General features: G+C 55.0%; 47 protein-coding genes (2 of these 47 cut by a window edge). 26 read left to right on the forward strand and 21 right to left on the reverse strand.

Going from position 1 to position 57,671, the window contains the following annotated elements; all coding sequences use genetic code 11:
* Both malP and malQ read left to right on the forward strand, forming a co-directional pair.
* On the forward strand, positions 1-2,334 hold the 3' portion of the coding sequence (malP, locus tag EDF78_RS10995) for a maltodextrin phosphorylase (protein ID WP_133823103.1). 81 nt of this gene lie to the left of the window's left edge; the window shows 2,334 of its 2,415 coding nt (coding positions 82-2,415); its start codon lies beyond the left edge, outside the window; it ends in the stop codon at positions 2,332-2,334.
* An 8-nt stretch (positions 2,335-2,342) separates the two neighbouring features.
* On the forward strand, positions 2,343-4,418 hold the full coding sequence (malQ, locus tag EDF78_RS11000) for a 4-alpha-glucanotransferase (protein WP_133823104.1): 2,076 nt from the start codon (positions 2,343-2,345) through the stop codon (positions 4,416-4,418).
* Positions 4,419-4,462: 44 nt separating this feature from the next.
* On the opposite strand, the gene EDF78_RS11005 is transcribed toward malQ, so the two are convergent.
* The 3 genes from EDF78_RS11005 to gntX form a co-directional block, all read right to left on the reverse strand.
* Positions 4,463-5,881 carry a DUF1996 domain-containing protein gene (locus tag EDF78_RS11005; RefSeq protein WP_133823105.1) on the reverse strand — a complete coding sequence of 473 codons (1,419 nt, stop codon included), beginning with the start codon at positions 5,879-5,881 and terminating at the stop codon, positions 4,463-4,465.
* 272 nt (positions 5,882-6,153) lie between these two features.
* A complete protein-coding gene (gene nfuA, locus EDF78_RS11010) occupies positions 6,154-6,729 on the reverse strand; it encodes a Fe-S biogenesis protein NfuA (RefSeq protein ID WP_013573573.1) in 576 nt (191 codons plus the stop codon).
* A 97-nt stretch (positions 6,730-6,826) separates the two neighbouring features.
* Positions 6,827-7,516, reverse strand: coding sequence for a DNA utilization protein GntX (gntX, locus tag EDF78_RS11015; RefSeq protein WP_095923839.1), 690 nt, complete (start codon positions 7,514-7,516; stop codon positions 6,827-6,829).
* A 46-nt stretch (positions 7,517-7,562) separates the two neighbouring features.
* On the opposite strand from gntX, the gene bioH reads away from it, so the two are divergent.
* The 12 genes from bioH (at position 7,563) to EDF78_RS11075 (ending at position 17,013) form a co-directional block, all read left to right on the forward strand.
* Complete coding sequence (gene bioH, locus EDF78_RS11020; protein WP_119825331.1) at positions 7,563-8,333, forward strand: pimeloyl-ACP methyl ester esterase BioH; 771 nt, start codon at positions 7,563-7,565, stop codon at positions 8,331-8,333.
* 232 nt (positions 8,334-8,565) lie between these two features.
* Positions 8,566-8,835 (forward strand): YdgH/BhsA/McbA-like domain containing protein, encoded by a 270-nt coding sequence (locus EDF78_RS11025; RefSeq protein WP_119825329.1) that lies wholly within the window; start codon positions 8,566-8,568, stop codon positions 8,833-8,835.
* 309 nt (positions 8,836-9,144) lie between these two features.
* Positions 9,145-10,806 (forward strand): malonate decarboxylase subunit alpha, encoded by a 1,662-nt coding sequence (gene mdcA, locus EDF78_RS11030; RefSeq protein WP_095923836.1) that lies wholly within the window; start codon positions 9,145-9,147, stop codon positions 10,804-10,806.
* 5 nt (positions 10,807-10,811) lie between these two features.
* The gene (locus tag EDF78_RS11035) at positions 10,812-11,669 is read left to right on the forward strand and encodes a triphosphoribosyl-dephospho-CoA synthase (protein ID WP_133823106.1); all 858 of its coding nucleotides are present in this window, start codon (positions 10,812-10,814) and stop codon (positions 11,667-11,669) included.
* Between the two features lie 40 nt (positions 11,670-11,709).
* Positions 11,710-12,012, forward strand: coding sequence for a malonate decarboxylase subunit delta (locus EDF78_RS11040; RefSeq protein ID WP_095923834.1), 303 nt, complete (start codon positions 11,710-11,712; stop codon positions 12,010-12,012).
* The gene (locus EDF78_RS11045; protein WP_095923833.1) at positions 12,002-12,853 is read left to right on the forward strand and encodes a biotin-independent malonate decarboxylase subunit beta; all 852 of its coding nucleotides are present in this window, start codon (positions 12,002-12,004) and stop codon (positions 12,851-12,853) included. Before EDF78_RS11040 ends, EDF78_RS11045 begins: the two co-directional genes overlap by 11 nt.
* Positions 12,850-13,665 carry a biotin-independent malonate decarboxylase subunit gamma gene (gene mdcE / locus EDF78_RS11050; protein ID WP_095923832.1) on the forward strand — a complete coding sequence of 272 codons (816 nt, stop codon included), beginning with the start codon at positions 12,850-12,852 and terminating at the stop codon, positions 13,663-13,665. The genes EDF78_RS11045 and mdcE overlap by 4 nt, the downstream gene beginning before the upstream one ends.
* 189 nt (positions 13,666-13,854) lie before the next feature.
* Positions 13,855-14,817: an AEC family transporter gene (locus EDF78_RS11055; RefSeq protein WP_095923831.1), complete on the forward strand. Its 963-nt coding sequence runs from the start codon at positions 13,855-13,857 to the stop codon at positions 14,815-14,817.
* Positions 14,818-14,833: 16 nt separating this feature from the next.
* Positions 14,834-15,460: a malonate decarboxylase holo-ACP synthase gene (locus EDF78_RS11060; protein WP_095923830.1), complete on the forward strand. Its 627-nt coding sequence runs from the start codon at positions 14,834-14,836 to the stop codon at positions 15,458-15,460.
* A gap of 27 nt (positions 15,461-15,487) precedes the next feature.
* Positions 15,488-16,423, forward strand: a complete 936-nt coding sequence (gene mdcH, locus EDF78_RS11065) for a malonate decarboxylase subunit epsilon (protein WP_133823107.1) — start codon at positions 15,488-15,490, stop codon at positions 16,421-16,423.
* A 100-nt stretch (positions 16,424-16,523) separates the two neighbouring features.
* Positions 16,524-16,763, forward strand: coding sequence for a DUF4160 domain-containing protein (locus tag EDF78_RS11070; RefSeq protein WP_095923828.1), 240 nt, complete (start codon positions 16,524-16,526; stop codon positions 16,761-16,763).
* The gene (locus EDF78_RS11075) at positions 16,747-17,013 is read left to right on the forward strand and encodes a DUF2442 domain-containing protein (protein ID WP_095923827.1); all 267 of its coding nucleotides are present in this window, start codon (positions 16,747-16,749) and stop codon (positions 17,011-17,013) included. The genes EDF78_RS11070 and EDF78_RS11075 overlap by 17 nt, the downstream gene beginning before the upstream one ends.
* Here EDF78_RS11075 and EDF78_RS11080 read toward each other — a convergent pair.
* The 6 genes from EDF78_RS11080 to greB all read right to left on the reverse strand — a co-directional run bounded on the left by EDF78_RS11080 (position 16,993) and on the right by greB (position 24,193).
* On the reverse strand, positions 16,993-17,913 hold the full coding sequence (locus EDF78_RS11080; protein WP_095923826.1) for a LysR family transcriptional regulator: 921 nt from the start codon (positions 17,911-17,913) through the stop codon (positions 16,993-16,995). The genes EDF78_RS11075 and EDF78_RS11080 overlap by 21 nt on opposite strands.
* Before the next feature lie 69 nt (positions 17,914-17,982).
* The gene (locus EDF78_RS11085; RefSeq protein WP_095923825.1) at positions 17,983-18,222 is read right to left on the reverse strand and encodes a FeoC-like transcriptional regulator; all 240 of its coding nucleotides are present in this window, start codon (positions 18,220-18,222) and stop codon (positions 17,983-17,985) included.
* A gap of 8 nt (positions 18,223-18,230) precedes the next feature.
* On the reverse strand, positions 18,231-20,549 hold the full coding sequence (feoB, locus tag EDF78_RS11090) for a Fe(2+) transporter permease subunit FeoB (RefSeq protein WP_133823108.1): 2,319 nt from the start codon (positions 20,547-20,549) through the stop codon (positions 18,231-18,233).
* An 87-nt stretch (positions 20,550-20,636) separates the two neighbouring features.
* On the reverse strand, positions 20,637-20,861 hold the full coding sequence (gene feoA, locus EDF78_RS11095; RefSeq protein WP_014333518.1) for a ferrous iron transporter A: 225 nt from the start codon (positions 20,859-20,861) through the stop codon (positions 20,637-20,639).
* A 414-nt stretch (positions 20,862-21,275) separates the two neighbouring features.
* Positions 21,276-23,606: a Tex family protein gene (locus EDF78_RS11100; RefSeq protein ID WP_133823109.1), complete on the reverse strand. Its 2,331-nt coding sequence runs from the start codon at positions 23,604-23,606 to the stop codon at positions 21,276-21,278.
* A gap of 113 nt (positions 23,607-23,719) precedes the next feature.
* Positions 23,720-24,193, reverse strand: coding sequence for a transcription elongation factor GreB (greB, locus tag EDF78_RS11105; RefSeq protein WP_095923822.1), 474 nt, complete (start codon positions 24,191-24,193; stop codon positions 23,720-23,722).
* 231 nt (positions 24,194-24,424) lie between these two features.
* Here greB and EDF78_RS11110 point away from each other — a divergent pair, with 231 nt between their 5' ends.
* Positions 24,425-30,433 carry an MG2 domain-containing protein gene (locus tag EDF78_RS11110; RefSeq protein ID WP_133823110.1) on the forward strand — a complete coding sequence of 2,003 codons (6,009 nt, stop codon included), beginning with the start codon at positions 24,425-24,427 and terminating at the stop codon, positions 30,431-30,433.
* Between the two features lie 58 nt (positions 30,434-30,491).
* Positions 30,492-32,861: a penicillin-binding protein 1C gene (gene pbpC / locus EDF78_RS11115; protein ID WP_133823111.1), complete on the forward strand. Its 2,370-nt coding sequence runs from the start codon at positions 30,492-30,494 to the stop codon at positions 32,859-32,861.
* Between the two features lie 14 nt (positions 32,862-32,875).
* Here pbpC and EDF78_RS11120 read toward each other — a convergent pair whose 3' ends face one another.
* The 4 genes from EDF78_RS11120 to EDF78_RS11135 form a co-directional block, all read right to left on the reverse strand.
* A complete protein-coding gene (locus EDF78_RS11120; protein WP_095923819.1) occupies positions 32,876-33,991 on the reverse strand; it encodes a fimbrial protein in 1,116 nt (371 codons plus the stop codon).
* Between the two features lie 9 nt (positions 33,992-34,000).
* Complete coding sequence (locus EDF78_RS11125; RefSeq protein ID WP_243839445.1) at positions 34,001-36,475, reverse strand: fimbria/pilus outer membrane usher protein; 2,475 nt, start codon at positions 36,473-36,475, stop codon at positions 34,001-34,003.
* Between the two features lie 141 nt (positions 36,476-36,616).
* Positions 36,617-37,312 carry a molecular chaperone gene (locus tag EDF78_RS11130; protein WP_133823147.1) on the reverse strand — a complete coding sequence of 232 codons (696 nt, stop codon included), beginning with the start codon at positions 37,310-37,312 and terminating at the stop codon, positions 36,617-36,619.
* A gap of 98 nt (positions 37,313-37,410) precedes the next feature.
* Entirely contained in the window at positions 37,411-37,959 is a 549-nt protein-coding gene (locus EDF78_RS11135; RefSeq protein WP_133823112.1) for a fimbrial protein, read from the reverse strand.
* A 600-nt stretch (positions 37,960-38,559) separates the two neighbouring features.
* Between EDF78_RS11135 and ompR the strand changes: the two genes are divergently transcribed.
* Positions 38,560-39,279: a two-component system response regulator OmpR gene (gene ompR / locus EDF78_RS11140; RefSeq protein WP_009635740.1), complete on the forward strand. Its 720-nt coding sequence runs from the start codon at positions 38,560-38,562 to the stop codon at positions 39,277-39,279.
* Entirely contained in the window at positions 39,276-40,637 is a 1,362-nt protein-coding gene (envZ, locus tag EDF78_RS11145) for a two-component system sensor histidine kinase EnvZ (RefSeq protein WP_095923815.1), read from the forward strand. The genes ompR and envZ overlap by 4 nt, the downstream gene beginning before the upstream one ends.
* A gap of 338 nt (positions 40,638-40,975) precedes the next feature.
* On the opposite strand, the gene EDF78_RS11150 is transcribed toward envZ, so the two are convergent.
* The 7 genes from EDF78_RS11150 to EDF78_RS11180 all read right to left on the reverse strand — a co-directional run bounded on the left by EDF78_RS11150 (position 40,976) and on the right by EDF78_RS11180 (position 47,910).
* Positions 40,976-41,455, reverse strand: coding sequence for a type II toxin-antitoxin system VapC family toxin (locus tag EDF78_RS11150; protein WP_133823113.1), 480 nt, complete (start codon positions 41,453-41,455; stop codon positions 40,976-40,978).
* Positions 41,452-41,664 carry a plasmid stabilization protein gene (locus EDF78_RS11155; protein WP_133823114.1) on the reverse strand — a complete coding sequence of 71 codons (213 nt, stop codon included), beginning with the start codon at positions 41,662-41,664 and terminating at the stop codon, positions 41,452-41,454. Before EDF78_RS11155 ends, EDF78_RS11150 begins: the two co-directional genes overlap by 4 nt.
* A gap of 103 nt (positions 41,665-41,767) precedes the next feature.
* Positions 41,768-43,390 carry a phosphoenolpyruvate carboxykinase (ATP) gene (gene pckA / locus EDF78_RS11160; protein ID WP_133823115.1) on the reverse strand — a complete coding sequence of 541 codons (1,623 nt, stop codon included), beginning with the start codon at positions 43,388-43,390 and terminating at the stop codon, positions 41,768-41,770.
* A 227-nt stretch (positions 43,391-43,617) separates the two neighbouring features.
* Complete coding sequence (gene hslO, locus EDF78_RS11165) at positions 43,618-44,502, reverse strand: Hsp33 family molecular chaperone HslO (RefSeq protein WP_133823116.1); 885 nt, start codon at positions 44,500-44,502, stop codon at positions 43,618-43,620.
* A gap of 22 nt (positions 44,503-44,524) precedes the next feature.
* A complete protein-coding gene (hslR, locus tag EDF78_RS11170) occupies positions 44,525-44,929 on the reverse strand; it encodes a ribosome-associated heat shock protein Hsp15 (protein WP_095923810.1) in 405 nt (134 codons plus the stop codon).
* Positions 44,930-44,953: 24 nt separating this feature from the next.
* On the reverse strand, positions 44,954-45,643 hold the full coding sequence (gene yrfG / locus EDF78_RS11175; protein WP_095923809.1) for a GMP/IMP nucleotidase: 690 nt from the start codon (positions 45,641-45,643) through the stop codon (positions 44,954-44,956).
* 119 nt (positions 45,644-45,762) lie between these two features.
* Positions 45,763-47,910 (reverse strand): intracellular growth attenuator family protein, encoded by a 2,148-nt coding sequence (locus EDF78_RS11180; protein WP_207391094.1) that lies wholly within the window; start codon positions 47,908-47,910, stop codon positions 45,763-45,765.
* Between the two features lie 442 nt (positions 47,911-48,352).
* Between EDF78_RS11180 and nudE the strand changes: the two genes are divergently transcribed.
* Positions 48,353-48,910: an ADP compounds hydrolase NudE gene (gene nudE / locus EDF78_RS11185; protein WP_119825301.1), complete on the forward strand. Its 558-nt coding sequence runs from the start codon at positions 48,353-48,355 to the stop codon at positions 48,908-48,910.
* A 74-nt stretch (positions 48,911-48,984) separates the two neighbouring features.
* Here nudE and mrcA read toward each other — a convergent pair whose 3' ends face one another.
* Complete coding sequence (gene mrcA / locus EDF78_RS11190; RefSeq protein ID WP_095923807.1) at positions 48,985-51,540, reverse strand: peptidoglycan glycosyltransferase/peptidoglycan DD-transpeptidase MrcA; 2,556 nt, start codon at positions 51,538-51,540, stop codon at positions 48,985-48,987.
* 121 nt (positions 51,541-51,661) lie between these two features.
* On the opposite strand from mrcA, the gene pilM reads away from it, so the two are divergent.
* The 7 genes from pilM to EDF78_RS11225 all read left to right on the forward strand — a co-directional run.
* Positions 51,662-52,501, forward strand: coding sequence for a pilus assembly protein PilM (gene pilM / locus EDF78_RS11195; protein ID WP_095923806.1), 840 nt, complete (start codon positions 51,662-51,664; stop codon positions 52,499-52,501).
* Positions 52,501-53,064, forward strand: a complete 564-nt coding sequence (locus EDF78_RS11200; RefSeq protein WP_133823117.1) for a PilN domain-containing protein — start codon at positions 52,501-52,503, stop codon at positions 53,062-53,064. The genes pilM and EDF78_RS11200 overlap by 1 nt, the downstream gene beginning before the upstream one ends.
* Entirely contained in the window at positions 53,061-53,918 is an 858-nt protein-coding gene (locus EDF78_RS11205; protein WP_133823118.1) for a DNA utilization family protein, read from the forward strand. The genes EDF78_RS11200 and EDF78_RS11205 overlap by 4 nt, the downstream gene beginning before the upstream one ends.
* Before the next feature lie 5 nt (positions 53,919-53,923).
* The gene (gene hofQ, locus EDF78_RS11210; RefSeq protein ID WP_133823148.1) at positions 53,924-55,186 is read left to right on the forward strand and encodes a DNA uptake porin HofQ; all 1,263 of its coding nucleotides are present in this window, start codon (positions 53,924-53,926) and stop codon (positions 55,184-55,186) included.
* A 348-nt stretch (positions 55,187-55,534) separates the two neighbouring features.
* Positions 55,535-56,056, forward strand: a complete 522-nt coding sequence (gene aroK, locus EDF78_RS11215) for a shikimate kinase AroK (RefSeq protein WP_014333540.1) — start codon at positions 55,535-55,537, stop codon at positions 56,054-56,056.
* A gap of 57 nt (positions 56,057-56,113) precedes the next feature.
* Positions 56,114-57,196: a 3-dehydroquinate synthase gene (gene aroB / locus EDF78_RS11220; protein WP_119825293.1), complete on the forward strand. Its 1,083-nt coding sequence runs from the start codon at positions 56,114-56,116 to the stop codon at positions 57,194-57,196.
* Positions 57,197-57,322: 126 nt separating this feature from the next.
* Positions 57,323-57,671 carry the 5' end (the start) of an SPOR domain-containing protein gene (locus EDF78_RS11225; RefSeq protein ID WP_095923802.1) on the forward strand. 692 nt of this gene lie beyond the right edge of the window, so the window shows 349 of its 1,041 coding nt (coding positions 1-349); the start codon lies at positions 57,323-57,325; the stop codon falls past the right edge of the window.

Below are 57,671 nucleotides of genomic sequence, written 5' to 3' on the forward strand. Positions count from 1 at the left end.
TCAGATATGACTCAACATCAGTGGTGGCACGCAGTCAGCGCCGCGGTCGCTGAGCAGCTTCCTCCGCAAAGCGACGCGGTCAGCAGCAAAAGCAAAAAAATCACCCGCCACGTTAACTATATCTCGATGGAATTTCTGGTCGGACGCCTCACCGGCAACAACCTGATTAATCTCGGCTGGTACGAAAAAATTGCCAGCGCGCTGGAGCGGTTTGATATCAACCTGACGGACCTGCTGGAAGAAGAAATCGATCCCGCGCTGGGCAATGGCGGACTGGGGCGGCTGGCGGCCTGTTATCTCGATGCGATGGCCTCGGTCGGGCAGCCCGGCATCGGTTACGGCCTGAATTATCAGTACGGTTTATTCCGTCAGCGTTTTGTCGATGGCAAACAGAAAGAGTCGCCGGACGACTGGCACCGCAGCGACTATCCGTGGTTTCGCCATAACAGTTCGCTGGCGGTCAGTGTCGGGATCGGCGGCAAAATCGTGAAGAATGAACAGGGTGTGTCGCGCTGGGAACCGGAATTTACCCTGCGCGGCGAAGCCTGGGATCTGCCGGTGATGGGCTATCGCAACGGCATCACGCAGCCGCTGCGTTTATGGGAAGCCACCCATCCGCATCCGTTTGATCTGGAAAAGTTTAATGATGGCGAGTTTCTGAAAGCCGAACAACAGGGCGTCGAGGCCGCCAAACTCACCAAAGTGTTGTACCCGAATGACAACCATCAGGCCGGTAAACGCCTGCGGCTGATGCAGCAGTATTTCCAGTGCGCCTGTTCGGTGGCCGATATCCTGCGGCGACACCACTTCCATGGCCGCAAAATCAGTGAGCTGCCGGATTATGAAGTCATCCAGCTCAACGATACGCACCCGACCATCGCCATTCCTGAAATGTTGCGTGTGCTGATCGACGAGCATCAGCTGAGCTGGAATGACGCCTGGCACATCACCAGCCGCACCTTTGCCTACACCAACCACACCTTAATGCCGGAAGCGCTTGAAACCTGGGACGAGCGTCTGGTACGCAGTCTGTTGCCGCGCCATTTCCAGATAATCAAACAGATCAACGCCGATTTTAAGAAGTTGGTCAGTAAGGAATGGCCGGGTGACGAGGCGGTCTGGGCGAAGCTTGCGGTGCATCACGACAAACAGGTGCGTATGGCGAACCTCTGCGTGGTGGCCGGATTTGCGGTCAACGGCGTGGCGGCGCTGCATTCGGATCTGGTGGTGAAAGATTTGTTCCCGGAATATCACCAGCTCTGGCCGCAGAAATTCCACAACGTGACCAACGGCATCACGCCGCGCCGCTGGCTGAAACAGTGTAATCCGGCGCTTTCCGCGCTGATTGATGAGCGGCTGAAAACCGACAACTGGGTGAATAATCTGGATTTGCTGAAAGGTCTGGAAGACGGCGTTAAAGACAAAAAATTCTGCAAGCAGTACCGCAAAATCAAACACGATAACAAAGTCCGGCTGGCGGAATACGTCTGGCAGCGCATGGGGATCCGCCTCAATCCCGACGCGATTTTTGACGTGCAGATCAAACGCCTGCACGAGTACAAACGTCAGCATCTCAATCTGCTGCACATTCTTTCCCTGTACCGTCAGATCCGCGATAACCCGAAACTCGACATCGTGCCGCGTGTTTTCCTGTTCGGTGCCAAAGCCGCGCCCGGCTATTACCTCGCTAAAAACATTATCTATGCGATCAATCAGGTGGCGGAGAAGATCAATAACGATCCGATCGTCGCGGATCGTATCAAAGTGGTGTTCATTCCCGATTATTGCGTCTCGGTGGCTGAACTGATGATCCCGGCGGCGGACGTCTCTGAGCAGATTTCGACGGCCGGGAAAGAAGCTTCCGGTACCGGCAACATGAAACTGGCGCTGAACGGCGCCCTGACCGTCGGCACGCTCGACGGCGCAAATGTCGAAATTGCCGAACAGGTCGGCGAGGACAACATCTTTATCTTCGGTCTGACCGTCGATGAAGTGAAAGCGCAACTGAAAAAAGGCTACAAGCCGAAAGCGCTGGTGAAAAAGGACAAACATCTCAAAGCCATTCTCGACGAACTGGCCAGCGGCTTTTATGCCGGAGGTGACAAAAAAGCCTTCGATCTGATGCTCAGCAGCCTGCTCGACGGCGGCGACCCGTATCTGGTGCTGGCGGATTTCGCCGCCTATTGCGAGGCGCAAAAACAGGTCGACACGCTCTATCGTAATGCTGACGAATGGACGCGCCGCACGCTGCTCAACACCGCCCGCGTCGGTATGTTCAGCGCCGACCGTTCCATCCGCGATTATCAGCAGCGTATCTGGCAGGTCAAACGATAGGAGCCGACATGGAGGACAAGCAACTCGTTGAGGCCGCCCGCCGGGCGGGCATTGTAGACAGTTTTATTAATATGACGGACGAGGTGGAAACGGTCTCCGATGACACGCGTATTGCCTTGCTGGCGGCGATGGGGCGTGGTGTGGCTGACGTGCCGGAGATCACGCCCGTGCCGCCGGTGAAAGTCTTTATCACCGGCAAAAAAATACGGCTGACGCCGGAAGGCAGCGGCGCATTTCAATGGCAACTGACGCAGGAAAATGGCCGTCAGACGCACGGTGACCTTCCGGCGGGTCAGGCGCTGAACCTTGGTGCGACGCTGCCTGCCGGTTATCACCAGCTGACATTGTCGCAAAACGGCAAGACCTGGCCTTGCCGGATCATTGTCGCGCCACCGCGCTGTTTTGAGCCTGACGCCTTACGCGAAGGTAAAAAGCTGTGGGGCGCGACCCTCCAGCTTTATACGCTGCGATCGGAGAATAACTGGGGCGTCGGGGATTTTGGCGACCTGAAAAAAATGCTTGAGGAAGTGGGAAAGCGCGGCGGGGCGTTCGTCGGGCTGAATCCGATCCATGCGCTGTATCCGGCGAATCCGCAAAGTGCCAGCCCGTACAGTCCGTCGTCCCGCCGCTGGCTGAACCTGACCTACATCGATGTGAACGCCGTGGAGGAATTCGCCGCCAGTCGCGAGGCACAAAACTGGTGGCATTCCAGAGAGACGCGTGACGCGTTATTGCAGGCACGCAGTACGGAGTTTGTGGATTATCCGCAGGTCATGGCGCTGAAATCCGCCGCGCTGAAACTGGCCTGGCCGCTGTTTTGTGAACTGCCGCAAGACAGCCTGCGTAAGCAGGATTTCCGCCGGTTCGTGGAACTCGGCGGCGACAGTTTGCGGCAACAGGCGCTGTTTGACGCGCTGCATACGCATCTGCGCGATCTGGATTTAGGCCAGTGGGGCTGGCCGGTGTGGCCGGAAGCCTATCGCGATGCCAGCAGCGCAGACGTGCGGAAATTCAGCGAACGTTATGCCAGCGACATTGAATTTTATCAGTGGCAGCAATGGCTGGCGCATAGCCAGTTTTCCGCGTGTTATCAGCGCAGCAGGGAGCTAAAAATGCCGATCGGCCTGTACCGGGATCTGGCGGTGGGTGTCGCTCAGGGCGGTGCGGAAACCTGGTCGGATCCGGCGCTGTATTGCCTGAATGCCGCCGTCGGCGCGCCCCCGGATATTCTCGGGCCGCAGGGGCAAAACTGGGGGCTTCCGCCCATCGATCCCAATGAAATGAAAGCCCGTGCCTATCAGCCATTTATTGATTTATTGCGTGCCAATATGGCGGATTGCGGCGCACTGCGCATCGATCATGTTATGGGATTGCTGCGGCTGTGGTGGATTCCGGCGGATCAGGAGGCGGGCAATGGCGCGTATGTCCGTTATCCGCTGGACGATTTACTCGGCGTGCTGGCGCTGGAAAGCCAGCGGCATCAGTGCATGGTGATTGGGGAAGATCTCGGTACGGTGCCGAAAGAGATTGTCGCCAGCCTGCGTGACAGCGGCGTGTATTCCTACAAAGTGCTGTATTTCGAGCGGGATAAACACTTCACCTACCGGCCACCGGAAAAATATGTCGCGCAGGCGATGGCGACGGTCACCACCCATGATTTGCCCACGCTGCGCGGATACTGGGAAGGCGGCGATTTAACGCTCGGTGCGTCGCTGGGGGTTTATCCGGACGAACAGGTGCTGGAGGCGTTACGTCGGGAGCGGGAATGCAGTAAGCAGGGGCTGCTGAATGCGCTGCATCAGACAGGCTGTGTGCCGAAAACGACCCGTAAAACGGCGGCGAATATGCCGATGACACCGGTGCTGAATCGCGGGTTGCAGCGTTATCTGGCGGGAAGTGCCAGCGCATTGCTTGGCCTGCAACCGGAAGACTGGCTGGACATGGATTTACCGGTTAATGTGCCGGGCACGAATACTGAATACCCTAACTGGCGGCGCAAACTGACGCGAACGCTGGAGGAAATGTTTGGCGATGAGCATATTGATGCGCTGCTGGCCGATTTGAGCAAACGGCGAAAGGGGTAATCCAGGAGGCAGAAAAGGGCCTGAGTTTCCTCAGGCCGCTGTGATTAATTCTCTGTTGCCGCCTTGTAGCCTTTCACGATCAGCAACGGTGGATGGTTGGTTTCGGTGGAATCGAAGGTGTACGTCCCGCCGTTCTGATCACCGCCGAGGTAGAAAGCGACTTCTGTTTTGCCTTCTGCCAGCGCCTGTCGGACCGCCGTATCCACAGTAATATCGCGATACTGATGATTATTGTTCATCGAGACTGATCCTGCGGACTGGTAATCCGTTGCCGGATGGTTATCCCAGTTCACTGTTTTTCCATCCCAGTCTGTTGAGGTGTTGTAGGCATATAATCTACCGGTGGCAGTTGAAGCAGCATTGCCACCAAACACCCGCAGACGGTAGACGAATAATCCCTCCTCAGAGGCCGGGATGGCTTCCGGCAGTGCAGGAATTTTAAACTTAAACAGGATCAGGCTTTCCGGATTGCTGGCATGGCCGCCGTTTTTCCAGTTGTCGCTGGCGGTCAGCACCGTGCTGGTGCCGTAATTGGTGCTGCTGTTGGTACTGCTGACGACCGTGTCTTCCAGCGCGGGCTCGTAGCTGTAAGGGATGGTGTTACTGCAATCGAATGCCAGATTCATGCACAAGTCGGTCATGTATTTCGCAGACTGTACCGGCCAGCCATTCACGAAATCCGCATGGGCTGTATAAATGCTGCCCCACTTCTCGATGCGTTGATCTCCGACCATTTCAGGGTCCAGCGAAAGCTGAATTTTGCTGGTATCCAGTGAGGTGATCTGCGGCAACACATAGGCAATGTTCATGTTGACCTTCGGAATTTTCACCGGGAAATTCGCCGGGCAGACATTGTTCGAATCATAGGTTGCATTCGCCTGTCCTTTTACCGGTGCCAGATGAACCCCGTCCCAGCAGTTAGGGAAGTTAATGCCGATGTTGAACTGCACGGCATCCCCGCCTGAGCGTAAGCCACAGACCTGATCGGCGGTGTTGGTGTAGCCGTTGCCATTGGCACACAAGAAGCTTACGTGCGGATTGGGGCCGGTGCCCACGTGATCCCCGGCCAGCAACTGTAACCCCTTTGGGAAAGGCGTCAGCGGATACTTTTCTACCGAGTTGGCCTGATAGTAGGTTTTCTGATACGACGGCTTCACCACTTCGCCTGTAGGCAGTTTCATGGTCGGTGCCCAATAGGCGGTGGAGTCCGCCTTATTGTCACAGGTGGTTTCCGGTTTTGCCTGCAACGTATCGTAGGTGGAATACGCATCCGTGCTGGTGTTACCGAAGAAGTCGTGGAGCATCGCATGATTGGGCATACCAAACATCAGAATGGCATCGTCGCCCAGCGTGTGACTGTAGGAACAGGAGACGTTCGACTGGCCGGACGCCGCATGAGACGCCAGCGGTGTCAGGGCGAACAGACCTGCGAGAGGCACTAAAACGCGTAAGATTTTTTTCATAACGGACTCCGGACAGACAGTGATTTCCTTAGAAATGACATCCGGGGAAGTGTGTGTTCCGTGCCTGACGCCTGCGGCAAAAAGCAGGTCTGAGACGTGTTGTATTACACGATTCCTTTTCCCCTGCCTCTGTTTTATGCGCAATCCGCAGGCGCTGACAGCGGGTCTGGTTGTGCCATCACGGGCACATCCGGAAGGGGGGGGAACAGGCAATAAAAAGGGCTCAGCAGTGCTGAACCCTTGATGATGGAGACTGAAATGTACTCAGGCGATCAGTAGAACGAGTGCTCGCCGCGCTGGTGTTCGGTCAGGTCGCGCACGCCTTTCAGCTCAGGGAAGTTTTGCAGCAGTTCTTTCTCGATGCCGTCTTTCAGGGTGACATCAATCATGGAACAGCCGTTGCAACCGCCGCCGAATTGCAGGATAGCAATGCCGTCGTCGGTGATTTCCATCAGGGAAACACGGCCGCCGTGGCTGGCTAACTGCGGGTTAATCTGCGACTGCAACTGATATTCAACACGTTCCATCAGCGGCGCATCGTCAGAGACTTTACGCATTTTGGCGTTCGGTGCCTTCAGCGTCAGCTGGGAACCCAGCTGATCGGTGACGAAGTCGATCACCGCGTCCTGCAGATAAGGCGCGCTTAATTCATCAATAAAAGCAGACAGTTTCTCGAACTTCAGTTCGGTATCCGTCGCTTCTACGGCGTCAGGTGGGCAATAGGAGACACCGCATTCTGCGGTTGGCGTACCGGGATTGATCACGAATACGCGGATTTGGGTGCCTTCTTCCTGGCTTGCCAGCAATTTGGCAAAGTGCTCTTGGGCAGCATCGGTAATAAGGATCATAACATTCGCTCAATAGTTGACTACTCTAGTTGGTTATAATACGCCCTTTGTTTTTACCCGTCACCCTCAGTGTTGCGCTGGTGTTAGCAGCACGTGCCTATGTCTGCAACGTCCGGCAAATACAGGCGATTTGCAGCGAAGCAACGCCCTGATTACGCAGAATTTTACCGATTTCCCGCACCGTGCTGCCGGTGGTGACCACATCATCGAGCAACATCACGTGTTTACCGCGCAGGCGGGTATGGCAGGTAAACGCCTTGCGCAGATTCCACTTCCGCTCCCGTTCGGTCAGGCTTTGCTGTGATGTCGTTTGCCGGTCACGGCTTAACGCACCGGGGAGATAATCACAATGCAGCCAGCGCGCCAGCGGTCGGGCGAGCAATTCACTCTGATTAAAACCCCGCCAGGCATAACGTTGCCGGTGCAGCGGCACGCTGAGGATGACATCGGGGCGGCGCAGGGTATTGCCCCGGTAGCGTTCCAGCCAGCGCAGCAGGAGCAGACGGGCGAGCGCGGTGTCCGGTTCCGGAAACCGGGACGATTTAAGGCGTAGCACCAGCCCGCTGACCGGCGGCTCATAGGGTGTGGCGAAAACCATGGCATCCCACGGCGGCGGTTTTTGCAGGCAGCGCCCGCAGTCGTGATGACCGCCGGAAGAGGGCAGTCCGCAGCGCGGGCAGCACGGCGGCGCGACAGGCAGATGTGACAGGCACACACTGCAAATGCCCTGAACCGCAAGATGCAGCGGACACTGGCATAGCCAACAGCGGCTGGCAATTGTTAGCATAGTGGCGGATTCCTTTTGCCATTCAGACAGACACGGACAATACGCTATGAAAACGCTTTACCGGGAGACAATCGGCGAAGGAGATCGCCATCTTGTGCTGCTTCACGGATGGGGGCTGAATGCCGAAGTGTGGCGTTACACCGCAGAGCGACTTGCGCCGCAATTTTGTCTGCATCTGGTGGATTTACCGGGCTATGGTCGCAGTGAAGATTTCCCGGCCATGAGCCTGACGGAAATGGCCGACATTGTGCTGGAGGCGATGCCGGAAAAGGCGTCATGGATGGGCTGGTCGCTGGGCGGGCTGGTCGCCAGTCAGGTGGCGCTGAGCGCACCGGAGCGCGTCGAAAAGCTGATCACCGTGGCGTCCTCGCCCTGCTTTGGCGCGCAGGAAAACTGGCCGGGGATCCGCCCCGACGTCTTGCAGGGATTCCAGCATCAGCTGAGTGAAGATTTTCAGCGCACCGTCGAGCGTTTTCTGGCCCTGCAAACGCTCGGCAGCAACAGCGCACGTCAGGATGCGCGCCTGCTGAAATCCATTGTACTCGGACAGCCGATGCCTTGCGTGGATGTGCTGAACGGCGGGCTGGAGATTTTACGCCAGGTCGATTTACGCCAGGCCATGACGACGCTGACGCTGCCGCTATTGCGCATTTACGGCGCGCTGGACGGACTGGTGCCGCGCAAAATAGTGCCGCTGCTGGATGCCTTACTGCCGCATTCCCGTTCTGAAATCATTGATAAAGCGGCACATGCGCCGTTTATCTCCCATCCCGAAAAGTTTTGTGAGCTTGTCGAGCGGTTCCTGGTTTCAGACTGAAAATCAATGTAAATATTTTTTTCGATTTTCTGGCTAATTTCCAAGGGTGACTAATACTTAAGCCGATGATGACGGGGTGAAAGGCACGCGTAAGTTGTTACGCCTGCCTGTTTGCGTCTCTGGGGAGTTTACTGGTGTTTAACCATGAAGGTCATGCCAGCGCAGATGCACCGATTGTTCATATCTTGACTGCTTTCTTTGAGAATTATTCATCCAATTTAGAGGTATTGTCATGAAATCAAACAAAATTATTATTGCTGCCGTGCTGGCAGGATTGTTCTCAGTTAACGCAATGGCCGCTGAAATGATCTCGAAACAAGAAGCCAAAGATAAGGGTTACACCAGCCTGGGTCTGGTTTCTACTATTAACGAATACACCGCGCCGATGGACGCGAAAGAAGAGTTGTCCAAGCTGGCGGATGAAAAAGGCGGCAAATACTATGTCGTTATCGCCGCGCAGGAGAAGAAGAAAATCAGTGCGTCGGCTGAAGTCTTCAAATAATCGTTCTTCTGACGGTCTGAACCCGGGGATGCCTTTGTGCATCCCTTTTTTATTTCCCGCTTTTTGTGCACTTCCTCTCTTTCTTTGTTCTGTATCAACTTGTTTTTAATGAATTAGCCCGAATCGTTACTCTCAGAGTAACGAACTGTCAGAGCACTTAATTGATGGAAAATTCCACGCTGCCTACACTTAGCAGGCTATCAAAACAGGTCAAATGTGATGCAACCGCCACTTGACTGAACTTCCCAACGCCTCTTTGTTTCATCACGCCGGGAAAGATTCAGCAAGCTCAACCCAGGGAGGTTTGGCATGCCGCAACATCCGCAGACCACGAAAGTGTGGGACACCCGCCGCAATGAAAAACAACGGCGTATCGACAGTGTCCGTTCCGTGGCCGAGGGTAAAGTCTTACCCACAGATAAAATTATTCCTGTCCTCGAAACGCTGATTGCCTCCGGCGACCGCGTGGTGATGGAAGGTAACAACCAAAAACAAGCTGACTTCCTTTCCCGCTCACTGGCGAAAGTGAACCCTGAAAAGCTGCATGATTTGCATATGATCATGCCGAGCGTCAGCCGCGCCGAACATCTGGATCTCTTCGAACGCGGTATCGCCCGCAAGCTGGACTTCGCCTTCTCCGGCCCGCAAAGCCTGCGTATCGCGCAGCTGCTGGAAGACGGTCAGATGGAAATCGGCGCGATCCACACCTATATCGAATTGTATTCCCGCCTTTATGTCGATCTGGTGCCGAACATTGCCCTGATTGCCGGTTTCAAAGCCGACCGCAAAGGTAACCTGTACACCGGCGCAAGTACCGAAGACACCCCGGCGCTGGTCGAAGCCGCAGCCTTTAAAAACGGCATCGTGATTGCGCAGGTTAACGAACTGGTTGACGAAGAAACCGACCTGCCGCGCGTGGATATTCCCGGCGACTGGATCGATTTCGTGGTGGTGGCCGACAAACCGTTCTTTATCGAACCGTTGTTCACCCGTGATCCGCGTCTGATTAAACCGGTTCACGTGCTGATGGCGATGATGGCGATCAAAGGCATCTACGCCAAACACAACGTGCAGTCGCTGAACCACGGCATCGGCTTTAACACCGCCGCCATCGAACTGCTGCTGCCCACTTACGGCGAACAGCTCGGGCTGCGCGGCAAAATCTGTAAACACTGGACACTGAACCCGCATCCGACGCTGATCCCGGCGATTGAAAGCGGCTGGGTGGAAACCGTGCACTGCTTCGGTGGCGAACTGGGGATGGAAGAATATATCCGCGCCCGTCCCGATGTGTTCTTCACCGGTTCCGACGGCTCCATGCGCTCCAACCGTGCGTTCTGCCAGCTGGCAGGCCAGTACGCGGTGGACATGTTCATCGGTTCGACCTTGCAGGTCGACGGACTGGCGAACTCCTCAACCGTGACCCGTGGCCGTCTGGCCGGTTTCGGTGGCGCACCGAACATGGGGCATGACCCGCACGGTCGCCGTCACTCCACGCCCGCCTGGCTCGACATGATCGAAGAGCCGGACCCGATGGCGCGCGGTAAAAAGCTGGTCGTCCAGATGGTGGAAACCTTCCAGGCCGGTGGCAAACCGACCTTCGTTGAGAAACTCGAAGCCGTCGATGTGGGTAAAGAATCCGGTATGCCTCTGGCACCGGTGATGATTTACGGCGACGACGTGACTCACGTGCTGACCGAAGAAGGCATCGCCTATCTGCACCGCGCCCGTTCTCTCGAAGAACGTCGTGCGATGGTGGCGGCCGTGGCCGGTATCACTGACATCGGTCTGGGCGTTGACGCCAAACGCGTCGCCGACCTGCGCCGTCAGGAACTGGTGGTCTTCCCGGAAGACATGGGCATCCGCCGCACCGACGCCACCCGTTCATTACTGGCGGCAGGCAGCGTGAGCGAGCTGGTTGACTGGTCCGGCGGTTTGTATAACCCGCCCGCCAAATTCCGTAGCTGGTGATCACCATGCCGCAGACTTTAACGATTGGCGCTGTACTCACAGCGGAAGAACTGGCCGAAAGGCTGGCAGAAACGGCGACGCAGGCGCTGATCGACGAAGCGCGGCTTAGCCCGAAACCGGGGCTGGTAGACAGCCGGAGTGCCGGAGCCCATCAGGATTTAAGTTTGGATCTGATGGTGCGTTCGGCGCGCAGCCTGACCTCCACCTTCTATTTGCTGGCCTTACACAGCTGGCAGCGCCCGGCGGATATCGCCCTGCGTCAGGAAGTGGGGCGTTTAGGCCGCGTGGGAGAAGCGCAGATGATGGCGGAAACCGGCGGAGTGAATACTCACCGGGGCGCTATCTGGGCGATGGGGTTGCTGGTCAGCGCCGTCGCCATGCAGCCGGAAAAATTACTGCCGCTGCATATTGCGCAGCGCGCCGCGAAAATTGCGGCGTTGCCCGACGCTTTCAGCCCGAAAAAATTCAGTAAAGGTTCGCACGCCGTGCAGCGTTATCAGGTGCCGGGTGCACGCGAAGAGGCACAAAGCGGTTTCCCGCACATTATCGGTGGTGCGCTGCCACAGCTTCATCACAGCCGGGCACGGGGCGCGAGCGAAAGCGAAGCGCAGGTCGATGCCTTACTGGCGGTGATGTCCACACTGGCCGATACCTGCGTGTTATCGCGCGGCGGGTTGCCGGCGCTGGAGGCCATGCATCAGGGCGCGCAGGCCGTGCTCGAAGCCGGCGGAATGAGAACCATGGCGGGCAAACAGCTTTTACGCCATCTCGAATACCGCATGCTGGCCGATAACGTATCGCCCGGAGGCGCTGCCGATTTACTGGCCGCGACGCTGTTCCTTGACCGCGTCAGCGTGGCCTGAACCGGACACGAATTAACTAACATCAGGACAAAGAGGTGTTATGGAACGTTTTGAATTTTCTTACCCGGCGGCCAAACCGCTGGCAGATCACGCCCAGGCGGGTGTGGTAGGTTCCGGCGATTTAGAAGCGCTGTATGAACCACAAACAACCCGTGCGCTGAACATTACCGTGACCACGTCCGTCGACGGCAGTCACAGCCTGTGGCAGCACTTTTTCGACCGTCTGAACGCGCTGCGCGAATTACCGGCCGGGCGTCTCGACATTAACGATTTTGGCGCCACACCCGGGGTTGCCCGTCTGCGTATCGAACAGGTCTTTGAGGAGGCTGAACATGCCAACTGATACTTCCGTTCAGGATCAGAGCTTTATTGAACTGAATGCCCGCCAGCGCGCCCGCAAATTGCTGGACGCAGGGACTTTCCGCGAACTGCTCGGGCCGTTCGAACGCATCCAGTCACCGTGGCTGGAACCGCAGGGCATCGTGCCGCAGGCCGATGACGGCATGGTGGTGGCGAAAGGCCAGATTAACGGCCAGCCCGCTGTTGTTGTGGCGATCGAAGGCAGCTTCCAGGGCGGCAGCATGGGCGAAGTGTCCGGCGCCAAAATGGCCGCTGCGCTGGAAATGGCCGCAGAAGACAACCGCAACGGTATCCCGACGCAGGCCGTTCTGCTGCTGGAAACCGGTGGCGTGCGTTTGCAGGAAGCCAATCTGGGCCTTGCCGCGATCGCTGACATTCACGCCGCGATTGTGGATTTACGCCGCTATACACCGGTGATCGGCGTGGTTGCCGGTACTGTCGGTTGCTTTGGCGGGATGTCGATCGCCGCCGCACTGTGCAGCTATCTGATTGTCACCCGTGAAGCGCGTCTGGGGCTGAACGGTCCGCAGGTGATCGAACAGGAAGCCGGTATCGATGAATACGATTCCCGCGACCGTCCGTTTATCTGGAGCATGACCGGTGGCGAAGTGCGTTATCACAGCGGTTTTGTCGATGCGCTGGTGAAAGATTCCCTCGCTGAAGTGAAAGACAGCATGCTGGCCTTCATCAAAAAAGGCGTTCCGGCGACCCATCGTTCGGATAACTATGAGTATTACCTGCCAAAACTGACCGGTTTTGACACCGCGCAGCAGGCCAGCCGTGAGGTCACGGAAGCCTTGTTTAACCGGGAGGATCGCGCATGAGCAACGTAAATAACAACGCAGTCAGCCGGGGTGATTACTGGTTCGCTGAACTGACTAAAGACGCCACACCGGTTGCCGGTCTTTGCCCTTCCGTAAAAGCGGCTGACGGCAAAATGAATGACCAGCCTGTGCGTTTCATCGCCGTGGTGCCGGACAAAAATAACCAGTATCCGCGTGCTGCGGGCGGTGAAGTCGGTCTGCTCGAAGGCTGGAATCTGGCGAAAGTCGTCAACGACGTCATTGATGCCGACGCTGATGCCAGCACCAAACGCGCCATCGTGGCAGTGATTGACGTGCCAAGTCAGGCATACGGTCGTCGCGAAGAAGCATTCGGTATCCATCAGGCGCTGGCCGGTGCCGCAGGCGCTTACGCCAAAGCGCGTCTGGCCGGGCATCCGGTGGTCGGGCTGATTGTCGGCAAAGCGATGTCCGGTGCGTTTCTGGCGCACGGTTATCAGGCCAACAAACTGATCGCCTTCAAAAACAACGGCGTGATGATCCACGCGATGGGGAAAGAATCCGCCGCACGTATCACCTTACGTTCTGTGGACGCGCTGGAAAAACTGGCTGCCACCATTCCGCCGATGGCTTATGACATCGAAAACTACGCCACGCTGGGGCTGCTGTCGCAATTACTCGACATCGCTGACCCGGACAAGGCAACACCCGATGACATCAGCAGCGTAGAAAACGCTGTCTGGCAAAACATCCAGGACGCACGCAAAGAAGGCGTTAGCCTCAGCAACCGTCTGGGTGCGGAAAACCGCGCAAGTTCGCAGCGCGTTCGCCAGCAGATGCGTCAGGAATGGTAATTCGTTAACACTTTCAGTCTCAACCGGTAACGCACCTGCAAACAGCGTGACGCAGCCGCATTGCGGGTTCCCGCCCTGACATACCGTCCGGGCGAGGGCCTGCTGTTGTCTGCAACTGGACTGTCATACTAAAAAAACCATCGCACCGGCGCCGACTGAGCATTCATTTTTTGCCTCAGGAAAAACGCTATGACTTACGTAATATTGCACGCGCTTGCCCCTATTTTCGTCATCATGATCCTCGGTTTTTATGCCGGGAAAGCGAAAATGGTGGATAACCAGAATGTCTCTTTACTGAATATTTTCGTGATGGATTTTGCTTTACCCGCTGCGCTGTTTGCAGCAACCGTACAAACCCCGTGGGCGGGCATTGTGGAACAGTCGCCGCTGATTCTGGTGCTGGTTCTGGCGATGTGGATCACCTACGCGGCGATTTACTTTATTTGCACTAAAGTCTTCAAAAAGTCTCCGCAGGATGCGGCTGTGCTGACGCTGACCGTGGCACTGCCGAACTATGCGGCGCTTGGTTTGCCGATTCTGAGCAGCGTAATGGGCGATGCGCCGTCAACGTCACTGTCCGTCGCGGTGTCTATCGCCTGCGGTTCCGTGCTGATGACGCCGTTCTGCCTGCTGATCCTGGAACGTGAAAAAGCGCGTCTCAGTGGCGAAAATCAGGGGTCTTCTCTGGCACTGCTGCCGGTGCTGATGTGGCGTTCAGTGAAAAAACCGATCGTCTGGGCACCGTTGCTGGGCGTGATCCTGTCAGCGATTGGCATTAAAATGCCGGAAATTTTCCTGGCATCGATCAAGCCGCTGGGTCTGTCAGCGACCGCGTCTGCGCTGTTCCTGACTGGTGTGATCCTGTCAGCCCGTAAACTGAAAATTAACGGTCCGGTGTTGTTGTCTTGTGTGGCGAAAAACCTGATCCAGCCGTTTATCGCCTGGGGTCTGGTGCTGGCCTTTGGCCTGAGTGGTCAGGTGGCGGTGACCGCTATCCTGATGATTGCACTGTCTGCCGGTTTCTTCGGTATCGTGTTCGGTAACCGTTTTGGTGTGCAGTCTCCCGATGCCGAAGCGTCACTGCTGATCAGTTCCGTGTTGTGCATCGTGACCTTGCCGCTGTTTATCTCACTGACCGCTGCATTGCATTGATTTAAAAGGATTGAATATGTGTGACCCGCGTGCCCATGATTTTGTCTGGATCCGTGACCGCTCCGCGCTGCAAAGCGACGATGAATTACCCGCGTGGGTGAACACCGGCTGGCGCAGTTCGCTGCCGCTGGTGGTGCGTCGTGACCAGCGGGCTGACGGCGCAGTTCCGGTGGGCATTCGCGGCATGACCCGCATTCAGCGTGCCGCCGCCTGGGTCAGCCCGGCGGCGGTGGTGCGGGTCGTCACACCGGAATCACTGGTCAGCGACGTGAATGCGCTTTTGCACTCTCCGTTTGTGTCACAGCAACCGGTGCAGGCGCTGATTACGTTATGCAGTCTGCAACTGCCTTTCCCGTGGGGCGTGACGGGCAGTTGCGCCTACGCGCTGGCCAGTGACCTGCCGGTCATGCACGCCGACAGCGATCTCGATTTACTGGTGCGCTGCGACGCACCGGCGGATCCTTCTCAGTTTTCTGATTTTTACGACCAGCTTCAGCGGCTTCCCTGCCGCGCCGACGTTCAGATCACGACGCCGCAGGGGGGATTTGCCCTCAGCGAATGGCTGCGCGGCGGTGACATCATGCTGAAAACGGCGTCCGGCCCGGTGCTGGTGCGTGACCCGTGGCAATCGCCTGCAGGCTGATGCCTGCAAAAAGAAGCAAGGAGCACGATGAAAATCTTATTTACCTTCCCCGGACAAGGGCCGCAGGTGCCGCAGATGCTGCATCGCCTGCCGGATAATCCGCTTACGCATTCCCTCATCGGACAGGCCAGCCTCGCCCTCGGCGAAGACGTTCTGCTGCTCGATACCGCCGATGCCTTACGCTGCACCCGCGCGGTACAACTGTGTTTGCTGATTGCCGGTGTGGTCTGGGCGAAACAATGTCAGGCCGCAGGGATTGAGGCAGATTTTTGCAGCGGGCTGTCCATTGGCGCGTTTCCTGCCGCAGTGATTGCCGGTGCCCTCGACTTTGATGATGCCGTGCGTCTGGTTGCCCTGCGCGGTGAACTGATGCAACAGGCGTATCCGCAGGGCTTTGGCCTGTCGGCGATCACCGGACTGCGTCAGATGCAGGTTGAAGCGCTGGTGGCGCAGGTCAACAGCGCCACGACACCGGTGTATCTGGCGAATATTAACGCCGAAGACCAGCTGGTGATTGCGGGCAGCGACGCCGCGATGGCGCAGGTGATGCAACTTGCGAAAGGGCTGGGGGCGCAGAAAACGCATCAGCTGGCGGTCAGCGTGCCGTCACATTGCGCCCTGCTCGATGAGCCTGCGGCAAAACTGGTGGAGGCGTTTAAACAGATCCCCATTTCCCGTCCGGCCTGCGGCTATCTCAGCGGAACGACGGGGCGAGTTTACTGGCAGCCGGAGAAAATCGCCGACGATCTGGCGATGAACATGGCGCGCACCGTTAACTGGCGGGACGCGATGGTGGCGGCCTACCAGCGCGATGTCCGGCTGGCGATTGAAATGCCCCCTGGCGCGGTGCTGACCGGCCTGACCCGCCGTGCGATGGAGCAGGGCGAAGCGTTGTCTTTATGCCAGTCCGGCATGCAGGTTGCGGCACGTCTCGCAACACGGTTACGGGAAAACAAACGTTGATTAAAGGCATGATAGGTTGGTGATGCTACGGACTAAAAACCTTTCCTGCGTGAAAGGTTTTTTGTTTTTACCGGACCGTTCATACAGGGAAGTCACCGACATGCCAGTGATACTACGTTTTAAAAATTACCGTTTTTTCTTCTATTCCAATGAAGGAAACCCTCTTGAACCGCATCATATTCATGTAAGATCTGGTCAGAAAGAAGCCAAACTGTGGCTTTCGCCTGTCACCCTGTGTCGTCAGACAGGATTTTCTTCCAGAGAGGTCAGGGAAATCATAACGTTAACCAACGTTTATCAGACACTATTTCAAGGAGCATGGAATGAATATTTCGCCTAAGAGTGTTCGTTTTGATGAAAGTACAATGTGGGTGACTCTTGAAGATGGTCAGATCCTGACAGTGGCGTTGGCGCAGTTCCCCGTTCTGTTGAACGCAACACCCGAACAGCGTCAGGATTGCGAAACCAGTGCTTATGGTTTGCATTGGGATGCCCTTGATGAAGATATTTCTATTGAGGGCCTGATGGTGGGAAAGCCGATTGCTAAACCGGCTGTGCTTACCCATCTGTCAGCGCTTTCTGCTCGCTAGCGCATACATCCGGCTTTCAGCGGCGAGGGCGAGCAGGTTCGGATCGTGCTCGCGGCTGTGCGGGAAGACCAGCGAGATGGTCTGGCGCATCTGGTAGGCTTCGGCCAGGGGCAGTAACTTCACCGTATTTTCATACACGCCTTTCATCCTGCCGGGGATCAGCGTGTAACCGACACCCGCCTGTACCAGACTCAGCATTGAGAAAATATCGTTCACCCGCGTCACGATATCCGGCTCGAAACCGGCCACCTGAAAGGCTTCCTGAAAGCCGTGATAGGTGGCGAATCCTTCGGCCAGCGACACGAACTTCTTCTGTTTGAAATCACGTAAATCTGCGGTGCCTTCTGACGCCAGCTCTGCACTGGCCGGTGCGGCAAGAAAAATATCATCCTGAAACAGCGGCAGTTGATCGTAACGCTGGGCATCGACGGTCGAATCGCTGGTCGAAATCAGGATGGCATCCAGCTGACCGTCTTCCAGCTTGTGCAGCAAATCATTATTCGATCCCATCACCAGTTCCAGTTCAAGCTCCGGACGGCGCAGTTTCAGCCCCATGATCAGGCGCGGAATGGTTTCCAGTGTCAGCGAATATAAGGTGCCGACTTTCAGGCGTTTATCACCAAACCCGGCGGCGCGCTGGGTCGCCAGAATGCCGTGTTCCATTTGCTCAATCACCTGCGTGGCATGCTCCAGCAACGCTTCGGCGGCGGGCAACGGCAGCAGGTTACGGCCACGATGGATAAACAGCGGACAACGCAAACCTTCTTCCAGCGAATGCAGGGCGCGATGCACGCTGACGCTGCTCAGACCGAGTTGCTCGGCTGCGCGGGTGATATTTTGCTTTTCCATGTAAGCGAGAAAAATTTCGAGTTTACGGAAGGTAATTTCACTGTCGATCATGCAGGCTCCTGCGGCGCGTAAACGAGGAGTGATGATAGCCGCGACGCGGCTATCATGAAAGGCGTGGGTTCAGTGTTGCGTCAGCTGATAGCTGACCGTGAGGCACTTTTTACCGTCGGCGCAGCTTTTACAACTGCCGCTCAGACAGCTGTCATCGGCGTCGATCACTTCGGCTTTGCGCATGGCGACCAGCCGTTCAAGCATCGCCTGCACCAGCGGTTGTGGCGCGTTAAGCTGCTGGCTGAGCTGGCGGGCATCGGCCCGTCCGGCCAGTGCAAGACTGTCGCGCACCTGAATCAGACTGGTCATCGCATCTCCTAATGGCAGTCGCTGCCGGTGGCGGGTTCACAACAGGCCGCCACATTACGCGGTTGCAGGTGAACACTAACCCGGCTGCGGGCTTTGCGCAGGGCAGTCAGGATGATGGCATTGAAAATCAGCACGCAAAGGATAATGCCCGCGCTGTGAGCCGGATGGCTGCTGAACGTCGCCGCCTGATAGAACAGCGTGGCCAGCGAGTACGCCACATTCAGCCCCCAGAAGATGGAGAATGTCATCCAGCTGCGGCTGGTTTCACGGGCAATCGCCCCCATCACCGAGACGCAAGGCACGTAAAGCAGCACGAAAATCAGGTAGCTGTAAGCAGAAACCGCCGAGCCAAATTTGGTGCTCATCACGCCCATGGAGCTGACGCCCATTTCGCCGTCACCTTTGCTGGCTTCGATCGGGTTCGACAGCACGCTGAGGCTGAAGGTGTCTTTCAGGCCCTGCCAGGTTTCATTTACCGCGCCACCCAGTTCATCGAACAGGTTGAAACTGGCGGCATCGAACGCTTCATTATGGATATGTTCGGCGGTGTACAGGGTGTTCAGCGTACCGACCACCACTTCTTTCGCCATCGCACCGGTCACCAGACCGACGGTCGCCTGCCAGTTGTCAGAATGGACGCCCATCGGCGACAGCACTGGTGTCAGCACTTTACTGACCGACGCCAGCGCCGAGTCATTGATGTTATCCACGGCCTTGCCGCTGAACGAGAAGCTGTTCAGTGCACCGATGAAAATACTGGCGACAACGATCACCTTACCGGCACGCAGCACGAAGCCTTTCAGGCGTTGCCAGGTTTGCAGCAGCAGGCTTTTCAGGTGCGGAACGTGATAAACCGGCAGTTCCATCACAAACGGAGAGGCTTCGCCGCGCATGATGGTGTATTTCAGCAGCAGGCCGGTCAGGATGGCGACCACGATACCCAGCAGATACAGCGAGAACACCACGGACGCGCCTTTCTGCCCGAAGAAGGCTGCAGAGAATACCGCGAAAATCGCCAGCCGTGCGCCGCAGGACATAAACGGCGCCATCATTACGGTGATCAGACGTTCGCGCGGCGCATCCAGCGTACGGGCACCCATAATGGACGGCACGTTACAGCCGAAGCCGACGATCAGCGGCACGAAGGATTTACCCGGCAGACCGAGGGACTGCATCAGGCGGTCCATCACGAACGCGGCGCGCGCCATATAACCGGAGTCTTCAAGGAAGGACAGGAACAGATACATCATGCCGATTTGCGGCACCAGCGGCAGGACGGTGTTGATCCCGCCGCCAATGCCCTGCGCCAGGAAAATGGTCAGCCACTGCGGGAAGTGCAGGGTAAAACCAATCCACTGCATCCCCTGAATGAAAATCGCGGCTGAGCCGATATCGAAAATCGGTTGCAGTGCACCGCCGATATTGATCGCCAGCACGAACATCAGATACATCACCAACAGGAAGATCGGCACGCCGAGGAAACGGTTGAGGATCACGCGGTCCAGCGCCTGCGTTAGCTTGTTGGGCGCGGTGAGGTGCGAGTTACTGACGTCTGCGCAAAGCGCCGCAATGCTCTGATAACGCGCGTCGGCAATCAGCAGCGCCGGGTCTTCCAGCTTCTGCTCAGTCAGCCGGGCTTTCACCTCGGGCAGAAGTGCCTGCGCTTTGCCCGCATGCGTCTGGCTGTAAATATCCCCTTCCAGAATTTGCAGCGCCAGCCAGCGGCGCTGTTGCAGCGTCATGTCTTGCGGCATGTCAGCGGCCAGCACATCCACTTCCTGTTGCAGCACCGGGTGATATTTCACCCGTTCCAGCGCGGCCACTTGCGGCAACGGGTCGATGGCGGCTTTCAGCTCTTTGATGCCGCTGGCGCGGGTAGAAATCAGCGGCACGACAGGGCAACCCAGCCGCGCTGACAGCGCCGGGATATCAATATGGATGTTCTGGATTTTGGCGATATCGAGCATGTTCAGCGCCACGATACAGGGCACGCCCAGCTCGAGCAGTTGCAGAGTCAGGTACAGATTGCGCTCAAGGTTTGAGGCATCCACCACGTTGATCATCAGATCTGCGTCGCCGCTCAGAATGTAATGGCAGGCAATTTGCTCATCGAGCGAGGTTTGCTCGGAAATGGTGGTCAGGGAATAGGTGCCCGGTAAATCTACCAGCGTAATCTGATGGTCTGCGGTGGCGAACTGGCCTTCTTTGCGCTCGACCGTGACACCGGCCCAGTTACCTACACGCTGGCGGGAACCTGTTAACTGATTGAAGAGTGTGGTCTTGCCTGAATTGGGATTACCAATCAGGCCGATCGTTAATGGTTTCATACGATAAAGTCTACGTGTCAGAAAGGGTAAACAGGCAAGCCAAAGGGCTGCCCCAAAAAATGAACTGCCAAAGGCCTGATGTGAGGATCAGGCCAGCATCTCGAGCTGGAGGAGATCGAGGTCTTTTCTGCGGACGACGAGACTGGTGCGGCGGGTTTCGATTTGTACCGGATCGCCCATCGGCGCAACGCGGATGATGTTAAAAAAGGACCCCGGTAGCATCCCGAGGGACAGCAGTTTCTGACGGTAGGCCGGGCTGATTTCGTGTGAAAAGCCGGTAATTTTATAAGCACGTTTTGATTGAAGTTGCATAGTTCCTCGCGAGGCGATCAGGCATTAAGGGTGACGGCGCCTGGATATTGTGCGCCGTGCGTCCCTGCCCGGTGATGTCGCTGGCTGGCGATATATGTGGCTAAAATTATTGCTCAGAAATTGTCCCTGGTGCGAAATTGCCGGCCTGTGGCTGGCGGCGTAGTGAATACGCAAAGAAGTACAAACGAAAATAGTTATCATAATTAGTACGCGTAGTGAGACAAAAGAGAAGAGGCGAACCTCTTCGCGGGTATCTCCACCGCGACGCTATCCTATGCCTGCCAAAGCCCCGATTTATTGATTTACCTCAGTGATTGATTCATTAGGATAGAGTTTAAAAAGTGTCGAAAAAAGATACATAAAAAAAGCCGCTGATTTTCAGCGGCTTTCATAACGCGGAGGGAAAAACAAAAATTAGCGTTTTTTGCCGAGGGCAGCCGCCAGCGCATCCGCCATGGCATTATTGCCTGCTGGCGCGGCATTGCGGCCCGCAGGTTTGTTCGGAGAATGGCGTTTCTGGTTGTCGCGGGCATCTGACGCTGGCGCGGAAGAACGGCGGGCAGGCGCTTCGCCCGGCTGCTCATCCAGTCGCATGGTCAGCGCGATACGTTTGCGTTGCAGATCGACTTCCATCACTTTGACTTTGACGATATCGCCGGCTTTCACCACGGTATGCGGATCTTCCACGAACTTGTTCGCCAGTGACGAGATGTGAACCAGACCGTCCTGATGCACGCCGATATCCACAAACGCGCCGAAGTTAGTGACGTTGGTGACCGAGCCTTCAAGGATCATGCCCGGCATCAGGTCATTCATGGTTTCGACACCTTCGGCAAAGGTCGCGGTTTTGAACTCAGGACGCGGATCGTGCCCCGGTTTTTCCAACTCTTTGATGATGTCGGTGACTGTCGGCACGCCGAACTGTTCGTCCGTGAATTCACTGGCTTTCAGGCCGCGCAGCACATTCGAATCGCCCATCAGTTCTTTCAGCGCCAGCTGCGTCGCAGCCAGAATGCGTTCGACCACCGGATAGGTTTCCGGGTGAACCGTGGAGGCATCAAGCGGGTTGTCGCCGTGGTTGATACGCAGGAAGCCCGCGCACTGTTCAAAAGCTTTCGGCCCCAGACGGCTGACTTTCAGCAACTGTTCGCGATTGCGGAACTGGCCGTTTTCGTCACGCCAGTTAACGATATTCTGCGCCATCATACGGGTCAGACCGGCCACGCGGGTCAGCAGCGGAACAGACGCGGTATTCAGATCCACGCCGACGGCGTTTACGCAGTCTTCCACCACGGTATCGAGTTTTTTCGCCAGCTGAGACTGACTGACATCGTGCTGATACTGGCCGACACCGATAGATTTCGGGTCGATTTTCACCAGCTCGGCCAGCGGATCCTGCAAGCGACGCGCAATGGAAACGGCACCACGAATGGACACATCCAGATCCGGGAATTCCAGCGCCGCCAGTTCGGACGCGGAATACACCGACGCACCGGCTTCACTGACAATCACTTTCTGCGCTTTTACCGCCGGGAACTGTTTTTGCAGTTCGAGGAAGAAACGCTCGGTTTCGCGGGACGCCGTACCGTTCCCGATCGCCACCAGTTCGACGTTATGTTTGATACACAGTGCGGCAACCTGTTGCGCGGCTTTCGCGGACTGACCGGTATGGGGATAAACGGTATCGATATCCACCAGTTTGCCGGTGTTATCCACAACGGCGACTTTCACACCGGTACGTAAACCCGGATCGAGGCCCATGGTGGCGCGCATACCGGCCGGTGCGGCCATCAGCAGATCGTGCATGTTGCGGGCAAAGACGTTAATCGCTTCATCTTCGGCGCGTTCGCGCACGGTGCCCATCAGCTCGGTTTCGAGGTGCAGCAATACTTTGATGCGCCACGTCCAGTTAACCACCGCACGACGCCAGACGTCGGCAGGCGCATTGTTCAGACGCAGACCCAGATGATCAATGATCAGCTGTTCGGCATAACTCTCTTTCGGCGGCTCATCGTGCTGCGGATCGGCATTCAGCGCCAGCTGCAATACGCCTTCGTTGCGGCCACGGAACATCGCCAGCGCACGGTGCGATGGCACCTGAGAAATCGGTTCGTGGTGATCGAAATAGTCGCGGAATTTCGCGCCTTCCTGCTCTTTGCCTTCCACCATGCGGGAAGTGAGATGGGCATTTTTCCACAGATAATCACGGACTTTCGCCAGCAGCGATGCATCTTCGGCAAAGCGTTCCATCAGAATGTAGCGCGCGCCATCCAGCGCCGCTTTGGTATCGGCCACGCCTTTACCGGCATCAACGAATGTGGCAGCGGTCGCTTCCGGCTCGTTTTGCGGATCGTTCCACAGCAGTTCGGCCAGCGGTTCCAGACCGGCTTCGATGGCGATCTGACCACGGGTGCGGCGCTTCGGTTTAAACGGCAGATACAGGTCTTCCAGCTCGGTTTTGCTCAGCGTGGTGTTGATGGCTTTCGCCAGATCGTCGCTGAGTTTGCCCTGTTCTTCGATGGATTTGAGGATGGTCTGGCGGCGGTCTTCCAGCTCCCGCAGATAACCCAGACGGGTGTCCAACTGACGCAGCTGGGTATCATCCAACCCACCGGTGACTTCCTTACGATACCGCGCAATAAAGGGCACGGTATTACCTTCATCCAGCAGACGCACCACGGAAGCAACCTGCTCCGGGCGAACCTGCAATTCACTTGCGATAATGCGGCTCAGTTGATCATTCATAGGTCTGTTATCTGTTTAATTGGCTGTAAAAAGCAGGGGCACAGTTATACGGTTTGAAGACCAAAAATGCCAGTCATCAGGCCGAGCACCCGCGTGTTTTGAGAGTTAGCTGATCATTTAACGTATTCAATGTCATTGACGTACCAGGTCGCGTCGCCGACCGGCGTGGTGACAATCAGGCTGTCGCCGACTTCTTTTTTCAGCAGCGCGCGTGCCATCGGCGAGTCGATAGAAATGTAATCCTTGCGGCCAAAGATTTCATCGTAACCGACAATGCGGAAACGCTTGATGTCGCCGTCGTCGTTTTCCACTTCCACCCACGCCCCGAAGAACACTTTACCGTCCTGTTGCGGCGAGTAATCGACGATGCGCAATTGCTCCAGACATTTCGTCAGGTAACGCACGCGGCGGTCGATTTCACGCAGCCGCTTTTTGTTGTACTGGTAGTCGGCATTTTCGCTGCGGTCGCCCAGACTGGCGGCCCAGGTGACCTTTTTGGTCACTTCCGGACGCTCTTCACGCCACAGGAAATCCAGTTCAGTTTTGAGCTTGTCGTAGCCTTCCCGGGTAATCAGTTTTGTTTTCATGTCACCTGCCGCTTTCCTCAAAATCCTTTTACTATTGTTTCACACAATCGTGCCGCTGACAGCGCAGAAATCAGCCGGAGGTGCCGTGTTACTGCTACGCTTTATCTGTTGGCTTTTTAGTCAAATAATCTTTATCCTGCGGCGCAATATATTGAATTTAATAAAAGTCCTGATTTAAATAAAAATATCACTTCTGGCTATGGATCACAGGGATTAGGGGTACAGCAACAAATGGATTTATTAAAATTCTTACTTCGTCTGCCTTTTACATTGATAAAAGGCGTCTTCCGCGCGCTGGCTTTCATTCTGGGTCTGCTGGGTCGCGTCTTTAAACCGGTGGTCGGCAATATTGACTGGCGGGCGCCCGGCTGGTGGACGGCTACCTCCGGCTGGCTGAAGCGGGGTTTCCTGCGCATGGAAAGCGGGGTGGATAAATACCCGAAAACCATCAGCCTGACCATCCTGCTGTTACTCTGCGCCGCCGGGGCGGGCGTTTATGGCTGGCACTGGTGGCTCAACCGTCCGCAGCCGATCGAACCGGCACCGATGGTTTATCAGGACACCAGCGTGCGCGTCAGCGGCCCGGAGGCCGTCAATTACGCGGCGCAAAAACCGGCACCGCAGCAGGCGATTTTCACTTTCCGCCATTCTGCCGCGCCGGTGACGGACGTCGGTAAAGTGGTCGAAAAAGGGATTTCCCTGAAACCGGCCACCGAAGGGGAATGGAAATGGCTGAGCGGTTACACTCTGGCGTTCACACCGAAAAATCCACTGCCGATGGGCAGCAAATATGAAGTGAACTTCACGCCTGAGGTGCTGCTGGCGCCACAAATCAGGCTGGCAGAAACCCGCTATGAATTTACGGCTCCGGCTTTCGATTATCAGCTGGGGCAGGCCGAGTATTATCAGGACCCGCAGGATCCACAAAAACGCAGCGCGATTTTTAACGTGAAATTCAATGCGCCGGTGGATGTCGCCAGTTTCGAAAAACACATCTCCCTTGGCCTGACCGAAGGGAAAGCCAAAACCGAGTCGAAACTCAATTATTCCGTGGTCTATGACCAGAAAAAACTCAACGCCTGGGTGCATTCCGAACCGCTGAAATCGCTGGATCACGGCGGTGCGGTGCGCGTCATTCTGGGCGAGGGCATTAAATCTACCGTGCCGTCGAATTCGACTGCGCAGGCGAAAAATGCCGTGGTGTCTGTGCCGACGCTGTACAGCCTGACGGTAAACGAAGCCAGCGCGCAGGTCGTGGATGCCGAGGGTGCGAAAGGTCAGCGTGCGCTGATCGTCGGGTTCAGCGACGCGGTGAAAGATAAAGATATCCGTCAGGCCGTTAAAGTCTGGCTGTTGCCGCAGCATAATCCTAACGATCAGGACGAGGCCAAAGGGCCGGATGATTACGCCAGCTGGGACGTCGACAGCGTGGAGAATAACGTCCTCGCCCAGTCCACGCCGCTGAACATTCAGCTCAATGACGCGGAAAGCGATTATCAGCCGCAGTTCAGTTTCCGCTTCGATGCCCCTGCGCACCGCGCCATGCTGGTGGAAATCGATAACGTGCTGACGTCGTCCGGCGGCTACAAAATGCCGGAAAAAGTCTACCGCATCGTCGCGGTGCCGGATTATCCGAAATCGCTGCAATTTATGTCACAAGGCTCGCTGTTGTCAGTCAGCGGTGACAAACAAATCAGCGTCGCTGCGCGCAATGTGCCGGGGCTGCGTCTGGACATCAAACGGGTGATCCCGAGCCAGCTGCAACACATCGTGTCGTTCAAAAGCCGTGAATACTCATCGGCGGAATTTAACCGTCTGAACGACGAGTATTTTACCGAGCACTTCAAATACCAGACGGCGGTAAACAACGACAAACCGGGTGAAGTGAATTATCAGGGCGTCGATCTCTCGCGTTATCTCTCCACCGATCCGGCCTCGCATCGCGGCGTATTCCTGCTGACGCTGTCGGAATGGGATCCGAAGAAAAAAGAACAAAAACCCGAAGCCGATGACGACGGCAATGTGTATCAGGATGAAGAGCAGAGCGGAGATGATGCGCCGGCCGGTGATTCGCGATTCGTCGTGGTCACCGATCTGGGGATTATCGCCAAGCGTTCGCAGGATAAAACCCGCGACGTGTTTGTGCAGTCGATTCACAGCGGGGCGCCGGTCGCGAATGCCAAAGTCTCTGTCATCGCTAAAAACGGGGTGACATTGCTGACCCAGACCACCAGTGCCGACGGCCATGTGCGCTTCCCGGCGCTGGACGTGTATACCAGCGAACGCCAGCCGGTGATGTTCCTGGTGGAAAAAGAGGGCGATGTCTCCTTCCTGCCTGCGGACCGGAATAACGATCGCGGCCTCGATTTCTCCCGCTTTGACGTCGATGGCGAAATCACCCCGAACGATTCGCGCACGCTGAGCAGTTATCTGTTCTCCGATCGCGGCGTTTATCGTCCGGGCGACACCTTTAATATCGGGTTGATCACCCGTGCCGCTGACTGGAGTCACGGTCTGGCAGGCGTCCCGGTACGTGCGGAAATTCATGACCCGCGCGATAAGCTGATGAGCACTATCCCGCTGACTCTGGGTGCCAGCGGTTTCAATGAACTGAGTTATACCACTGACGATAATTCACCAACCGGTGAATGGAATGTCTATCTGTACCTGATCGGCAAAGACAATGAATCATCGACCTTCCTCGGGCATACCGCCGTCAACGTCAAAGACTTTGAGCCGGATCAACTGAAGGTCAAACTGCAACTGACGCCGGACCGCAAACAGGGCTGGGTGAAACCGTCGGAATTGCAGGCCAATATTGATGTGCAAAACCTGTTTGGTACGCCCGCGCAGGACCGCCGTGTAACCTCGAAACTGACGCTGCGCCCGATGTATCCGAGCTTCGATCAGTTCCCGGATTACGCCTTCTACGAGAACCGCCAGAACAGTGACGGTTTCGAAACGGAACTGGAAGACCGTACCACCGATGAAAACGGTGCCGCGAATATCCCGCTGGATCTGAAATCTTACGCCGACGCCACCTATCAGTTGCAACTGCTCTCCGAGGCGTTTGTGGCCGGTAGCGGGCGCTCGGTAGCCGCAACGGCGCGGGTGCTGGTGTCGCCGTATGATTATCTGATTGGCGTGAAAGCCGATGGCGATCTGGGTTACATCAACCGCGATGCTGCCCGTCATCTGAACATTATTGCCGTCGACCCTTCCCTTAAACAGATGGCGATGCCGGACCTGAAAGTCGCGCTGATTGAACAGAAATACATTTCAGTGCTGACCAAGCAGGATTCCGGCGTCTACAAATACCAGTCGAAAATGAAGGAAGTGCAGTTGTCGGAACAGCCGCTGTCGCTGACGGCGCAGGGCAACGATCTGACGCTGGCGACGGACAAGCCGGGCGATTTCGTGCTGGTGGTGGAAGACGCGAAAGGTAACGTGCTGAACCGCATTGGCTACACCGTGGCCGGTAACGCCAATCTCAGTCGTTCGCTGGACAGAAATGCCGAGCTGAAGCTGAAACTCAATCAGGCGGAATATCAGCCGGGTGAAGAAATCGAGGTGTCAGTCAACGCGCCGTACACCGGCAGCGGGTTGATCACCATCGAGAAAGATAAAGTGTACAGCTGGCAGTGGTTCCACACTGACACCACCAGTTCGGTGCAGAAAATCCGCGTACCGGCGGGAATGGAAGGCAACGGCTATATCAACGTGCAGTTCGTGCGGGATGTGAATTCCAACGAAATCTTCATGAGCCCGCTGAGCTACGGCGTGATGCCTTTCAAAATCAGCACCAAAGCGCGTCAGAACTACCTCGAAGTGGATGCGCCGGAAGTGATTAAGCCGGGCGAAAATCTGGCCATGACGGTGATGACGGACGGCCCGCAACAGGTGGCGCTGTTTGCTGTCGATGAGGGCATTTTGCAGGTGGCGCGTTATCGCCTGAAAGATCCGCTGGAATACTTCTTCCGTAAGCGCGAACTGAGCGTGGAAAGCGCGCAAATCCTCGACCTTATCCTGCCGGAATTCAGCAAGCTGATGCAGCTGGCGGCTGCGCCAGGGGGCGACGCCGGAGAAGGACTGGATCTGAACGTCAATCCGTTCAAACGTAAGCGTGATAAGCCGGTGGCGTACTGGTCGGGCATTACCGAAGTGAACGGCGAGAAGCAGTTTGATTATCAGGTGCCGGATTACTTCAACGGCAAGATCCGCGTGATGGCCATTTCCGTGACGCCGGACAAAATCGGTAAAGCGCAGACTTCTGCGACCGTGCGCGACAACTTCATCATGACGCCGAACGTGCCGTCGATGGTGGCGCCGGGTGATGAGTTTGATGTCAGCGTTGGCGTCAGCAATAACCTCGAAGGTCTGAATGGCAAAAGCATTCCGGTTGCGGTTCACCTGAGCGTGCCACCGCAGCTTGAAGTGGTCGGTAAAGCCGAACAAAGCCTGTCACTGGCGGAAAAACGCGAGGGCGTGATGAATTTCCGTCTGCGCGCGAAATCTCTGCCGGGGGATGCGCCGCTGGTGTTTGACGCGACGTATGGCGACAAAACCAGTCGCCGGACGATCAGCACCTCGGTGCGTCCGGCGATGCCGTTCCGTACGCAATCAGTCATGGGACGCATGAGCGGCAGCAGTCAGAACGTCGATAACCTGCGTCAGATGTTTGATGCTTACGCGGTGCGCAAAGCGGCGGTATCCAACTCGCCACTGGTGCTGACTAACGGGCTGTCGCAGTATCTGGCGGATTATCCGTATTACTGTTCTGAACAGATTGTCAGCCGCTCGGTGCCGCTGATCCTCGAAACGGTACATCCGGAAATGCGCGGTAACCTCAGCCCGGCGGACAGCAACAAACAACTGAAAGACATGCTGGCGGTGCTGCGTTCCCGTCAGAATGACAGCGGCGCGATTGGCCTGTGGCGCTCATCGCCGCAAACCGATCCGTTCGTCACGCCGTACGTGGTGCAATATCTGCTGGAAGCCAAAGCCGCGGGCGTTGCATTGCCAGCCGGAATGCTGGAAGAGGCCAATTCGGCTCTGCGCGAACTGGCGGCAAATCAGAATGATGATCTGTATACCCTGCGTCTGCGCGCGTGGGCGGTGTATCTGCTGACCCGTCAGGGTGAAATCACCACCAGTTCGCTGGCCTCGGTGCAGGACACCCTGCAACAGCGTTACCCGGACACCTGGAAAACCGATCTCAGTGCGATGTATCTGGCCTCGTCTTATCGTCTGCTGAAAATGGATGATGAGGCGAATACCCTGTTGCAGCCGACGTGGAAGCAACTGAGCAAGGCGTATGACAAAGCCTGGTGGACACAAGGTTACTTTGATCCGCTGGTACAGGACGCGACGCGGTTGTATCTGATCACCCGTCACTTCCCGGAAAAAGTCTCCGCCATTCCGCCGCAGGTGCTGGAAAATATGGTTAAGGCGCTGAAAGAGGAACGCTACACGACTTACTCCTCGGCGATGAGCATTCTGGCGCTGGAGAGTTATTCCGCCCAGGTGGCCGCGCAGGCCACGGCACCGGATGCGCTGAAAATTACGCAGATCAGCAAAACGAAAAACGTCGAACCGCAGGCCATTTCGCAGGTTCAGGGGCTGTTTGCGAAAGCGAACTTCACCGCCGACGCGAAGGCACTCCGCATTGAAAACGGCAACAATGCGCCCGCGTGGTACGTGGTGACGCAGGCGGGTTACGATCTGGCTGCACCGAAGAAAGCCATTTCACGCGGTCTGGAGATCACCCGTGATTACACCGATGAAAAAGGCAACGCCGTCACGCAGATTACGCTGGGGCAGAAGATCAACGTGCATCTGAAAATCCGCGCCAATTCGCAGGAAGGACAGGATAATCTGGCGATTGTGGATTTGCTGCCGGGCGGATTCGAAGTCGTCCAGCAAACGCCACCGGAACCGGAATCCGACGACAGTGATGAAAACAGCGACGCCGACGCGTCGGCATCCTGGCAGTCACCGCTGGCGGCATCGGGTTCCACATGGGCACCGGATTACAGCGATATTCGTGAAGACCGCGTGGTGATTTATGGCAGCGCCAGCACCGATGTGCAGGAGTTTGTGTATCAGATTAAAGCCACTAACACCGGCAGTTTCCTGATCCCTCCGGCTTACGGCGAAGCGATGTATAACCGCGAGGTTCAGGCGCTTTCCGTCAGCGACCAGAAACTGGTCGTCGTGCCCGCGGCTGACGCTAAAAAATAATAAACCGTCGCTAACGCCCCGCTAAAATCGCGGGGCGTTAGCGGGTCTGAGTAGCAAGATGATCACCTTTCCCGCGTTTTTCAAATCCACCAAACGGCTGCTGCAAAATATCGCGATGGCCGTTTTTTTACTGGCGCTTATTGTGCTGGCGTGCCGTCTGTGGCCGCATCCGCCTCTTTCTCAGGGACAACCTTTTTCCACCGTCTATTATGACCGGCAGGGTACGCTGATGCGCATCACGCTGGCGAACGACGACCGTTACCGGCTCTGGACGCCGCTGGAGCAGATATCTCCGCTGGCAATCAATGGCCTGTTACTGCATGAAGATCGCTGGTTTTATATCAACCCCGGTTTTAATCCGTTCAGTCTGTTGCGCGGATTCTGGCGCAGCTATGTGGCGGGCGGCAAAATGCAGGGCGGCTCGACCATCAGCATGCAGCTTGCGCGTATGCACTGGCATCTCAATACCCGCTCGCCTTCCGGCAAAATCATGCAGGTTCTGCGTGCGGTGCAGCTTGAACTGAGTTACTCCAAACACGATATTCTCGAAGCCTATCTCAACGCAGCGCCTTATGGCCGCAACATTGAAAGCATCGGCGCGGCCAGTCTGATTTATTTCAACAAAGCGCCGAAAGATCTGACCTTGCCGGAGGCGCTGACGCTGGCCGTTTTACCGCAATCCCCCAGCTACCGCATTGACCCCAAAACCGGTGTGCTGGGTAATGCACTGACACAGGCACGTAACCGGCTTTTCCTGCGCTGGCAGACGTATTATGCCACTGACAGCAGCCAGACCTCCTTGTTCCGGTTGCCGCTGGCGCTGCGTCAGCCTGAACGGATGCCGTATATTGCGCCGCATCTTATCGAGCAGTTACGTCAGCAAAACCAGCAACTTGCCGGTACGGATACCCGTACGGACACCACCCTGGACGCCGGTTTGCAACGGCTGACTGAGCGGCAGGTGAATGCGTTTATCACCCGTAACGAAAGCCGCGGCATTCACAACGCCGCCGTTTTGCTGGTCGATACCCGCGATATGGGCGTGCGGGCGCTGGTCGGTTCCGCTGATTATTACAACCGGACTATTCAGGGGCAGGTGAACGGCACCAACGCCCGGCGCTCGCCCGGCTCTGCGCTGAAACCGTTTATTTACGCGCTGGGCATGGAACAGGGGGTGCTGCATCCGATGACCATCCTGAAGGATGTGCCTTCGGCGTTTGGTGCCTACGCACCGGAGAACTTTGACCGGCGATTTCTTGGTCCGGTGACGGCCACCGATGCGCTCAACTTCAGCCGTAATATTCCTGCTGTGTATGTCGCGTCGCAGCTTCGCCAGCCGACGTTCTATCAGTTTCTGCGCCTTTCCGGCGTCGCGGATATGGCCAGCGAAAACCATTACGGGTTGTCGCTGGTACTGGGTGGCGGCGAAGTGACGATGCAGGAACTGGCAAAGCTGTATGCACTGCTGGCGAACCGGGGTGTGTTGCAGCCGTTACGGATGCAAAAAAGCGATCCGCGCCAGACAACGCCGGTGCGTTTGCTGAGTGAGGAAGCCAGTTTCATGACGCTCGATATGCTGCGTCAGCACCGCCGTCCGGGGGATACGCTGGCGCAGACGCCTTCCTCGCTGCCGGTGTACTGGAAAACCGGCACTTCGTGGGGATTTCGCGATGCGTGGAGCGTGGGGATTTTCGGGCCATACGTGTTAGTGGTATGGGAGGGGAATTTCGACAGCAAAGGCAATAACGTGTTTGTCGGCGCAGACGCCGCTGCGCCGCTGTTCTTCAATATTATCGACAGCATTAACGCCAGCTATCCCGAATTGCAGGAGCCAAAACGCCCGTTGCCTAAAGGGCTGAAGCGGGTGGATATCTGCCTCGCCAGCGGTGATTTGCCGACGCCGTGGTGTCAGCAAAAAGGCAAAACCTGGTTTATTCCCGGCAAATCGCCGATCAAAGTGGATACCGTTTACCGGCCGGTGCGTCTCGATAAACTGACCGGTGAAGTGGCGTGCCCGCCTTTTGAGGAAGAGCAAACCCGTACGGAAGTGTTTGAGTTCTGGCCGTCAGATCTGGCGAATGTCTTTGCGCAAGCCGGACTGCCAAAACGCAAACCGCCGGCCAGTCACTGCAAGGATAACGGCATGGATGTTGGCGGCAACCCGCCGCGCATCACCTCACCGCTGAAAAACACCACGTACACCTTGCGGCAATCCCGGCAAGGCCGGGACCGGATTTCCTTCAACGCGGTGACGGACGCGGACAGCAAAACGGTCTACTGGTTTGTGGATGATATCTATCTCGGCAGTTCCGCCAGTAAAACCGCCATCGACTGGCAGCCCATCAATAACGGGCAATACCGCATCCGCGCAGTGGACGACCACGGACGCGCGGACAGCCGGTTGGTGAGTATTGAGATTGTGAACTAGGAGCCATCGCGGGCTTATCTGATATCGACTTTCAGCGTTGCCATACCACTGAACTCGCCGGTATCCAGCCCGCCACCAATGAGGTTAACCGGGTAGGCGGTCATAGATATATTGCCGATACCATTTTGGTTCATCGGAAGGTTTCCTGATTCGAAAGGGATTGCCAACCCGCCCGCGTTTTCAACCCGAATACCTATGTCAGCTTTGTTATCTGAAGGTCGGCGTCTTGCCACCAGCGTGTACTGATCCGCCAGATCGTCACCTTTCAGCAGCATGGCCAGCTGTGTACCTGTCGGGATCTGAGGCAATCCATGTGCTGTACAGTCATATGTGATGTTGAACGTGGAAGGAATAAAGCCCTTAGGGGGTTGACCGAGTGTGGTGAATTTGTTGGCTGCGATAGCACCGAAGTTGACAGTGATTGTCTCACCCTTATTGATTTCGCAACTTTGAGGCACGGTCAGTTTGCCACTGATGTACACGCGTGCAACGGGGGAGCCCAGCGGTGGCGCGGTCACTATCGCCGTACCTGAGGACAAGTAAACCTGTGCAATCTCTGTTCTTGGAATCTCCAGTTCACCGATGAAAGGAGTGGTAATAGAAAAGGATAATGAACCTTTTGCCCCAACATCGAAGCTGGCACGGGTATTTTGCTGGGCGCAAACGCCGTTATTATTGGCATCAGTGTGATGCGTCGCATCACCGAGTGTTTTCGCTGTTGGTACAGCAATACCTGTTGCTGGCGGCAGATCGAGCAGTGCTTTGACGTCAATATGATCGTTAATTTTGTAATATCCCGGCTCAGTGCCTTTAGGCAGGGCCGTTTTCACGGTGTACATCAGCAATACACCGCCACTGCTATTGGCATCATTGTCAGTACAGTTGCAGACGATGGTGTAATTCTGCATCCCCCCGTTCATATTCCGTTCATACTTTTTCCCTCTCTCGTTATCAGTCGCGGGAATATCTTCGTGAAGAAAATTTTCATAATCCGCCCCTGCGCCATCTTCCGGCGAACACATGGCTGACCCTGCCAGTGCAAAGGATGAAAAACTGTTGAGGGTGATCCCCAGAAGGGTGAGCTTTAAGAGAGATGTCAGGTTGCGCAGGATCTGTTTTTTAGTGTGCATAAATTATCCTTAAATACACTTAGTCGTCAGTGAGTTAACCTGAGTGGTTGAGGCGGAAAGGCTGATCTGAGCCTGACATTGCTGGGATGCGGCATTTCCCCATTTCACATGGAGCAGAACAGGTTTCTCCAACGGAATACCCGACAGATAAACGACGCCGCCTTCATCAACGATATTGCTTTGTTTTTCAGTCGTAGCGACGGCACCGAAAGGTACCGTCGCCCCGTTTGAGCGCACCAGCGTCACCAGCACCCTGGCGCCCACGCGGGCATCAAAGTGTGCGGTCACCATAGCGCCAGAATTGGGGATCACGGTGGCTGAGGTGTTTTCGATATCCACATCCCCCGGCAACGTCGTTGTATCCATCGCAATGCGGTTTTCGTTATACGCAGTCAGGTATGGGACGACAGCAAACCCGCGCCAGTCAGTTCTGACGCCGGGAAGGTTTTGCAGACGTGCGCCACTGGCACCATTGGTGTCTATTAATGCAAAAGATTCCCCGAGCGGTTGAGACAACGTGATGCCATGAGCATGAGCCACGATGCCCCCCGCAATGCCATAGCTGAATTGCTGCGAATCCTGACTGTAGTTATAACCGGCATTGAGATTGCCAAAGGACGAGCGATAGGATGAATACAGGTTGCTGCTGCTTTCGCTATCCTGATCGGTGTAACTTTGCTGCATCGAATAACTCAGGCGACGATCGTCAAGTGCGGTTCCGCTCAATCCAACCTGATGACGCGTCCCTTCGCCTTTCTGATTAGAGACATTGTAAGTGGCCCAGCTTTGAGGCAACCAGCGACTCAGAGGGATACGAACGTTCAGGGATACCTGCTGATCGTCATCCTCACCTTGTAATTTGCTGTAGGAATAACTCAGGTTATAACTGATGCCAAACACGCTGTGGTTGAAGCCAAGCGAGAGATTTTTCTCTTTGCCGCTGTTGTTCCAGTAGTCCTGCTCATAACCTGACAGATATAAGCTCGCACCGTCCCACAATGTCTGGTTGATATTGAACTGAACTTTGCTGCGCTTGTGGTAATCAAGGGCAGACGTATCCCCTTCATCAATATGCTGCGTTGATTCGTCAAAATCGTAATAACCGGCACTCGAATAGCGATAACTCGCCAGACTGAAATTGGTGTCTGTCATTTCTATATTCTTGGAATACTGGACGCGATATGACTGGCCTGATGTGGTCTGATGGTTGTCCAGTGTCGTGCGGGCATGGGTAAAATCTGCGGAAATTCCGCCTAACCACTGAAGGTTATAGCCAAGCCCGAAAAGGGCGGAGAGGTAATCTTCCGATACCACCGAGCCGCCGTAGGTGGTGATGGTATTGGAAAAGCCATAGATAGCCGTGCCCTGGGCGAAAGTGGGCTCTTTTTCATCGGCATTCGTGGCCCGGTAAACACCCGCGGTTGCGGTATATTTCAAACGCCCCGGACGCTGCATGATCGGAATAGCGGAAAACGGCTGATTAAAGCGACGCTCCGTGCCATCCGCTTCTTTCACCGTTATCTCAAGATTTCCGCTATAGGAAGAAGGATAAAGATCGTTTATCTCAAATGCGCCTGGCGGTACAAAGGACTGATAAATAATGTGATCATTTTGCCGGATGGTCACTTCAGCATTTGAGTTTGCGACGCCCCGTATTGTCGGTGCGAAACCCCGCTGACTGTTTGGCAGCATATTATCGTCGGAAAAAAGCTGAACCCCTGAGAAAGGAACACTGCTGAGGATTTCGCCGGACGTTGAATTTTCACCGATCTGGAATTTTGATTTTAAGGCTTTTATATCCCGTTCGACATAGGTTGAGATCGTATCCCAACGCTGCTCATCCCCGCTGTTACTGTAGGTCGTGTAATTGCGTACGCGCCACGGGCCAGCGTTAAACCCGCTTTGTAAATTCAGGTACTGACTGGAGTCGTCGCTGCCATTGCGGTTGCTACGTTGGCCGCCGGAATAGGCGTAATTTGAGAAGAGGGCGGGTTCGCCATCATCCCATTTTGTCGGGTCAATATAATCCTGAGCATTATGGACGATCGCAGCCTGCGGAATGCTGAAGTTAAGCTGCATGAGGAAGAAATCAAATTTGACGTCGGCAGCAGGGATATATTGCGCAAGCTGACCCAGCGGGGTATCAGGCTGATGATTTTTTAACGCCGGAAAAGCATCAACATTGACGCCCAGTGCCCGCAATATATCAGGTGTAATTTGTGGCTCAAGTGTGCCATCTTCTCTGGATAAGTAGCTAATTGAACGACGTAATTTTAATTTTTTGTTCACATATAACGCGGTGTCATAGTCACCGGGCAACTGTGCCTGATCATTATTCTGGAACAAGGAGAGATCAACTTCCCCCACATCGCCTGCTTTGCGCTCGATGAACTGAGGATCGAAATAGACGCTTTCTGAACGGGCGGCGTGAGAGGCGAGTAAGCCAAAAGCCGTACCGGCCAGCAGGCGACCCAGTTTAAGCACGAGCGGCGCTGAGTGTTTTTTAACGTCTCCAGACAAGCGTGTCTGTAAAAATTTTTCATCCGTGAGCATAGTTTTCTCGTACTTCTGAGTGGTCGTCATCAGGCGATGGCTGCGAGTTATGGGGTGGCTTTGTTTGTCTGATTACAAAGGTTGTTCATAGGGTTCCGTTGTTCCGCCATAGTCATTAATCGCATCCCATTTCACGCTGCTGCCTGAAGTATTCGCCGGTAGAACGACATCCAGCTCACTTAAAGGAGCAATCATCGCCACTTCTTTTAAAAAGGTAGGGCCAATGCTGAGTGAGCTGAACACGACGTGATAGGGACTCGGGTTTTTAATAATGAGATGCCCGTTGTTTCGCGTAAAAGTGAGAGACTTTGGTGCTTCAAACGCTTTTCCTGACAGTGATGTCGGCCGGTAAAAGAGTTTTATCCGCGTATTGACCACCAGTTTGAGTTCATTTTTTGTATTTTTAGGCGTTGAAGGTATCGCCTTAACATTGATATAGAAAACAGACTCTCTGTCGGCAGGAAGAGACTTTCCGTTATAGGAAATGCGAAGGTTGCTTTCCTGTTGTGCATTCAGGCGAAATAACGGCGGCGTGATGATGAAAGGGCCGCGTGTTTTTTCTCCCCCGGCATCAACCCAGGACTGTATCAGGAATGGATTGCTTTCTGAGTTGTTTTTAACAGAAAGACTCGCTTCTCTTTTATTCTCATCATAAATAACGCGGGTTCGCCCCACGACAATGCCACCCGCATAAGACAGTTGTGATGTGAGTAATGAAAATATAATCAAAATCAATGTAAGTGGATTTTTTTTTACCCATACAGATATCAACCCTTAGAGTAGTAATATATTCAGACGATAATTAGATGAACGCTTAATAAAAATGCCCTGTAAGGATTTTCCCTACAGGGCATGATGAAAAGTGCTTATCGGTAATCGAGAGTAACTTTTACACGCGCGTCTGCGGCACCGGCAGTGATATCACCAGCTAATTTAAATGACTCATAGTATGCAAGCAGATCGACAGTCATGACTTTACCAGGGATAGGATAAATAATGTCTGGTAACCCGTTGATTTTCATAATCTGATTCGTTTTGGCATCTTCGACCCGAATACCGACGCCATCTGCCATGGCATCGCCATAATCATTGCCAAGGGCAATCAAATCAGTGGTATCAGCAACGGTATCTGCTTCCAGCCATATCCGGAAATGGGGAGTAGGGTTCGTCGCTGTAACGACAGGGCAGTTATCAAGTGGCAGGGTGAAAGGGATTTTTGGCGAGAGGTCACCAATTTCCTGGAATTGTGCTGCTGAATAAGTCCCTAACGGTATATTGAGTTCTTCCCCACCATTAATCTCACAGGCTTCTTCGACAATTGCCCCGGTAAAGTTTATGGCACCATCGATCGCATAGCTATTTGCAGCCATAGCCAAAAATATCCCGCCCGCTAAGAGCTTGAACTTGTTTTTCATTTTTTGCATCCATTCAGAAATAGAAAATAAAGGTTTGACTAAAGATAAGCTGAATGAATAAGAGTAAGGCCAATTCATCCTCTTTAGTTGGCGAATTCTATCAAGTGTTTTATACATTGAATAGTCGATAGCCGCTAATCGATTTCAATGATCTGAACTTTTTATCCTAATATATAAATATGGATGATCTTTAATATTTGAAAATTCACTTGAATGATCGGTTGGTGGCTAAATGATCTCTTTTTAAAAGAAAGCATCATTTTTACCCCTGTATTATTAAGTAAACTTATTTTTTGATTCATTAAAATTAATAATTATTTTACCGGACAGCGACTGTTTTGCTTTTTTTTCACCCAAAAGGTCAGCTCAGAAAGGTCAGGTCATGTACAGCGGAAGGAGAGGTGCAGCTTTTCGTGGGTGGACAAACGGTAACAAACCAACCTTCGCGTGCGGAAGATTCCTCTGATATTGTTGATAAATTAGGAAATCCATAATCATTGTTACAATTTCGGCTAGAATATATACCATTAAACGCTGTTTGTTTTGGCTGACATTTCTAACAATACAAGCTTCAGGCACTCACGCCTTTGGGAGAGTTACATGCAAGAAAATCACAAGATTCTGGTGGTCGATGATGACATGCGCCTGCGCGCACTTTTGGAGCGTTATCTGACCGAACAGGGCTTCCAGGTGCGTAGCGTTGCCAATGCTGAACAGATGGATCGTTTACTGACCCGTGAGTCATTCCACCTGATGGTGCTGGATCTCATGTTGCCTGGCGAAGACGGGCTGTCTATTTGCCGTCGTCTGCGCAGCCAGAGCAACCCGATGCCGATCATTATGGTCACCGCTAAAGGTGAAGAAGTTGACCGTATCGTGGGCCTCGAAATCGGTGCCGACGACTATATTCCTAAACCGTTCAACCCGCGTGAACTGCTGGCCCGCATCCGCGCCGTCCTGCGCCGTCAGGCCAATGAACTGCCGGGTGCGCCTTCTCAGGAAGAAGCGGTGATCTCGTTTGGTAAGTTCAAACTGAATCTCGGCACCCGCGAAATGTTCCGTGAAGACGAGCCTATGCCGCTGACCAGCGGAGAATTTGCCGTGCTGAAGGCGCTGGTAAGCCATCCGCGTGAGCCGCTGTCCCGTGACAAGCTGATGAATCTGGCGCGTGGTCGTGAATACAGTGCGATGGAACGTTCTATCGACGTGCAGATTTCCCGTCTGCGCCGCATGGTGGAAGAAGATCCTGCTCACCCGCGCTATATCCAGACCGTCTGGGGCCTGGGTTACGTGTTTGTGCCGGACGGCAGTAAGGCATGAAGCGAATACGCTTTTCACCGCGTAGCTCGTTTGCCCGAACACTGTTATTAATCGTCACCTTGCTGTTTGTCAGCCTGGTGACGACCTATCTGGTGGTGCTCAACTTCGCCATTCTGCCCAGTCTGCAGCAGTTCAATAAGGTGCTGGCATACGAAGTGCGTATGCTGATGACCGACCGGTTGCAGCTGGAAGATGGTACGTTACTGGCCGTTCCACCGGCATTTCGTCGCGAAATCTACCGTGAACTGGGCATTTCTCTTTATACCAACTCTGCGGCCGAAGAGAGTGGTCTGCGCTGGGCGCAGCACTACGAATTCCTCAGTCAGCAGATGGCGCAGCAGCTCGGTGGCCCTACCGATGTGCGCGTCGAGGTTAATAAGAATACCCCGGTGGTGTGGCTGAAAACCTGGTTGTCGCCTGACATCTGGGTGCGTGTCCCGTTAACCGAAATCCATCAGGGCGATTTCTCGCCGTTGTTCCGCTATACGCTGGCGATTATGTTGCTGGCCATTGGTGGCGCGTGGCTGTTTATCCGTATTCAGAACCGCCCCCTGGTGGAGCTGGAGCACGCGGCATTGCAGGTGGGGAAAGGCATTATCCCGCCTCCGCTGCGCGAATACGGGGCGTCTGAAGTCCGTTCCGTGACCCGGGCGTTCAACCAGATGGCTGCCGGGGTCAAATTGCTGGCGGATGATCGTACTCTGCTGATGGCGGGTGTCAGTCACGATCTGCGGACCCCGCTGACCCGTATCCGTCTGGCGACAGAAATGATGAGTGATGATGACAGTTATCTCGCCGAGTCGATCAATAAAGACATCGAAGAGTGCAACGCAATCATTGAGCAGTTCATCGATTATCTGCGTACGGGCCAGGAGATGCCGACCGAAATCACCGATCTCAACGGTATTCTGGGGGAAGTGATTGCAACAGAAAGCGGTTATGAACGTGAGATCGACTCTGATCTGGCCGACGGCGAATTGCTGGTCAATGCGCATCCGCTGTCCATCAAGCGTGCCGTGGTCAATATGGTGGTGAATGCTGCCCGTTACGGCGATGGCTGGATTAAAGTCAGCAGTGGCCGGGAACTCCAGCGGGCGTGGTTCCAGGTGGAGGACGACGGTCCGGGCATTGCGCCTGACCAGCTTAAGCATCTGTTCCAGCCGTTCGTACGCGGTGAAAGCGCACGAACGACCAGCGGAACCGGACTGGGTCTGGCGATTGTTCAGCGTATTGTGGATGCCCATTCAGGCACACTGGATATCGGGAAGAGTGACCGGGGTGGATTACGGATCCGGGCGTATCTGCCGTTACCGGTGGAGATGCTGAAAGCGGTGGCGGTTCAGCAAAAACCGGTTTGATTAAGGGGAGTCTTAATGATCCTGTTTTCAGACGGGTGAAAGTTTCGGTTTCTCCATTCGGGATTGCAGCCTCAGGTCTGCAACCTGTCATTCAGCACGTTTCTGAACCGCCCGCACGAGGCAGATCTGCTCCTCCCCCTGCGAAGGGGGAGGCAGGGAGGGGGTTTTAAGGGCTAACACCGGGTCAGAGCAAACGCTAACACCTTAATTTTTCTTTAATACCCCACCCCAACCCTCCCCTTCGCAGGGGAGGGCGTTTTACGGTTGTCGCTGCAGCACCGGAAGCAAAGTCAGCGGGCGGAGCGCGCAGTGAAAGGCCAGTGCCGGCAATCCACCCCTCAACTCTTCCTGCTCATCACATAATATTCTGCCGCTTCTTCCCGCCATCTCGGGGTCTCCGCTGCATCCCACGGATTAATCAGTTCTACGCCGGTGTGGACAAACACGTCTGCGTGATCCGTCGCCAGCGTTGCCTGATGGTTCAGACAGATTGCGGCGAGCTGAATATCACGCTCCGCCATCTCCATATTGGCCGCCTTCGATAAGGCCGTCACCCGCGGATAATACAGCGCGCTGGCCGCATCAAACGGCAACAGCCTGCCAGCGAAATCCTCATTGAGCATGTCCAGCAAGGCGGCAGAAAGTGCGGCTTTGGGTTGTTCCGGTGCCAGATTGTCGACCCAGCTGAAAAGCGCCGCGACGCTCAGACTGGTCAGGTATAACTGTGCGGTGTCCTGCGTATCCAGCCATTGCAGGACGTTTTTTTGCGGCCTGGGATGGATCATCTCAAGGATCACGGCGGTATTGAGAATGATCATTTGGGTGGCAGTTCCAACGGATCTGCAACCACGGTGGAAAAACGCTGGCGGAGCTGGCTGCCCAGCCCAAAATCAGGCGCCGTCGTGGTCAGCGCCTGTTTCAGAATCAGACGCGCTTCTTCTTCCATCGAATGGCCTTTTCTGGCCGCCGCGATGCGCAGTAATTCCTTCACATCATCATCCAGATTCCGAACGGTAATCGTCGCCATATGAGGCTCCTCTGACAGCAATGCTGTCATTCTGAAATGCCGGGGGGCCGGTTGCAATAAAAAAGGCGCGGAAGTCCGCGCCTGTGATGAGATTGCCAGAAGATTAGCGCTTCGGTCCCGCACTGACCAACGCGGCACCGGCCGGGGTATCTGTGTATTTATCAAAGTTATCAATAAACAACTGGGCCAGATGTTCCGCTTTTTCCTGCCATTGCTCACGGCTGCCGTAGGTATTACGCGGATCCAGAATGTGCGTGTCGACGCCCGGCAGCGTCACCGGCACCGTCAGGTTGAACAGCGGCAACGTGAAGGTTTCCGCATCATCGATCGTTCCGTTGAGGATCGCATCGATAATGGCCCGGGTATTTTTCAGTGAGATGCGTTTGCCGGTGCCGTTCCAGCCGGTGTTCACCAGATACGCCTGCGCCCCTGCGGCTTCCATACGCTTCACCAGCACTTCGGAATACTGTGTCGGATGCAGCATCAGGAACGCCGCGCCAAAGCAGGCGGAAAAGGTCGGGGTGGGTTCAGTGACGCCACGCTCGGTGCCTGCCAGTTTGGCGGTGAAGCCGGACAGAAAATGGTATTGCGTCTGCGAGGGGGTGAGGCGTGAAACCGGCGGCAAGACGCCGAACGCATCGGCCGTCAGGAAAATCACTTTGCTGGCGTGGCCCGCTTTCGATACCGGTTTGACGATATTCTGGATGTGATAAATGGGATAGGAAACGCGGGTGTTTTCGGTTTTGCTGCCATCGTTGAAGTCGATTTTGCCGTCCGCACTGACCGCCACATTTTCCAGCAACGCATCGCGTTTTATCGCACCAAAAATTTCAGGTTCGGCTTCCTGACTGAGTTTGATGGTTTTGGCATAGCAGCCACCTTCAAAGTTAAACACGCCGTCATCGTCCCAGCCGTGTTCATCATCGCCGATAAGCTTACGTTTCGGATCGGTGGATAACGTGGTTTTACCGGTGCCGGAAAGCCCAAAGAATACCGCCACATCGCCTTTTTCGCCGACGTTCGCCGAGCAATGCATCGAGGCGATACCCTGCAATGGCAGCAGATAATTCATCACCGCGAACATGCCTTTCTTCATTTCGCCGCCGTACCATGAGCCGCCGATCAGCTGGATACGTTCGGTCAGGTTGAAGGCGATGAAGTTTTCAGAATTCAGCCCCTGTTTCTGCCAGTCCGGGTTGGTGCATTTCGCGCCGTTCATCACGATGAAATCAGGTTCGAAATTTTCCAGTTCGCTGTCGTCCGGGCGGATAAACATGTTTTTGACGAAATGGGCCTGCCAGGCGACTTCTGTAATAAAACGCACTTTCAGACGGGAATCGGCATTTGCGCCACAGAATGCATCAACGATAAACAGACGCTTGCCGGACAACTGTTTACTGACCAGCGCTTTCAGCGATGTCCAGATTTCCTGCGACAGCGGTTTGTTGTCGTTTTTCCCCTTGCCCTGATCAGACCACCACAGCGTATCGCGGGTCGTGTCATCACGGACGATGTATTTATCTTTCGGCGAGCGGCCGGTGAAGATGCCGGTATCGACATTCACAGCGCCAAGCTCTGTCACCTGCCCGCGCTCAAAACCTTCCAGGCCCGGCGCGGTCTCTTCGGCAAAAAGAGCATCGTAATCAGGGTTATAGACAATTTCGCTATTCTGGTGGATCCCATAAAGGGCGAGTGTTTCGGCGGTGATCCCGATAGTGGTAGGCATTTCCCTGCTCCTTGCTGAACTTGAACCCCTCAGATAGGGATAAATCAGTTGTTATTGTAGGTATATATCGCGTTTGTGCCGCGACAGGTCTCAAAGAATAACGGGAGATGTGAAGGTTTTTCCAGAATTGTGATGAAAAACCCGAAAGGTGTGCAAATGAGGTTATGGAAAAGCAATAAAAAAGGGACTTTCCGGTGAAAAGTCCCTCAGGCTGAATGTGTTACCGATCAATGAACGTGGTCATCGCCGGAATGAACATCACCGCCCGCTTTCAGCGTCGCCATATCCATTGCGTCAAACTCATAGTCTGCGCCGCAATAATCGCAGTGCATTTCGATTTTGCCGTCAGCTTCCAGCATTTCGAGAATATCTTCATCCGGTAGCGTCAGCAGCGCGCCAGCACAGCGTTCGCGGGAACAGGTGCAACGGAAACATACGGCCTGCGGTTCATACAGGGTGACTTCTTCCTGATGATAGAGGCGATACAGCACTTCGTTGGCGGGCAGGGTGAACAACTCTTCCGCCTTGATGGTGGTGGTCAGCTGTGCCAGATGGCTGAACTCTTCCGGGTCGGTATCTTCCGCTGGCAGAACCTGCAACAGCATACCGCCTGCGGCTGGCTGGCCTTCCACTTCACCGGTACGGATGAAAATACGGGTCGGCAACTGCTCGGACTGCATAAAGTAGTTTTCCAGGCATTCCGCCAGATTTTCGCCTTCCAGCCCCACGACGCCCTGATAGCGTTCGCCGACACTCGGAGAAATGGTGATCACCATATAGCCGTTGCCAATCATCTCTTTCAGCGAGCTGCCTTCTGCGATGTCGCCTTGCAGACGGGCGATGCCGCGTAGTTCCTGTTGGTTATTACCGTTAATCACCGCCAGTTTCAGCGGGCCATCGCCCTGCAACTGCACGGTAATATCGCCGTCGAATTTCAGGGTGGCGGTCAATAGGCTGGTCGCTACCAACATTTCACCCAACAGGTTACGCACTTCGGCCGGATAATCGTGACCGGCAACAATCTGCTGGAAAGTTTCTTTGAGCGAGACCAGTTCACCGCGGACGGCGTGATGGTTGAACAGGTAGCGATGCAGTTGGTCGTGGTTTGACATAATTTTCTCTCTTTGTGGCGATTTATTCTGAATCGCCATATTTAAATTTGATCAGGTTGCGGCGTTCCTTTTTGTCCGGACGGCGGTCCGGATGCGGCATGGCATTCATTTTGCGCGCCTCGGAGATTTTTTCCCGGCTGGCAATGCTCGCCCCGGTTTCCTGATACAGTTTCTGTGCTTCTTCCGCACTGCGGCGCTGAGTCGTCAGCCCCAGAACAATGATCGTTTTGGTGTCATTTCCCTGACGCAACGTAATTTCGGCATTCAGTTCCATCAGCTTGCTGGGTTTCCCCCGCTGGCCGTTGTAATGCACTTTGCCGCCATCAATCATCTCGCGTGCCAGCGCGCGGGTCTTATAAAAACGAGCCGCCCACAGCCATTTATCGAGGCGAACGGCATTATCGTCGTCTTCCTTTTTACCTTTCATGTTTCTCCCCTGAGCTTACCGGTATTACTGAGCCGGGCCTGTTACGGGGTGAATGGCAGGCAACAGGCTGCGGTAGTCATTAATGGAGGGATGGCCCTCAAATGACTTGTTTGCCATGGTCGAATCCGGATTTTCTATACCCAGACAATAGCGGATACCGAAGGTTTTTGCCGCATTGAGGATAGGTTCGCCGTCATCGACAAATAAGGTTCTGTCAGGGTCAAAGCCCGTTTGCTGCTGCACCGCCGACCACAACCGCTGATCTTCCTTCGGATAACCAAATGTGTGGGTAGAAAGTAATAAATCAAGGTGCTGGTCCAATCCGGTATGTTCAATTTTAACGGAAAGACTGTGCGGATGCGCATTGGTCAGCAAAATGGTCTGTCGCCCGCTTTCCCGCAGATGCGCCAGAAAGGGCAGCGTATCGTCGCGTAAGCGCGCATTTTTGCCGATGCGGGTCGTCATCTGGTAAATATCCAGATCCAGCCTTTCGCTCCAGTAATCAAAGCAATACCAGTTCATGGTGTGCTGAACGGCAAGGTATTCGTCATGAATTAACTGGCGCGCATTTTCCAGCGGAATGGCGCGTTGCTGGCTGAGGGCGAGCGGCACGTCTTGTAGCCAGAACTGGCTGTCGAATGCCAGATCCAGCAGGGTGCCGTCCATATCCAGCAAAACGGTATCAATGCATTTCCAGTCAAAATCAGGGGGCATGAAAACTCCATGTCCTGCGGCCGGAGGGAACAGCGAACGCAGGAACGCATCAGTGAAAGCAGGGAAGGGTGGCAGATTAGCATAAACGGGCAGGGTGGCGCAGGGCCACCCGCCAGTTTTCAGCCCAGCTGATGAGCAGGCATCGTGACCAGCGTAGGATGGAAACAGGAATTGTAATATTGCTGAATGTCGTCGATACGGCGTTTATCTTGCAGGAAACGGCGGATAAACAGCACGGTATTGACCAGCAGTACGCCCACCAGCAGGAACAGCAGAAGACTGGTACCAAGATACCGCCACAACGTCGAAATATCCGGTTCACTGTGCAGCGAAATATGACGGGTGCCGTTGGCATCCACGCTGATACTGGTGATCACGCCCTGCGCGCTGAACGGCGTGTGCAACAACTGCGTTGATAAGTGTTGCAGCTGTTTCCATTGTTCCTGCGGCGGATTAGCAAATACGCCCACCGGCGGCACCGGCAGTTCAATCAGCTGACGACCTTCGTCATTGCTGATGAGGAAGCCACCCGGTGGCGGACTGTTAAGGCTGTCTGCCGCACGGCGGGTTTCCTGAATAAAGAACGAGGAGGTCGCGTTATTTACCAGTTCGCTCAGGGACTGGGCGCTGACCGGACGCAGCAGAACGTTAATTCCCTGCAACGTGCCCGCTTTAGCCCGCTTCAGCAGCGAATTCCAGTTACTTGAATTACCCAGATTCACCAGCGCATTTTTCAGCCGGACGCAGTCGTTGCTGTTTCCGCACAGTGCTTCGGTTTTCAGTACGATATCCGCGAAGTCATCGAGCAGGATCATGCCGGATTTTTCAATGGCGGTGGCCAGCTGCGGGTTAATGTTTTGTTCGGGTGCCTGGTTCTGGCCGGGGTGTAACTGGTTGTTCACCGTCGTTTGCAGCGCCGTAGCGGCATCAATGATTTCTGACTGAGGCACCGGCAGCGGCGTCGCGGTATTCCAATAAATGGCAGAACAATCAAAAGGCATAAAACCGGACGCAGAACGGCTGGCGGATGGCGGCACATAACACATGCCGGTTCCCTGAACTTTCAGGGTATCGCCGACGCGCAGGGCGGCCTTTTCCAGTTCCTGCACGCTGTTAACCTGTGAGCTTTGCGCGCCCTGAAGCCAGGCCACGCTGAGTTTGAGCGGCAGGCCAAGCGGAACATACACCAGTAACGCCAGCAGCAGAAGGAAGGCGCTGGTGGCGAGCACCAGATTTCTTCCCCATTGCTGGAGCGGAAATTTCTTCACCTCTTCATGCAGCGACAGCACACTGCCCTGACGCACGACGTGGCTGTTCATATAGACTTCCACATCCGTCGGCTGGCCGAGATCACGGCCAATATAGGGCTGCCAGTGCGGCGGATATATCAGGTCTACTGCACCGAGCGAAATATTGCTGATATCGCCCTGTTTGGATTCCCCAAACAAACCCCAGCGTTTGGGTAAACCGCGCAGGCAATGGATTTCCTTGCGGTTTTTACCTAAGCGTTCGCAGACCAGTCGCCAGATAACCCACACCGCCAGTCCGGCGGAAATGGCCAGCAGCCAGGGAAGGAACATCACCGGGCTTTGCAGCGTGACGAAAAACATCAGCAGGATCGCGGAAACCGCCAGCGCTTCTTTGACACCGTTGGAACGGGTCAGGGCGTGTTCCTCGCGGGTTTCGCGGCGGACTTTAACCAGTTCAATGTGTTCGCTTTCTTCATGACGAATCGAGGCGTTCTGCGGCTGTGGAGGCATCACCGCCGACACCGGCGCAGGTCCTTCATAAACGTGATCCGCCAGCGTATGGCCGTTGAGTGAAATCACCAGCGGCAGGCTTTGCGTCTTGATCAGTTCGACCTGATTTTCCTGAGCGATGTATTGCTCCCAGAACGGGGGCAGGTGAATTTCAGTCGCATCGAGGAAATAGCGCCATTTATTGGGATCTTCGCTCGCCACGCCATAGCGGGTGATCGCGCGTTTCAGGCTGTAAACATTTTCGCTTTTGGTGGTCAGCGTCAGTTTATCGCGCAGGATGATCAGATTATTGCGGTGGGTAATAGGGGTCTGGCCGAGGCCTTCGTTTTGACGCAAATAACGCTCAACAGCATCACGTTCTTTCTGAGAAAGTTTGCGCTGACTCGGTGTGGAGAAACGCACGACGGACTCGTCGCGTTGGCGGCGGCGCAATACAAGCCAAAAATAAGACGCTGTGGCAATAATTGCGATACACAACAACACCAGTGTCACGACTACTGTGCTCATCCGATCCCCGTTCAGACGTGGGTGACTTACGTCAACTCTGTGAAAGTATTATACATAAATGCAATGCACATTCTGCGCATGGGTGCTTTTTTGATAGGATTTTTATTATTGTTTGCCTGAATACTATGCACAAAAAAACCACGCTAGAGGATACCTGTATTTCTGAACGAACGGGTATCGGTATAATCCTATTTTGAAGTGTGAGTGATTTTGTTAAAGCAAAAATGTGACAGCCATAAGCTAACGTGCTTTTTTTGCACGATTAACGCTGTTTTTTTACGGGTATTTTGTACGGGAAATACGCAGGGGCAAGACCGTTTTTCAGTAAAGATTGCGATGCTGGCGTTCATTAACGCACAATGACGTCTGATAGCCGTCTGTAAACAGAACAACGAACCCATTTGAACACCTCTGGTCAGGTGAATAATACGTTGGGGAAGACATGACAAAACACCTGCAAAAACCGAAAATCATGAAGGTGGAAACCGTGGCCCGTTCGCGTTTGTTCACCATCGAATCTGTCGATCTGACGTTCAGCAATGGCGCTGAACGTGTGTATGAACGCATGCGTCCTTCCGATCGGGAAGCGGTGATGATTGTGCCGATCATTGATGATGAGCTGCTGTTAATTCAGGAATATGCCGTGGGCATCGAAAGCTACGAGCTGGGCTTTCCCAAAGGGCTGATTGATCCGGGCGAAGGTGTGCTTGAGGCGGCTAACCGTGAACTGATGGAAGAAGTGGGCTACGGCGCGCGCCACTTTGATGTGCTGGCAAAACTGACCATGGCGCCTTCCTACTTCTCCAGCCGCATGAATATCGTCATTGCCAAAGATTTGTACCTGAAAAGTCTGGAAGGCGATGAACCGGAACCGTTGCCGCAAACGCGCTGGCCGGTGTCGCGCATGATGGAATTGCTCGAACACCCTGATTTTTGCGAAGCCCGCAATGTCAGCGCGTTATTCCTGGCGCACGATTTTCTGACACGAAACGCCCGCTGATCCTGCCATAAAAAACCATTAAAAAAGCCGGTCATGCATGATGCAGACCGGCTTTTTGTTTTACAGCTCAGGCATCAGAACAACTCGTGTTCCTGACCGTTATCCATAATGGTCGTCCCGACTTCATGCACCGCATGTTCAGTCGGTTGCGTTCCGTCCACGAAGTATTCCGGACGGCTGTTACCGCCGCCGTCAGACAGCTTACCGGTGCTCTTGTCGATAGTGACCGTCACCACGCCCGGAGGCGGGGTTTGTGGCTGCTCCGGCACACCATCCAGCACGGCTTTCATATAATCATCCCAGGCTGGCTGAGCACTTTTCGCACCGCCTTCAGCCCCGGAGATTTGATCCGGGATCACGCCTGAAGCCGTTGAACGCCCCAGGTCACGGCGGTGATCGTCAAAGCCAATCCAGACCGACGTCACCACGTCAGGACCGTATCCGGAGAACCAGGCATCTTTCGAGCTGTTGGTGGTACCGGTTTTACCGCCAATGTCATGACGCTTCAGATCACGTCCCGCACGCCAGCCCGTCCCCATCCAGCCCGGTTCCCCGAAGATGTTAGAGTTCAGGGCATCACTGATCAGGAATGACAGCGGCGTGCTGATCACATGCGGCGCATATTGCTGCGCGGCATCGACCTGAGGCGAGTTCGGTGGCACCTGTTCCAGTTGCGGCGTAGGCACACTGTTATTGCTGTTGGTGGCCGAGGTGGCAACGTTTTCGACGTTATCATCCGACAGCACCGCAGATTTTTGCGTATCGCCATAAATCACCGGAATATTACAGGTGCGGCAGGCGATTTTCGGTTTAGCTTCAAACTGAACCTGACCGGACTCATCCACAATTTTGGTGATGAAATACGGGTCAACCAGATAGCCGCCATTGGTCAGCGTGGCGTAACCGCGCACAACCTGTAACGGGGTGAATGACGCGGAACCCAGTGCCAGTGATTCGGAATGAACAATGTTCGCTGCCGGGAAGCCGAAACGTTGCAGATATTCTGCCGCGTAATCCACGCCCATCGCACGCATTGCACGCACCATCACCACGTTCTTCGATTCACCTAACCCCTGACGCAGACGGATCGGGCCGTAATACGTTGGCGGTGAGTTTTTCGGACGCCAGTCGGTGCCCGCACCGGCATCCCAGCGGGTAATCGGCATGTCGTTGAGGATGGTCGCCAGTGTCAGGCCTTTATCCATCGCCGCGGTGTACAGGAACGGTTTAATGTTCGAACCGAGCTGGCGAACCGCCTGATTGGCGCGGTTAAACTTGCTCTGGTTGAAATCGAAACCGCCCACCAGGGCTTCAATCGCCCCGTCGTTTGGATTGAGGGAAACGATGGCCGAGTTGACGTCAGGCACCTGTGCCAGCCACCAGTCATCACCCACTTTACGCACCCAGACCTGCTGACCAGGACGCACCACGTCAGACACTTTCTTCGGTGTCGGACCCTGAGCGTTGTCATTACGGTAAGGTCGTGCCCAGCGCATGCCACTGAACGGCAGGCTGATCACTGCGCGGTTAGACATGGTGGCCGTCGCCTGCGCATCATCCGTTGCGGTGATCACCGCCGGGAACAGCGGGCCATACACCGGCAAGGTTTTCAGCGACTGAACAATCTTGTCCTGATCCCACGCCGGTTCACCCACTTTCCACAGCTGATTTGACGGGCCGCGGTAACCGTGGCGCATATCGTAATTGAGCACGTTGGTGCGCAGGGCTTCCTGCGCGGCTAACTGGGTTTTCCTGGTAATGGTGGTGTAAACCATGTAGCCGTCGTTATAGGCATTGTCGCCATAACGTTTCACCATTTCCTGACGCACCATTTCGGTCAGATAGGGCGCTGAGAATTCAATGTGCGGGGCATGGTAATTCGCCACCAGCGGTTCGGCACGGGCCTGATCGTACTGCGCCTGCGTGATGTATTTTTCATCCAGCATACGGGCCAGTACGGTATTCCGGCGGGCCAGAGAACGATCATGAGAATACAGCGGGTTGAAGGTCGACGGTGCTTTTGGCAGACCGGCAATCACCGCCATTTCACTGAGTGTCAGCTGACTGACATCTTTACCGAAGTACACCTGTGCCGCAGCGCCCACGCCATACGCGCGATAACCGAGGTAGATCTTATTCAGATACAGCTCGAGGATTTCGTCTTTGGACATCATCTGCTCAATGCGGATGGCCAGAAACGCTTCCTTAATTTTACGGGTCAGCGTGCGTTCGGGGCTTAAGAAGAAGTTACGGGCTAACTGCTGAGTAATGGTACTCGCACCCTGTGAGGCGTGACCGGACACCAGCGCAACGGAAGCCGCACGGAAAATACCGATCGGATCCACGCCGTGATGTTCATAGAAACGACTGTCTTCGGTCGCGATAAACGCATGCACCATTTCCGGTGGGATCTGGTCAAGTTTCAGCGGGATACGGCGTTTTTCACCGTACTGGGCGATCAGATCACCTTCGGCACTGAAAACCTGCATGGGTGTTTGCAGGCGCACGTCTTTAAGCGTGGCGACGTCGGGTAGCTGTGGCTCGATATATTTATACAAACCGAAGATCGAGGCTGCTCCCAGCAAAATGCAACACACTGCAAGAATCAATAAATACTTTACGAACTTCACCTGAGATTTCCCATTAAGTGTCAATTGGGCAGTTTATAAACAACCGCGCGGTAGTATAAAGGCAAGCCAGCAACATGGATACGTTCTTTTATTTACTTGACGATATGGAGATTGGGCGAAAATGCGACTACAAGCATGGCAGGTAGGTCTGGATATTCAAGCCGGTTTTGCCCGAGCGATCGCCGTTCAGCGGCGGCGTCATGGCTGGCAATTACGTCACTGGTGGCAGCATCCGTTGCCCCCTTTCACATTGCGGGAGGGGATATTACATGAGACCGCGCCGCTGATCGCCATTTTATCGTGCTGGCGAAAAACGCTGCCGGCAGGTTTCTCATTGCGAATTAGCCTTCCTGCACAACGTATTATGCAGCAACGCATGGCCGCGCCGGATGCCCGTTTGTGTGAGCCACAGCGCAGTGCTTTCATCTTTTCCCATGCGGCAAAGCAGTTTCCCCTGAGCGTGGAACATCTGGTGATGGACTACCGCGCCGATCCCCACGGCGACAATCAGGTGGTTGTCACGGCGGCCAGACAGCAGGAAATCGAACAGTGGATGCAATGCATGGCGCAGGCACAGCTGTTTCCTGAGGCCATCGAGCTGACACCCTGCGCGCTTCAGATCGCGGCTCAGGCTGCCGGGCTGCCCGGCGATGCCATGTTGATCCATCCTCTTGATGATGCCCTGCTGTGGGCTTCGCCGCACAGTTTGCCGTTTCAGTTTGGTTTGCTGGAAGGGGCAGAAGCCGAAAAGAAAACGCCGCTGTCGCAGTACATCCGCTCACAATATCGTGCGGCGACACTGTGCAGCCGTGAAGACTATTACAGTGGCGAACCCGCCCCCGCCCCGATGCACTACTGGTCGCCTTTGCGTGCGATCACGCAACTGTCAGCCCCTTTGCCTGCCAGCCCCGGTGCGTTCGCGCCTGCCGTCGGGCTGGCATTGCGCGCGGCGGATTACTGATGCTGCAGGTCAACTTATTGCCGTGGCGCGCCCTGCGCCGCCAGCGACGGATGCGTGACTGGCTGAGGCTTTTTGCCGTCACGCCGGTACTGGTTATAACGGGGACTTTTCTCCTCGTTGCGTTTCTTATGCAGGAAAGGGCGCTGCGGCAACTGCACCTGTCCGCGCTGAATTCCGCTGCACAAACGCTGGTACTCCGGCAGCAGCGTGTGGAAACCGCCGCTGTACAGCTAAACGCCCTGACAGAAAAACGTGCGCTGAGCCATCAGCGTTTGCAGCGAGGCCGGGATGACCTGCAACTGCTGGAATTGCTGGCCTCCCGGATGCCGGAAGACATCTGGCTGAATGAACTGACAGAGCGGCAGGGAATGCTGACGTTAAAAGGCGAAGGGCGGTTCTATCACCAGATTCTGGCTTTGAGCGACACGCTGTCAGCGAGCGAATTACTGGGCCACGTCCGGCTTTCCGATGTGCAGCAAAAACCAGACGGGTTGCTGAGTTTTGTCATGCAAACGCCGCTCCGGGCGGTCAGTTCTCCGGCTGCGGCGGAGGCATCGCAATGACGCGGCTCCTTGCTGAACGACTCGAACCGCTGATGGAAAAACCGGGCTGGCAGCGGGCGCTGATCCTGATCGCCTTTTTACTGGTTCTGATTTTCCTGATGTATCTGGCCGCAGTGCGGGGAATGTGGCAACAACTGCAGACGCTGACGCACGACATTGCCTCCGCGCAACAGGGCATCTCACGTACTCAGGCGGCATTGCTACGCCTGCCGCCACTGGAACATCTGCAGCGCGAACTGAAACACCATGCGCAGGTTGAACGGCAGAGCCTGTCGCTGGAACAGCAATTTGCCCAACCGCTGCAAGCGTCTCAGGCGCGGCTGATCCGCTGGCAACCCGTGCCTGATGCGAAAGCGCAGCCGGAGGGCGAGCTGGAATTACAGGCGTCTTTTACCGGACTGATGGATTTTCTTTATGCGATGCAGCAAGGGTCTCAACATCCTGCCCTCAGTGAGCTGAGTCTGCACACAAACGACGCCGGTTTGGTGGTTTCGGTACTGCTCACTCAAACCCCTGATGCGGAAAAAACGACGGAACTTACGCAGGCCGTCGTCGCCCGGCGTGACCCTTTTGCCGCGCCGCAATCCTCCGCCTGTGCGGGTGTTTTGCAGGCGGCTGACTGGACGCTGAGTGGTGTGTCACAGACGGGTGATCAACGTTCCGGCTGGCTGCTGTCTCCTGACGGGCAATGGAGCAAAGTCGAAACCGGCACCCGCTTCGGCACGCCACCATGGACAGTCGAACTTCTGAGCGCCTCGCAGGTGGCACTCACTCTCAGTGACGCGCGCTGCGGCGTTCAGCGTCAGATCCTCCGCCTCGGCACACGCAATGATTCTCCAGGGAAGGGACAATGAAAATGATGAAATATGTTGGCAGCAAAATGGTGCTGTCGTTGCTGTGTTTATGCCTGAGCCCGGTAAACGCCGCCGCACCGGCGCAGGTGTCACTGGAATTCCAGTCATCGCCGGTCGGGTTAGTGTTGCAGGCTCTGGCGGATTCGCGGCAGTTGAATCTGGTGACCGCGCCGGGTGTGGAAGGGCAGATAAGCGTGAAACTCAAAGATGTGCCGTGGCAGCAGGCGCTCGACATTATTTTGCGAATGAACCGCCTTACCAGCCAGTTGCAGGGCAATGTCTTACTGATCTCGCCCGAAGTGGACCAGCAGGCTGTGCACCAGCAAATAAAAGAGGCCGCTGATCAACAGGCGCTGCAACGTCCGGTGGTCAGTCTCACGGTGCCGTTACACTATGCCGATGCCAAAGAGACGGCAATGAGTCTGAATGCGCAGAAAGGCTCGCTGCTTTCGGCAAAAGGCATTGCGACAGCGGATGTCCGTACCAATACGCTTTTGCTGCGTGATACGCAGGAAGCGCTGGATATCGTGGCACCGTGGATAAAAGAGATGGATTTGCCGTTACAACAGGTGCAACTGGCGGCGCATATCGTGACCATGAACAGTGAAAGCCTGCGGGAACTTGGCGTGCGCTGGGGATTCACGGGTGAGGAAGCCATCACCAAAGCCGTACGCATGAACAATTTCAGTATGGGGATGCCGGTGGAGAACCCGATATTCACCGCCGGTTTTAATCTGGCGCATATCAGCGGACGGATACTCGATCTGGAACTGACCGCCCTTGAGCAGGAAGACAAAGTCGATATTATCGCCAGCCCGCGTCTGATGACCGCCCACATGCAAACCGCCAGCATCAAACAGGGAACGGAGATCCCGTATCAGGTTTCCAGCGGAGCCAGCGGCAGTACCTCCATTGAATTTAAAGAAGCGGTACTGGGCATGGAAGTGATGCCGAAAATTCAGCGCGACGGACGCATTCAGCTGGCCTTACAGATAAGCCAGAACATGCCCGGAAGAAGTATCAAACAGGCGGAAGGCGAGGCGCTGGCGATTGATAAACAGGAAATCAAAACGCAGGTCACCGTAAAAGATGGCGAAACCCTGGTCCTCGGCGGGATTTTCCAGCGCAAAAATCAAAAAACCGATACCAAGGTGCCGGTGTTGGGGGACATACCGGTGGTCGGTTCCTTGTTTAAACATCAGTACAACAATGAACAACGGCGCGAGTTGGTGATTTTCATTACCCCGACCTTAATCCGCACCCGTTAAATGGGTATTCTGACTTAACGGAAATCGCACAATAACGTTGAGCACATGCAACTTTTTGTGTCGTGAGGGGCTTCTGAGTTTGACGCTGCGTTCGATTTAGCTTACAAGGGTTACCGAATTGAGCACCGTGATCTTTTTATTACGACAGACACGCCGATAAAAACGTACGGTTTCCCTCCTGCGGCGTGCAAAGTGATTTATTCGGTTGCCAAACTACCAAGAGTGTTGAGATAATTTTTTTCTGATCTCGCACTATATCGCTCATGAGGTTTCAGTTTAGGTCCCGCCGCTAATTTGATTGGCGGGGCGGGTTATCATCAACGAATTGTCTTAGTAATACCGAAAAACATGGCAGAGAAACGCAATATCTTTCTGGTTGGGCCTATGGGTGCCGGCAAAAGCACTATTGGTCGACAGTTAGCTCAGCAACTCAATATGGAGTTTTTCGACTCCGATCACGAAATTGAGCGACGTACCGGAGCTGATGTGGGCTGGGTATTTGATTTGGAAGGCGAAGACGGATTCCGCGACCGCGAAGAAAAAGTGATCAACGAACTGACCGAAAAACAAGGCATTGTTCTGGCAACAGGTGGCGGTTCCGTGAAATCACGTGAAACCCGTAACCGTTTGTCAGCGCGTGGCGTTGTCGTCTATCTTGAAACTACCATCGAAAAACAACTGGCGCGTACACAACGCGACAAAAAACGTCCATTATTACAAGTGAGTGCTCCGCCACGTGAAGTGCTTGAAGCACTGGCGAGAGAGCGTAATCCTTTGTATGAAGAGATTGCCGACGTCACTATTCGTACCGATGATCAAAGTGCCAAAGTCGTGGCTAACCAGATTATTAACATGCTGGAAAGTAACTGATTATTGGTGTCCATCATTGCCTGAGGGTGTCAGTTAAAGAAGGTCACAGAGCGCGACATGGAGAGGATTACCGTAACGTTAGGGGAGCGTAGCTACCCGATTACGATTGCTGCCGGATTGTTCCACGATCCGGCTTCTTTTATGCCGGTAAAGGCAGGCGATCAGGTCATGATAGTGACCAATGAAACCCTCGCCCCTCTCTATCTGGACGCACTCCGTTCAGTACTGGAGCAGGCAGGCGTTCGTGTTGATCAGGTGATTTTGCCTGATGGTGAACAATACAAATCCCTGACTGTTCTGAATGACGTGTTCTCCGCGCTGCTCGAAAAGCCGCACGGACGTGATACTACGCTGATCGCCCTTGGCGGTGGCGTTGTCGGTGATTTAACCGGCTTCGCTGCGGCCAGTTATCAGCGCGGTGTGCGCTTTGTACAGGTGCCAACCACGCTGCTTTCTCAGGTTGATTCCTCCGTTGGCGGTAAAACGGCGGTAAACCATCCACTCGGAAAAAACATGATCGGCGCGTTTTATCAACCTGCGTCGGTGGTGGTTGATCTCGACTGTCTGCGAACGCTGCCTGCCCGTGAAATGTCATCGGGTCTCGCAGAAGTGATCAAATACGGCATTATTCTGGATGCCGACTTCTTTGTCTGGCTTGAAGACAACATGGACGCTTTACTGGCGCTGGATATGAACGCGCTGGCCTATTGCATCCGTCGTTGCTGCGAGCTGAAAGCAGAGGTTGTGGCTGCCGATGAACGTGAAAACGGCATGCGCGCCTTGCTGAATCTGGGCCATACTTACGGCCATGCTATTGAAGCGGAAATGGGTTACGGTAACTGGTTGCATGGCGAAGCTGTGGCGGCCGGTATGGTGATGGCCTGTTATACGGCCCATCGCCTGGGACAATTCAGTCTGGGCGATATTGCCCGGGTGAAAGCCTTACTGACCCGTGCAGGGTTACCTGTGACCGGCCCCGACGTTATGGACGCGCAGTCTTATCTGCCGCACATGATGCGTGATAAGAAAGTACTGGCTGGCGAGCTGCGTCTGGTTTTACCGAAAGCAATTGGTCAGTCTGAAGTACGCTCCGGCGTATCGCATGAAATGGTGCTGGCTTCGATTGAAGATTGCCGTTAAGACAGCGGCCAGAGTTTTGGCCAGATAACGACCGATTTTACGTTTGCCCGCAAAGCTTTATATTTTTAGTCAGGATAGTTGCTCCGCGTAAAGCCTTTCAGGCTTTTGCCGGGTTGGAGGTTTTAGATGGATGATTTAACACCGGAAGACGATCTCAAACCAGATACCAGCGATCGCCGCCCACCGCGCGCGCGCAAACCGTCTCCTTCCCTTCCAAAGGTCGCTGTTTCCCGTCAGTACGTGATGATCGGCATCGGTATCGTGGTGCTGGTTCTGCTGATTGTCGGTATCGGCTCGGCCATGAAGTCACCTTCCTCCAGCCAGTCTGCTCAGCAGAACAACGGACCGAAAGACATTAGCCTCGCGGGTAACGACGCGGCGGCACCTGCTCAACCTTCCGCGCAGGCTCAGGCCAATACCGCGCAGGCCATTGATGGTCAACAGCCCGCTGACGGCCAGCAACCGAAGAGTATCG

This window comes from Rahnella sp. BIGb0236 (assembly GCF_004364755.1).
Taxonomy (GTDB): domain Bacteria; phylum Pseudomonadota; class Gammaproteobacteria; order Enterobacterales; family Enterobacteriaceae; genus Rahnella; species Rahnella victoriana.

What these genes read in the sequence shown, in the direction of transcription:
- envZ (WP_095923815.1), top strand. Translation starts at nt 39,276, where the DNA reads ATGAAGCGAATACGCTTTTCACCGCGTAGCTCGTTTGCCCGAACACTG.
- mdcH (WP_133823107.1), top strand. Translation starts at nt 15,488, where the DNA reads ATGAAAATCTTATTTACCTTCCCCGGACAAGGGCCGCAGGTGCCGCAG.
- EDF78_RS11155 (WP_133823114.1), bottom strand. Translation starts at nt 41,664, where the DNA reads ATGGCGACGATTACCGTTCGGAATCTGGATGATGATGTGAAGGAATTA.
- aroB (WP_119825293.1), top strand. Translation starts at nt 56,114, where the DNA reads ATGGAGAGGATTACCGTAACGTTAGGGGAGCGTAGCTACCCGATTACG.
- EDF78_RS11150 (WP_133823113.1), bottom strand. Translation starts at nt 41,455, where the DNA reads ATGATCATTCTCAATACCGCCGTGATCCTTGAGATGATCCATCCCAGG.
- EDF78_RS11025 (WP_119825329.1), top strand. Translation starts at nt 8,566, where the DNA reads ATGAAATCAAACAAAATTATTATTGCTGCCGTGCTGGCAGGATTGTTC.
- yrfG (WP_095923809.1), bottom strand. Translation starts at nt 45,643, where the DNA reads ATGCCCCCTGATTTTGACTGGAAATGCATTGATACCGTTTTGCTGGAT.
- hofQ (WP_133823148.1), top strand. Translation starts at nt 53,924, where the DNA reads ATGAAATATGTTGGCAGCAAAATGGTGCTGTCGTTGCTGTGTTTATGC.
- mdcA (WP_095923836.1), top strand. Translation starts at nt 9,145, where the DNA reads ATGCCGCAACATCCGCAGACCACGAAAGTGTGGGACACCCGCCGCAAT.
- EDF78_RS11060 (WP_095923830.1), top strand. Translation starts at nt 14,834, where the DNA reads ATGTGTGACCCGCGTGCCCATGATTTTGTCTGGATCCGTGACCGCTCC.
- EDF78_RS11075 (WP_095923827.1), top strand. Translation starts at nt 16,747, where the DNA reads ATGAATATTTCGCCTAAGAGTGTTCGTTTTGATGAAAGTACAATGTGG.
- EDF78_RS11120 (WP_095923819.1), bottom strand. Translation starts at nt 33,991, where the DNA reads ATGCACACTAAAAAACAGATCCTGCGCAACCTGACATCTCTCTTAAAG.
- EDF78_RS11080 (WP_095923826.1), bottom strand. Translation starts at nt 17,913, where the DNA reads ATGATCGACAGTGAAATTACCTTCCGTAAACTCGAAATTTTTCTCGCT.
- EDF78_RS11035 (WP_133823106.1), top strand. Translation starts at nt 10,812, where the DNA reads ATGCCGCAGACTTTAACGATTGGCGCTGTACTCACAGCGGAAGAACTG.
- EDF78_RS11135 (WP_133823112.1), bottom strand. Translation starts at nt 37,959, where the DNA reads ATGAAAAACAAGTTCAAGCTCTTAGCGGGCGGGATATTTTTGGCTATG.
- EDF78_RS11110 (WP_133823110.1), top strand. Translation starts at nt 24,425, where the DNA reads ATGGATTTATTAAAATTCTTACTTCGTCTGCCTTTTACATTGATAAAA.
- nudE (WP_119825301.1), top strand. Translation starts at nt 48,353, where the DNA reads ATGACAAAACACCTGCAAAAACCGAAAATCATGAAGGTGGAAACCGTG.
- EDF78_RS11070 (WP_095923828.1), top strand. Translation starts at nt 16,524, where the DNA reads ATGCCAGTGATACTACGTTTTAAAAATTACCGTTTTTTCTTCTATTCC.
- EDF78_RS11085 (WP_095923825.1), bottom strand. Translation starts at nt 18,222, where the DNA reads ATGACCAGTCTGATTCAGGTGCGCGACAGTCTTGCACTGGCCGGACGG.
- EDF78_RS11200 (WP_133823117.1), top strand. Translation starts at nt 52,501, where the DNA reads ATGCTGCAGGTCAACTTATTGCCGTGGCGCGCCCTGCGCCGCCAGCGA.
- nfuA (WP_013573573.1), bottom strand. Translation starts at nt 6,729, where the DNA reads ATGATCCTTATTACCGATGCTGCCCAAGAGCACTTTGCCAAATTGCTG.
- EDF78_RS11005 (WP_133823105.1), bottom strand. Translation starts at nt 5,881, where the DNA reads ATGAAAAAAATCTTACGCGTTTTAGTGCCTCTCGCAGGTCTGTTCGCC.
- EDF78_RS11055 (WP_095923831.1), top strand. Translation starts at nt 13,855, where the DNA reads ATGACTTACGTAATATTGCACGCGCTTGCCCCTATTTTCGTCATCATG.
- feoB (WP_133823108.1), bottom strand. Translation starts at nt 20,549, where the DNA reads ATGAAACCATTAACGATCGGCCTGATTGGTAATCCCAATTCAGGCAAG.
- EDF78_RS11180 (WP_207391094.1), bottom strand. Translation starts at nt 47,910, where the DNA reads ATGAGCACAGTAGTCGTGACACTGGTGTTGTTGTGTATCGCAATTATT.
- EDF78_RS11205 (WP_133823118.1), top strand. Translation starts at nt 53,061, where the DNA reads ATGACGCGGCTCCTTGCTGAACGACTCGAACCGCTGATGGAAAAACCG.
- greB (WP_095923822.1), bottom strand. Translation starts at nt 24,193, where the DNA reads ATGAAAACAAAACTGATTACCCGGGAAGGCTACGACAAGCTCAAAACT.
- hslO (WP_133823116.1), bottom strand. Translation starts at nt 44,502, where the DNA reads ATGTCAAACCACGACCAACTGCATCGCTACCTGTTCAACCATCACGCC.
- aroK (WP_014333540.1), top strand. Translation starts at nt 55,535, where the DNA reads ATGGCAGAGAAACGCAATATCTTTCTGGTTGGGCCTATGGGTGCCGGC.
- bioH (WP_119825331.1), top strand. Translation starts at nt 7,563, where the DNA reads ATGAAAACGCTTTACCGGGAGACAATCGGCGAAGGAGATCGCCATCTT.
- ompR (WP_009635740.1), top strand. Translation starts at nt 38,560, where the DNA reads ATGCAAGAAAATCACAAGATTCTGGTGGTCGATGATGACATGCGCCTG.
- feoA (WP_014333518.1), bottom strand. Translation starts at nt 20,861, where the DNA reads ATGCAACTTCAATCAAAACGTGCTTATAAAATTACCGGCTTTTCACAC.
- hslR (WP_095923810.1), bottom strand. Translation starts at nt 44,929, where the DNA reads ATGAAAGGTAAAAAGGAAGACGACGATAATGCCGTTCGCCTCGATAAA.
- malQ (WP_133823104.1), top strand. Translation starts at nt 2,343, where the DNA reads ATGGAGGACAAGCAACTCGTTGAGGCCGCCCGCCGGGCGGGCATTGTA.
- EDF78_RS11045 (WP_095923833.1), top strand. Translation starts at nt 12,002, where the DNA reads ATGCCAACTGATACTTCCGTTCAGGATCAGAGCTTTATTGAACTGAAT.
- gntX (WP_095923839.1), bottom strand. Translation starts at nt 7,516, where the DNA reads ATGCTAACAATTGCCAGCCGCTGTTGGCTATGCCAGTGTCCGCTGCAT.
- pckA (WP_133823115.1), bottom strand. Translation starts at nt 43,390, where the DNA reads ATGCCTACCACTATCGGGATCACCGCCGAAACACTCGCCCTTTATGGG.
- mdcE (WP_095923832.1), top strand. Translation starts at nt 12,850, where the DNA reads ATGAGCAACGTAAATAACAACGCAGTCAGCCGGGGTGATTACTGGTTC.
- EDF78_RS11040 (WP_095923834.1), top strand. Translation starts at nt 11,710, where the DNA reads ATGGAACGTTTTGAATTTTCTTACCCGGCGGCCAAACCGCTGGCAGAT.
- EDF78_RS11100 (WP_133823109.1), bottom strand. Translation starts at nt 23,606, where the DNA reads ATGAATGATCAACTGAGCCGCATTATCGCAAGTGAATTGCAGGTTCGC.
- pilM (WP_095923806.1), top strand. Translation starts at nt 51,662, where the DNA reads ATGCGACTACAAGCATGGCAGGTAGGTCTGGATATTCAAGCCGGTTTT.
- pbpC (WP_133823111.1), top strand. Translation starts at nt 30,492, where the DNA reads ATGATCACCTTTCCCGCGTTTTTCAAATCCACCAAACGGCTGCTGCAA.